Here is a 57671-nt window from a genome sequence, read left to right as displayed (position 1 = left end):
GAAATAGGTCAAAATAGGTACGCCAACGACGAACAACACAATGCCCCAAACCAACATAAAAATGCCTAAATTCCCACTTTGGAGAAGGCTGTTGAGGTTATAATCGAAGAAAAAGTCGTAGTCGAGCGGCCAAATATTTTTGAAATCGAAATAAGGCTTATTGAGGCTTACCAAGATTTCGGGCAGAAGAAAAGCAACGGCCGTTTGAAAAAACACTACCGAGGCCGTCCGCACTTGCTGGTAGCGGTTGTGGCGGTATTTGATGGCCATTCTTACCCCCATCACCAATACACAAACCGTGTAAATAAACCCATACAAAAACCACCGACTCGCCTCTGCACCATTAAGCGCTCGACTGATGGGGTCAACGAGCATTGTCCAGTTGGCTAAGTATTGCGGATAGTAATACAGCGTAATGTAAAAAAGAATGAGAAATGCCCCGATACCTTTGGCTATCCACCCACGGTTGGTTGAAGCATCTTGAAAAATACCGTTGTTTTTATTGCCTGCCAATTGGATAAGTGCGGGAAGAATAAACAAGAGAGCCCCAACGATAACCAGCCCAAAGGTGAGTCCAAACCACAACCAAGGTTGTTGTTTGAGCGGGCCTGAGGCGGCGGCTTTGGTGAGCGCGAAGCTGTACTCATCGTAGATGACTTTGTCCCATTGTTGGGCAGTGCGGTATTCGTTGTTAAGGTTGTTGAGGACGGTATCAAAGGCACACGTAAACTCCCAACCCGATTGGAAGGTTTTTTGAACCAAAGGCTGCAACCGTACGCCCAGTGTAGCTTGGTGTTCGGGTTTGAGGTGGGAAGAAATCAGGGTAGGAGTGAGGGTAAATTCATTGAGGGTAAGGGTGGATAGCCACAACCCAAAACCTGCTAAAAGTAGATACAAACCCAGCCGAGATAGAAGTGCCATTTTCTTCAAGTATTTATGGCGAAGATACGGGAAAACCTTCACCTTCCCGAAAGTTGTCACAAACCTTCCCGAAAGTTTCAGAACTTTCGGGAAGGTGGAAAAACAAAAAGCGCGAGACAGGTTGCCTCGCGCTTTAGCGTATAGTACAAAGTGATGTTTACAAAATTGCTTCCGCCAACACCAATACTTTATTGTTTAATACTTCTACCACACCACCATCTACGGTAAAGGTTTCTTTGCCGTTACCTTCAATGATGATACTGCCTTTTCCAAGTGTACTTACAAGGGCGGCGTGGTTGTTCAAAATTTGAAACTGACCTTCCGTACCAGGAAATGTTACCGCAGTAGCCTCACCTGAAAAGACTTTTTTGTCGGGAGTAATGATTTCTAATGTCATAGTGTATCAATTTGAAAATTTGAAAATTTGAAAATTAAAATTTCTAATCTCAAATTTTCAAATCAACTCATTTTCAAATTATTTGCCAGCCGCTTCTTTCAACAAACGCTCACCTTTTTCGATAGCATCTTCGATGGTACCAACCAAGTTGAAGGCCGACTCAGGAAGGTGATCGTAAGCTCCGTCGATGATTTGGTTAAAGCCTTTGATGGTATCGTTGATATCAACCAATACACCTTTCAAACCTGTAAACTGCTCAGCTACGAAGAACGGTTGCGACAAGAAACGTTGTACACGACGAGCGCGGTTTACTGTTTGCTTATCTTCTTCCGATAATTCTTCCATACCCAAGATAGCGATGATGTCTTGCAATTCTTTGTAACGTTGCAAGATTTGTTTTACGCGCTGTGCACAGTTGTAGTGTGCATCACCAAGGGTTTCGGCCGAAAGAATACGGCTTGTAGAATCTAGTGGATCTACCGCAGGATAGATACCCAACTCAGCAATTTTACGGCTCAATACCGTTGTTGCATCCAAGTGGGCAAATGTTGTTGCTGGAGCAGGGTCAGTCAAGTCATCGGCAGGTACGTAAACGGCCTGTACTGATGTAATTGAACCACGTTTTGTTGACGTGATACGCTCTTGCATGGCACCCATTTCCGTAGCAAGTGTAGGTTGGTAACCTACCGCTGATGGCATACGTCCCAAAAGGGCTGATACCTCAGAACCTGCTTGTGTAAAGCGGAAGATGTTATCAATAAAGAAAAGAATATCGCGACCTTGGCCTGTACCATCTCCGTCACGGAAGTACTCAGCGATTGTCAAACCTGACAATGCCACACGAGCACGCGCTCCTGGAGGTTCGTTCATCTGACCAAACACGAACGTAGCTTGTGAATCTTTGAGTACGTCATAATCAACTTTGCTCAAGTCCCAGCCACCTTCTTCCATGCTGTGTTTGAAGCCTTCTCCGTATTTCATGATACCAGCTTCAATCATTTCACGCATAAGGTCGTTTCCTTCACGTGTACGCTCACCCACTCCTGCAAATACCGACAAACCTGCGTATGCCTTTGCAATGTTGTTGATAAGCTCTTGAATCAATACGGTTTTACCTACACCCGCACCACCAAAGAGACCGATTTTACCCCCTTTTACGTAAGGAGCCAACAAGTCGATTACTTTGATACCTGTATAAAGTACTTCGGTAGCAGTTGCCAAATCCTCAAACTTAGGAGCAGCGCGGTGAATCGAAAGTCCGTTTGACTTATCAACAGGCTTTAGTCCGTCGATAGGATCACCTACTACGTTAAATAGACGGCCTTTGATATCGTCGCCGATGGGCATCAAGATGGGGCCACCCATGTTTGTTACTTCCATTCCACGTTGGATACCTTCTGTACTATCCATCGCGATGGTGCGCACGCGGTCTTCGCCAAGGTGCTGCTGACATTCCAAAACTACCGTTTGTCCGTTGGGCTTGGTTACTGCCAAAGCGTCAAGGATAGCTGGTAAGCGATTGCCTTCCCCTTCAAAACTCACGTCCACAACGGGGCCAATCACCTGCGTTACTTTGCCTATGCTTGTTGTGTTTGCCATTATTTGTTAAATAAGCGTTATCAGTTATCTGTTGTCCGTTAATGTTATCGTTACCCGCTAATTTTGAAGGAATTCCACTCAACGGATACGCGGATAACTATTAACTCATCCTTTCAGGCCGCAAAATTAGGCGTTTGTTTTCTGAAACCCAAAATCAGTTATCTCTATTTTGGATATTTTTTATAGAAATGACCTATTTTATCGAAAAATGTTGTGCGAAAACGAGTTTGACCCGCAAATAGAAGCATTCCAAATCCAAATCATAACAAACAAATTAAAGAGGGTGACTGTTGATTTAGCAGTATTTTGTTAGTAACCTTGTAAAAGTTACCACTCCTACTGCTTGAAACTCTATTTGCAACTATCGGCGAGCCTTCTGCTCTTAGCAACCTTGCTTCCGTTTGTCCGAAGCGATTATTGGACTTTTCGGGTGGCCGAATTCCCACGTTTACAGAAATTTTTCCTTGGGCTCGTGGTGCTTGGGTGGTATGCCGCTGTTATGTCGGTGGCGTCGTGGTTGGATTGGAGCGTGGTGCTGCTGCTGGTAGCAATGCTTGCGTATTTGGCTTGGCAAGTGTATCCGTTTACTCCTTTTGCCCCAAAACAACTCATCAAAACGCGTATCATTAATGCAGACCGAACGCTGAGTTTGATGATGTGGAATGTGTATCAGTACAATCACAATGCAGCGCGTTTTCTTCGGCTTGTCCAAAAGGTAGATTCTGACGTTATTTTATTGGCGGAGACAGACTTGTGGTGGCAAGAAAATGTGCGCTCGTTGGAAGAAAAATACCCGCATCTAGTGCATGTTCCGTTGGAAAATACCTACGGAATGCTTCTCTATTCCAAACTACCGCTGCTAGAGGCAAAGGTGCATTATTTGGTTGAAGAAGGTATTCCTTCGATTCATGCCAAAATACAACTTCGTTCGACGGAAGAAGTGCAATTGTTTTGTATTCATCCGACCCCGCCCGTTCCGCAAGAAAATCCCCGCTCGACGGAACGAGACAAGGAGTTGTTGCTCATTGCCGAACTTGCGAAAACGAGTACAAAGCCTGTGGTTGTTTGTGGAGATTTGAACGACGTAGCGTGGAGTTATACCACTGATTTGTTTCAGAAAATGAGCGGCTTACTCGACCCGCGCCGTGGCAGAGGTTTCTTCAATACCTTTCATGCCAAAATTCCCTTTTTGCGTTTTCCGCTCGACCATGTTTTTTGTTCTACCGATTTTACGCTCATCAAAGTAGCCCGTCTTCAAAACAGTGGTTCAGATCATTTTCCGATATATATAAAATTACAGTATGAACCTAAGGCTGTTTTGGTACACGACGAGCCGCAGCCGACAGCGGAAGAAGAGCAAATAGCCCAAGAAAAGATAGAGAAAGAAACGCGGGATGAAGGCCCCGCGACTGAATAGGTCGTCACCTTCGTAATATGATTCGGAAGGTAGTGCCTTTGCCTACTTCGGACGATTTGACGAATAGTTTCCCGCCGTGGTATTCCTCCACAATCCGTTTGGCCAGCGTCAGACCTAGCCCCCAGCCTCGTTTTTTGGTACTTACACCAGGTTTAAAAACTTTTTGCCAACTGCCGCGCGGAATCCCTTTTCCCGTATCACTGATGTCGATAGCTACTTCTTGCTTGTTGAGGGCAAACATTCGGACGTTAAGCTCGCCTGCGCCCGTCATGGCATCGACGGCATTTTTACAAATATTTTCGACCACCCATTCAAAAAGGTTGCGGTTGAGGTACATCGAGCGTTCAGTGTCTAACTCGTTGATAAACTGTAGTTTGACTTTTGTGGAAATACGCCGCTTGAGATAGTCTAAGAATGGGCCAAGGACTTCTACCATCTTTTCGTACTTCATGGTAGGTGCCGAACCGATGCTGGAAAAACGCGCCGTAATCATTTCGAGTCGGTTGATGTCTTTCTCAATTTCGCGGGTGTATTCTTCGGGGTAGCGGTCGGGGTCGGTTCGGAAAAATGACACCCAACCCATCAGCGACGCAATGGGAGTGCCTAGCTGGTGAGCAGTTTCCTTAGCGAGCCCTACCCATACGCGGTTTTGTTCGGCAGCCCTTGATGAACTGAAAATAAGGTACGCCAAAAATGCCAATACGAGCAGGCTTAGAAGCTGGGCGTAGGGGTAGTAGCGCATTTGTACCAACAGGGGAGAGTCGCTGTAATAAATGTATTGTTTTGTCCCCATGACGTCAACCACAATAGGAGGGTTTTCCTCTTTCATTTCTTCAAAAGCTTCCTTCAAAAGCCTGGTGTGCTCGGCTTCCGAAACGTTGCTAGGAATGTCGAGATTGATGTCACCTTGGGGTTGCAGGTCTTCACTGACCAATACCGTAGGGATTCGGCTTTGTTTGATATTTTCCCTGACGATTTCGAAAAGTTTGGTGTAATCTTCGGTTAAGTCAGGGTGATTAGCTTGGTACTCAATGAGTTGGGCAAAGATGGCGAGCTGTCGGTGTTCGCGGGTATCGAGGTTGTCAACGATGTTGTAGGTATAAAAAATCGAAGCGATGCCGATAAGCGCCAAGTTGACACCAATAAATAATTGGTACACGTTTTTTTGGCTGTAAATGTCTATCGTTGGAAATTTCATGGGGGATACCGAAATTTTTTTTGTAAAATAAGTACAACAGAAGCATCTAATTGCTTTTGTAAGTCGTATGTAATATTGAACGAAAAATCAAAAAGTAAACATATACCTTGTGAATTGGGCTGTCAAAGGAAAAAGTTTTTGATGACTATCCAAAATATGACAAAAATCAGTTTCACAACCCGTATAAAGTCATCTTTTGAATTTTAAAAATGGTTCTAATTGCGGTGTAACTTCTTTTAGTAGTTTATACTCATTCTAAATTATTTTTTACTCGGATTTTAATTCTTCAAAACGCGTTGTTTGAGGTAACTTTGTGAACTTTTTTCTGGCAAGTGACATGGAATATTTACAGTTTAGAAGCGTTGGCATTTCGTATAAAACAGCCCCACTAGAGATTCGTGAGCAAATTGCATTAAATGAAGATGAAGCCAAAGGCTTGATGCTCAAAGTGCAAGAGTTCTTCGGTGGGACAGATATTTTGGTGGTTTCGACTTGTAACCGTACTGAAATCTATTACAATGCGGCGGCCAACTGTAACGTTGATATTGCCAAATTACTGCTTATTCAAAAAGGGCTGACCAATACCGAAGCCTATCTTCCTTATTTCATAGACTATACCGAGCAAAACCAAGCCGCTCGTCACTTGTTTGAAGTAGCCACGGGGCTGCACTCGCAAGTAGTAGGCGATATGCAAATTCCGAACCAAGTAAAACACGCCTATCAGTGGTCGGTTGACTTGGGCATGGCGGGGCCGTTTTTACACCGTTTGCTTCACACTATTTTCTTTGCCAACAAGCGCGTTGCTCAAGAAACTTCTTTCCGCGATGGTGCCGCTTCAACTTCGTACGTGGCAGTAGAGCTAATCGAACACGCAACAGCGTTGAAAGCAAATCCGTCGATTTTGGTGTTGGGCGTTGGGGAAATTGGAACGGACGTTTGTCGCAATTTGAAAGAAAAAGAATACACAAATATCACCGTAGTTAACCGTACTCGGGCTAAAGCGGAGCAGCTGGCCAATGAGCTGGGTTTTGGCGTGGCTGATTTTGAGAATGTGGAAGAGGAAATCCTCAAAGCAGACGTGGTGATTTCGTCGATTTTGCGCGATGAGCCTTTTATCAATAAAGCCCTCTTACAAAAGAAATCACTTCACTCGTTCAAATACGTGGTTGATTTGTCGGTGCCTCGGAGTGTAGCTGCTGATGCAGAGCAAGTACCTGGGGTAATTGTGTATAACATCGATAACATCCAAGCCAAAGCCAACGAAGCGCTTGACCGTCGTTTGGCGTCGGTACCGCACGTGCAAACAATCATCGAACAAGCCCTCGACGAGTTTAGCGATTGGTCGAAAGAAATGGTAGTATCGCCAACGATTCAAAAGCTAAAAAATGCCCTTGAGCAGATTCGTCAAGAGGAAATGGCGCGCTTTATGAAAAACTTGAGCGAGGAAGAAGCCACAAAAATTGACAAGATTACGTCGAGCATGATGCAGAAAATCATCAAGCTGCCTGTACTTCAACTAAAAGCTGCCTGCAAACGTGGCGAAGCAGAAACGTTGATTGACGTGTTAAACGACTTATTCAACCTTGAGCAACAACCAGAACGGCGTTAGTCTTTCTTGGATTTACTGTTTTAGGTTTCTTTTACTTGTTTGCTTTTTATTCGGGTTGTGAGCAACCCTCAGCACGTGTGAGCAACCCTCGGCACGGCGCGAGTAGCTCTCAACACTGCTTTTTTGCCTTTTGCTTATTTGCTTTTTATTCGGGTTGTGAGCAACCCTCAGCACGTGTGAGCAACCCTCGGCACGGCGCGAGCAGCTCTCAGCACTGCTTTTTTGCCTTTTGCTTATTTGCTTTTTATTCGGGTTGTGAGCAACCCTTAGCACTGCCTTTACTTCACTTTTCCGTATTTTTTCAAAATTTCTAGTGTTTTAGAAACGGGCAATCGCTCAATCGTATGTCCTTGGTGGCCTTTGGTCGTTTGAGCCATGAACAACGAATTGATGATGGCTTCTTCGGTGGCTTCCATCGCGGCTAGAAACAACGGTGAGGTGTCGTCGTTGCGCAGGAGAGGGTACGTTTCGAGCGGAGAGCTAGATTCGTGCGGAATTCGATACGCTGTCGAAAAAGCAATGACGTAGTCGCCACTGCCGTTGGCCATAATTCCCCCCGTTTTTCCTAATCCTAACAAGGCGCGTTTTGCCAAGCGTTTGAGATTGCGAGCGTCCAAGGGAGCATCGGTAGCTACTACAATCATGCAAGAACCATCACCCGATTTGTCGAGGGTTTCTTTGAAGGAATACTTGCCTAACTCCACGCCAACGGGTGCGCCTGCCACTTCCAACACCCCGCCAAAATTGGTTTGTACCAAAACCCCCACCGTATAGCCTCCCAGTTTTTGGGGAAGCTTGCGCGATGACGTCCCAATTCCCCCTTTCCAGCCAAAACATACCGTACCCGTTCCTGCTCCCACGCAGCCTTCTTCTTGGTTGGTGGTAGTGGCGCGTTGGATAGCTTGAAGGACATCGGAGGTTTTGACGTGGCGACCTCGTATGTCATTTAAGTAACTATCATTGGTCTCACCGACGACAGGGTTGACCGAGCGGACATTTTCGTTTCCTTTTTGTTGCAACGTCCAATCCACCAAGGCAGCACTGCCAGCAGGGACGCTCAACGTATTGGTCAGTACGATTGGTGTTTCGAGGTTGCCCAACTCAGTGACTTGGCTGTAGCCCGCTAATTTGCCAAAACCATTTCCCAACTCAATGGCAGCGGGTACTTTTTGCTGAAAAAGATTGCCGTCGTGCGGTAAAATAGCCGTAACTCCCGTTCGGATGCTATCGCCAATGGCCAGCGTTGTATGTCCCACTTTTACGCCATTTACGTCGGTAATGGCATTTAATTTGCCCGTAGGAAGCACTCCGATACGAACTCCCAGGTCGCGCGCACGTTGGGCAGCGAGTGGAAAAGGCAGTGAAAAAATGACAATAATTAGCAGTAGGTAGAGGCGGTGCATGATTTTTTTGAAGTATTTAAAGAACAAAAGGGCCTGATTTCGTAACAAAGAAGTAATTAAATAAATAAGTAGAATAAATTGGCGAGTGAAAACAAGGTTCTTGAAAATATGCAATTAAACGTTGGTATGATTTAAGTTTTTCTTGGATAAGTATAGAAATAAAACAATTATTTGAAGAGACGTAAAATCATTGGTGTAATTTTGCGTTTAATTCAATCAGATGAGATTTTGAAGCTACCATGAGATATTCCATTCATTTCTTTTTCCTGTTATTTATTCATTTTCAGACAATCGTATGCGCCCAAGACAATCGCTCTAATTTCCACATTGAGCTGCCTAATGAGCCAAACTGGAACGTGGTGCATGAAGGAAGTCGTATTGAGTTTCGTCTAAAAGCCCTAGGGGGGAAGTCGGATTCGCTGATTTACTTCACGGTAAAACAGGGTTTGTTGGACGATATGAAGTTTGATTCGACGGGCTACTTTGAGTGGGTGCCTTCGTATGATTTGGCCGATAGAACCGATACTCAAAGGTCGATTCAGTTGATTGTAGAGGCAAAGAATGGCCATAATGAAACGGCGACTCGCTCGTTTGATTTGCGAGTCATTCACGTCAATCGACCGCCACAAATAGATATTTTGAAGCCGTTTTACGTCCAAAACCGCACGCAGAATATTTACCAAATTGATGCCAATGCGTTGAAGGATGAAGACAACGACCCGCTCGCGATTATTCCCGTCACAGAAACCCTGCCCGAAGGTGCCAAGCTGTCGGCAGCGGGCGAATTGACGTGGCATCCTTCGATGACTCAATTCAACAGTTTGAAAAATAAGCCCATCTACATTGACTTTTACGTAGAAGATCAACCAAGTAAAGCGCGAGCCAAGGGACGCCTTAAATTAGAGGCCACTCAAATGGACTTGCCGCCCGATATTATCCAAATTCCGAAGGGAGATGCCTTTAAGGCAAAGGAAAATACGACGATTAATTTGAAGTTCTTTTTGTCAGATCCTAACGGTGACGATGATATTGAAGCCTTTGATTTTGTGACCGATAACCCCGACGTGCCTTCCAAAGCGTTGGTAAAAAATACCAATAACCAATACGAATTCATTTGGACGCCTACTTATGATTTTGTTAAAGATCCACATGATTCATTGACTTTTTTTATCAACTTTTTTGTGTTGGATAAAGAGCAAAATCGAAAAGAACAGAAGATTCGGTTTACGATTATGAATGCGGTCAACGAAATTGAGCGAGACCGTCAGTTATATACCTTGTACCGAAACTCCTTGGTGGAAGCGTGGAACTTGGTAACGCAGCTTTCTGAAAAAGAGCAAGAACTCAAAAGAGCGTACTTAAAAGCCAAAAAAGGAAAGAAAAACCGTTCGATGGTCAATGCGTCGTTGGGGGCTACTACAGGTTTGTCGCCTGCATTGATAAAGACGGCTCAGACCAAGACGATTGTGACTGCGATTGGGGGAACAACCATTGCTACGATTGGGGCACTGGAAGCGGCGGAGGTAATTGGAAAACCACTGCGCGATTTGCTCGACCGTTATAATTATGTATTGGAAAAGAAAATTGAGATTCAGAACAAGGGTGATGTTTTTGCGCGGGAGTTTGCGCTAAAGGCAGCCCGTCGTCAAAACGATTATGCCAAAAAACGCGACGAATTTAGGGTAGCTTTGGCCATTAAAGGCTTGGTAACGCTGGATTTGGATGCGGGTTGGGAGAATAAAAAGGAAGCGACTGACAAGGCAATTGGAAATACCTTTAAGGATTTTACGCCGCTGGAAGTAGGAAACCGTTACCGTCCACAGTAAGATTTTGCTATCATTTTTATTAAGACGTTCCAAGGTTGAGTCAACAAACTTGGAACGTCTTTTTGTTTTACTACTTACTTGGTCACTTTCATTTTACCTTGCATCAAGGTATGGTGTCCTGGAAAAGTACAAAGGAAAGTGTAATCGCCAGGTTCAGAAGGAGCGACAAAATAAATGGTTTCGCTGGTCTCTGGTTGGAGAATGTTGGTGTGAAACAATACATTCGCTGATTTAGGAACGTACTGCATGTCAGAGCCTTTGAGTCCGAGCTTAATCGCCGCTTCGCCCGTTGGGTTGGCCGTACCAGGTTTTACAAGGACGCAGTTGTGAAGCATGTCGTCGTTGTTGTTGAAAACCCACTTGATTTTGCTTCCTGCTTTCACCTGAACATCCGTAATATCGAACTTCAACCCAGGTTTTGTCCCTAAAATAATCACTTGGTCGGGGCCATTGCTCCAATTCGCAGGCTGCTCAATCACCCGTTTGGGGCTATTGCTGGCCTTGGCAGGGGTAGTCGTAGTGGCCGCAGGCATGGTATGACCCGCGTGGGCGTTGGCATCGGCCATTTGGGCGGGCGCAACCACGTTCCATTGCGACGTTGGGATTTTTTCGCCGTCAGGAATTTCGTTTAAGGTATAGTAGCCTACATTGTGCAAAAGTGCTAAACCTGCCGCTGAACGAATACCTTCTGCTTTGATTTCGTGGATGTAACCGAGTTTTAGGCTATCCAACACAATCCGCGCTTTGAGGCCGTTGTCCGCAACTTGAATGTGCTTAATCACGCGCTCAGAAGCACGAATGATGGGGCTCCCGTAGGTACGATGGTATTTATAAGTAAACGTATTGAACTGATACGAAGCCGCATCTTGGGCCGTTTTTTTGTCAACGGGCAACGTAAATTCTACTTCAAAACCATCGGGAGTGGCTTTTACGGTTTTCATTTCAAACGGCGTTTTACCCGTCCAAACCAAGCGTTGAATCCCAAAATTGTCTTTTCCTGTCGCTGACCAGCCACGGCTCGTTTGTCCGACAAACATAGAGCCATCAAGCCCCCAAACCATTCTCAAAATTCCCGACTGAAATCCTTCGCGGAACGGGAAACAGATTCCTTGCCAGCGTCCTTTTACTTTTTCGAGCATGACACGCATGATTTTGCTGTGCCCTTGGTCGCCGACAAACAATTGTCCTTCAAAAGGCCCAAAGGCTCCTTTGGTCATGTCTTCGCGAATATCGGAGGTAGAAATACCCATCAATGTGTGCGGAAACCATACAGCGGGAGCTTTCAAGCCTGGAACGCGTTTGGCTACTTCGTAAAGCGGTTCGCCCGTATCAGGAATGTCTTCTGTTTTGAGCTTAACGGGAGATTCGGGCTCTTGGCTCCAGCGCAAACCTGCAGGGTTTCCCGCAAAATCACCCGATTCGAGGTGGGTCATACGCCCCGAACCTACCCAGTCACCTTGGTTTTCGGTATAAAACATGTCGCCATTTTGTAGGGCAACGTAGCCCGCTGGTGAACGAAGTCCTGTGGCGATGGGCGTCATGTTTGCTTTATCGTCGAACTTCAACAACCAGCCGCGCCATTTGGCTAAACTCGCACCACGGCCAATCCAGTCGAGGTTGAGCGTGACGAGCAAATCACCGTTGGGCGCTTGAACAGGCCCGTACGAATATTCGTGATAATTTCCCGACAGTGGCCATTTGTAAAACGATTCGTAAATGTCAGCAACACCATCGTTATCTGAATCAACAAGGTGCGTGATTTCGCCGCGTTGTGATAACAAAAATGAACCATCGGGCCGGTACAACAAACCAAGTGGCTCGTGGAGGCCGTGGGCAAAACGCTTGTAAGAAGGTTGACCTGAGCCTTTAAGGTAGGGATTGGTAATCATCCACACTTCACCACGGCGCGTAGAAGCCGCAAGGCGCCCGTCGGGTAAGACGGCCAATCCACCCACTTCCAATTGGACTGTTTCGGGGATAGGCAGGGTAACAATGCGGTAATAGTCTTCTTCGGTCATGGGGCGGTTTTGGGCCTGCCCTGCGAGTACCGACGTCAACAAAACAATGAGAGAATAAGCAATTCCTTTTTTCATGAACAACTATCTTAATTTTTCAATACAAAGGTCTAAAAAGTCCGTCTTTACCCAAAATAAAAGCGGAGTACTTCGAGTACTCCGCTTTATTTTTCCTACAAAGAGGAAATATTACATAGAGGTAAGCACGTTGTTCATGTTGCGAACAGCATCTGCTGATTTTGCAAAGGCAGCTTTTTCTGATTCGCTCAAACGAAGGCTGATGATTTTTTCCCAACCACCTGCACCGATTACCACTGGCACACCCATGCAGATGTCTTTTTGGCCATACTCGCCATTGAGATAAACTGAGCAAGGGAAAATACGCTTTTGGTCACGTACGATGCTTTCTACCAACGTTGCTACTGCCGCACCTGGCGCATACCAAGCCGAAGTACCAATCAGTTTTGTCAACGTAGCACCACCTACCATGGTGTCAGCTGCTACTTGTTGCAATTTCTCTTCTGACAAGAAACGGCTCACTGGGATACCGTTGTACGTCGCCAAACGAGTCAAAGGAATCATGGTTGTATCACCGTGACCACCGATTACCATACCGTGGAGGTCGTTAGGTGAAACATTCATTGCCATCGACAAGTACGTCTTGAAACGTGCGCTGTCCAAGATACCACCCATCCCGATGATACGCTTCTTAGGCAAGCCCAACTCTTTGAACGCCAAGTACGTCATGGTGTCCATTGGGTTAGAAACGATGATGATGATGGCTTTAGGAGAGTATTTCAAAATGTTTTCAGCTACGCCTTTTACGATACCAGCGTTGATACCGATAAGTTCTTCGCGCGTCATACCTGGCTTGCGAGGAATCCCTGAAGTAATCACAACTACGTCCGAACCTTTTGTTTTTTCATAGTCACCTGTCGAACCGGTAATTTTTGTATCAAACCCGTTCAAGGTAGCTGTTTGAAACATATCAAGGGCTTTACCTTCCGACAAGCCTTCTTTGATGTCGAGCAATACTACTTCTTGGGCCAATTGGCGGCGGGCGATGTTGTCAGCACAAGTTGCACCTACTGCACCTGCACCTACTACGGTAATTTTCATTAGGAATATGAATTTTTGGTGAATTAACAGTTTTCTAAAAAACGCCGTAAAGATAGGGCGAAAAGCATTTGAAGCTACTCTTAAAGGTATTTTTAATGCTAAAAATAGATAGTTTGATGCCGTTTATCCGATTTTCACAAGGAGACTGTTCTTGGAAATTGCTGCTCATCCCAAAATGATTGTGAACCGTATAATCACTACCTTACCTTTGTATTACTGTTTTCAGCCATGAAATGTTAATTTTAACCAATTGATTATTACTACAACCTTTACTAATATGACACTTAAACGAAACGGGGCGGTCATTAAAACCGTCCGTGAAATTACGATAGGAGCTGCTTTGTCGGTGGCTTTATTGAATGGGGGAATGATGCTGCAAAGCTGTGGTGGTTCGTCGGACAATGACCGTGAACAAACCGAAGCACCTTACAAAGGCCGCCCCGTCAAAACGTACATTACCGAAATGAAACCGGGTGAATTTAAAATCACGGATGAAGTGGAGGTGAAAAATGCGTCGGAAGCAGGGGCAATTGTGCGCTATTTCGACGGCCGCCGCGATACGCTGAGTGTGGCAGAAGCGCAAAGGCTGGTGAAAACTGACTCCACAACGCGGGATTATTACAACAACCCGAATCATTATCATAGCCATTACCACCACCGTAGCTCGTTGTCGAACGCACTACTTTGGGGTGGAATGGGGTATATGTTGGGGCGCAATAACTCATCTCAATTTTACAACGAACAACGTGAACGCCAGTACAGCTCGGGGGCGTACGCCAACTCGTCGGTGTATGCGCGCTCATCGGGTATTCACGACAACTACCACAGTCATCGCAAAAGCGTTGCGTCTCGGCCAAGCAGTAGCCGTAGCGGATTTTTCAGCCGTGCAGGGCGCAGTTTTGGCGGATAATTTTTATTGATAACAACCATGATACGAACACATTATTTGAATAATAGCCCCGAAACTCAACTCCGTAACGTAGGTTGGGATTGGATGCTTGGGGCCGATACGCTGCCTTACCTGACCAATGAGGCGGTAGCCATCAAATCGTACGAGGCTGAGGCATATTACAACGCCGCCAACGAACTCTACGAAATTTATGCCGAAGCAGCGCAGCACGCCATCGACCGTCAGCTTTGGAAAGAAATGGGGATTCCCGAAAATTTGATTGAACTGGTCAAACTGACGTGGGAGGACGAGCGTCATTGGCACATTTATGGCCGTTTTGACTTGGCGGGAGGGGTAGGGCGCGAGCCTATCAAACTCATTGAGTTTAACGCCGATACCGCTACTTGTATTCCCGAAACGGCCGTAGTGCAGTGGGCGCACCTCAAAGCCAACCAAATGGACGAAAGCAAGCAGTTTAACAACGTTTATGAGGCATTGAAGACGCAGTTTTCGGAGCTTCGTCAGCGCAATCGCCACTTAAACCCGACCTTGTTGTTTTCGACCATGCGCGACGCTCCCGAAGACGATACCAACGTGGCCGTATTGGGTGAAGCCGCGCGGGAGGCGGGCTTTGACGTGGAGTTTAGCTACATCGACGAGATTGAGTTTTCGCCTACGGATGGGATTTTTAAACAGAATCCTCAAAATGGGCAATTTGAATCCTTCGATTTTTGGTTCAAACTCGTGCCGTGGGAGTACATTGGTTACGAAGAACCTGAGTTGGCAGATTTGCTGACAAGCATCGTCAAAAATGGGAAAGCGGTCATTATCAATCCCGCCTATACCTTGCTTTTTCAGTCGAAATACATTTTAAAGTTACTCTGGGATTTGTACCCCAATCACCCGCTGTTGCTGCCGACTTCATTGCAGCCTTTTACGGACAAAACCAGCGTGGAAAAGGTACTTTTTGGACGAGAAGGGGCCAATGTTCGAATCATTGAAAGCAACGGAGCCGTTGTTTCGTCGGCAGAAGGCGAGTACGGAGATTATGAAAAAGTCTATCAAGAGTACGTCGAATTTTCGCGCGATTCGCTCGGGAAACGCTACCAAGCGGGCGTTTTTTGGGCGGGAGAAGGTTGTGGTTTGGGCTACCGTCGCGGCGGCAAAATCATCGACAACACCGCCCAGTTTGTGGGACATGTGGTGGAGTAGGGGGAACAGCGTGCGTCTGGATGTGAGCATCCAGACACGCGCTGCTTCTACGCTGACTCAAAGGTGAATTTGTACTGTAATGATAAAAACTGTTCAAATTTGAAATTCTTCAATGAACTTGGAGAATAAACCTGCCAGCCACTTTTTGGGTTTATAATTTCTTGTACGCTAAACTTGATAGGAGTTGTAACCAACAAGCTGTTTACTCGATTAACCTCTCTGAATTTTTCAATTGCTTCTAGCTCGATTCTCTTAAAAAGGGACTCAATGTCTTCTTTAGAGAAAGTTATTTTGAATGGGAAGACCAAGATTGGATTCTCTTTGTTTAACTTCTCTTTTAATGTTACATAGAGAAAATAGTCAGCTTCAAATTCGTAAGACTTACTTTTGTGTTCATTAACAGTTATCTCGTCTAATTCTTTATACCTCACACCCAGCTCTCTAAATACTTCCATTAGATGTGTGTCATATCCGACCTTAGAAACATCCATAGGGCTAACAGAAAAAGCAGTTCTGAAGATGATGTTGGTGGGGGTAAATAGTTCTTTCTGTTGGATAATTATGTCGGTGGTTTCCATAAGATATTAAGTGTTGAGCAAATCAAGGACATCCGATGGCGTGAGTGTCCCATTTGTAAAAATAGGTTTTATCGGGCGTATCACGTCTGGATGTGAGCATCCAGACGCACCTATACGCTCAAAAACTCCAAAGCCCTGCGTTCGGCCCACGAAAACTCGTCGTTGGGTACCATAAAACCAACGTGGCCGCCTTCAGTGGGGGTTTCTACAAAAATATGGGAGCTTTTCTCCGCTAATGCCTTGGGCGCACAGTCGGCGTTGAGAATGGGGTCGTTTTGGGCGTTACAAATGAGAACTGGAATGCTGACGTTTTCAATGAAATTGGCGGCGGAAGCTTGTTCATAAAAATCGTCGGCATCGCGGTAGCCGTTGACGGGGGCGGAGAAAAAATCGTCAAAATCCTTCCATATTTTTACCTCTTTGAGCTTGGCTAGGTCAATTCGATTGGGATACAGTCGGTCTTTTTCGGTTATTTTTTTGAGCAGTTTACTTTTAAACCGTTCGCGGTAGAGTCGGTTTTGGGGAAGATCCAACAACTGAGCGCTTGTTTTTAAGTTGGTGGGTGCCGAAAAAGCCGCTACTCCCCGCACCACATCGGGTAATTCTTTGCCATTGATTCCCACGTACTTGAGCGAGATATTTCCGCCCATGCTGTACCCTACTAGCGATACCTGTTCGTATTTTTTGGTGCGAAGGGCGTGGGAAATTACTTCTGAAATATCCCCCGTTTCGCCGTGGTTGTAGAGACGAAACGCGCGGTTCATCTCGCCGCTGCACGAGCGACAATTCCACGCCAAGACATCCCAACCGTGTTGGGCAAAGAGCTTCGCCGTTCCTTTCACATAATGCCGATGTGAGTCGCCTTCTAACCCGTGGGTAAGTACCACCAATTTTTTGCTGCCCGTATCGAGCCAATCGACATCCACAAAGTCCCCGTCGGAAAGCGTCAGCCGTTCGCGCTCATAATCAACCCCTTTTATTTTGCGGAATACACTCGGAATCACGGTTTGTAGGTGCCCGTTGAACAAAAAACGCGGAGGGCCTGGGTAGCTAGAACGATGAATGACGGGCATACGGACGAAGTTTTTTGCAAAATTGGGGCTATTTTGGTGAAAAATGCACACCCGTTGGATTAAAAAATGAGCTTCATCTACAGAAACTTATCCTCAACGTGATGGTGTTATGAATTTGGGAATTGGGCTATTGAGCAATGATTTATTTTGCACATTTCTAATAAAGGTACGCCTTAGGTTTCTCAATGGGTTCATTTTCAAAAAAATATAAAAACAAAGAGGGCTTAAAAGTTAATAGTCAATCGACTCGGTAGGTTGTTAGGCTTAAAGATTCCCTTTATTTTTGCGTATAGTTGTCGCAACAACTATGCCCCTCACTCACATTCATCTATGCTTTTATGATTCGTTCAGTTGCAGACCGTATTTATTTAGACAACGCCGCTACGACGCCCATCGACGCGGAAGTAATCGAAGTGATGCTCCCTTGGATAACGGAGCAATACGGAAACCCGTCGTCGATTCATGGACACGGGCGTGTCGTAAAATCGGCGATTGAACAAGCACGCAAAACCGTAGCAGGACTGCTCAATACGTCGCCTTCCCAAATTTTCTTTACCTCGGGAGGCACCGAAGCCGACAACACCGCCATCCTTTGCAGCGTGGAAGCGTACAACCTTACCCACGCCATTACCTCGCCGCTGGAGCACCACGCCGTTTTACATACATTGGAGTATTTGGCCAAAACAGGAAAAATCAAACTGAGCATGGTCAACATCGACGAAAAAGGCCACGTGGACATCAACCACTTGGAAGAATTGTTGAAGACCAACCCACGCTCGTTGGTGTCGTTGATGCACGGTAATAATGAAATTGGCAACTTATTGGATTTGAATGTGGTAGGGGAGTTGTGTGAGCAATACAATGCCATTTTTCACAGCGATACAGTACAAACGATGGGGCACTTGCGCCATGATTTGAAGAGTTTGAAAACCAATTTTTTGGTCGGCGCAGCGCATAAATTCAATGGTCCTAAAGGCGTTGGATTCTTGTACGTCAACGATGTGCGTATTCATCCGTACATTCACGGAGGTGCGCAAGAACGGAATATGCGCGGGGGAACTGAAAATGTGTATGGCATTGTAGGATTAGCCAAAGCATTAGAAATCGCCTACCGCGACATGGACAGCCACCGCGCCCATCTGGAAAACCTCAAAAAAAGAATGATTGCGGGCTTCCGCGAAAAAATAGAAGACGTTCGTTTCAACGGCGACTCAGCCAACCTTGAGCGGAGTAATTACACGGTTTTGAACGTGAGTTTACCCCCGTCGGACGTCAATGATATGTTGTTGTTCAACTTGGACATTGCCAAGATTTCGGCGTCGGGCGGAAGTGCCTGTTCGAGCGGCTCGGAAGTAGGTTCGCACGTATTGTCGGCGTTGGGCGTAGCTCCTGAGCGCGGCAATGTTCGTTTTTCATTTGGTAAATACAATACCGAAGCCGAAATCGACTACGCCGTAGCAACCGTAGCGGATATGTATAAAACGGTAGGTGTGTAAGCGCAAGTACTTACCAAGCAATAGAAACCCCTTCGGTGAGGGGGTGCGCCATGCAGGTTAGCACTTGTCCATTGGCAACCTCCTCATCGGTCAATACTTCGTTGTATTCCATTTCTACTTCTCCTGAGGTGCACAGGGCAATGCACGCCCCGCACCGTCCTGCGCGGCAGGTGTAAGGCAAAGGCCAACCCGCCACCAATCCCGCATCCAGGAGCGTCTGATTTTTACGAACCGAAATCGTTTGTTGCGTTCCTTGGAAGCTCGCCAAAATCGTTTGGGCAGGATACTGCTTGGGCGTTGGCGGTTTGGACTCAATCACAAAATGCTCCCGTTGGAGTTGGTCTTTGTGAAAACCCATCGTCAACAAACTTATTTCCACCATCAACATATAATGGAACGGCCCACAGGCGTAAAAATGGGCGTCAGAAAAAGGAGCGCCTTGAAGGGTTTGCTGAATAATTTCTTCCAATAAAGTGCCATTGAGGCGAGCCCAACGCAGATTTTTGGCATTTCCCCACAGAAAAATAACCTTCAATTGCTCAGAATGAGCGGCTTGAAGCGCGGTAAGTTGGGCGTAAAAAATGGTGGATTCTACCGACTTATTGCTGTAAATCAGGGTAATCTTCGTAGAAGGATGTTTGGCCAAAAGTTCTTTGGTTAACGCCAAAAGTGGGGTAATGCCACTTCCTGCGGCCAACAAAAAAACGTGCTTCGGTGGATGAGCAGAAAGCACAAACCGACCCGCAGGAGGCAGACACTCCCAAACGTCGCCAATGCGGCTATAATCGAGCAATGGGCGGGAAATCAGGCCATTGGCAACGCGTTTAATCGTAACCGAAGGAAGACTATCGACCGACGGAGAAGACGACAGCGAAAACGACCGACGAACTTCGTGTCCGCTTTCTTGGAACAAAAACGTCAAAAATTGCCCCGCTTGGTACTCCAGCGGTTGTCCATCGACGGATGCTAACACAAAGGTTTTGCTGTCCTCGGTTTCTTCGATGATGTCTTGAATGGCTAATCGTTGCGTAATGGGCGTCATAAGGGTATAAAAAAGGCGAGGTGGTTGACCTCGCCTGCAACTATTTAAGTATTATTTTACTTCTTTGTCGGGCATCAGCTCGGCGAGTTTTTTGGTGAGGGCTTCACCACGTAAGTTCTTGCCGACGATTTTGCCGTTAGGGTCTAACAAAAAGCTGGCAGGAATCGAATTGATACCGTACTGAACAGCTACTTCGTTTTGCCAGTATTTCAAATCCGAAACGTGTGTCCAGGTAAGTTCGTCTTTTTCGATGGCTTTGAGCCATGGTTCTTTTTTCTGGTCAAGCGATACGCCCAAAACCGTAAATCCTTTGTCTTTGTAAGCATTGAATGCCTTTACCACATTCGGGTTTTCTTGGCGACAAGGGCCGCACCATGAGGCCCAAAAATCGACCAATACGTACTTTCCACGAAGCGACGACAACGAGACAGGTTTTTCGTTTACATCGTTTTGGGTGAACTCCATGGCCAATTGTCCAACCGCAGTTTTTGCGTTAACGTCAATTTTTTTCTTCAAATCTTTGGCAAAGTTCGACGTGAGCGCGTCGCCTTTTAAATAACCATACATGCTCGACAACTCGCTGTCTTCGCCGTAGAAGAAACGGCTACGCACCAACCACGCACTTACCAACGACTCAGGGTTGGTTTGGATAAATTCTTTGGCTTTTGTCGTAATCTGCTCGTCGATTTTGTCAACTTGCTCGTTGAACTCTTTGTAAGGCTGTTTCTTTTGGTACGCATCCATCAGCGCGGCCATGACAGGACGGCGTTGGTTATTGAGCGAAGCAATGGAAGAAGTATAACGCGACAAGTCATCGTTGATACGGGTTCCTACTACGCTTGAATTTTCAAGTTCTTCGAGGCTACCCGCAAACGTAAGTGTGGCGTTTTTCTCCACAAAAAACGAAGTCTGCGTTTTGCCCACGCGAAGGTAAGCCGTGGTAAGGTCTTCGATTTGCCCTTTGAAGTTAAATTCACCATTCGCCGACTTGAGCGAATCAATGGTTTTTCCGTAACGGAGATAAATAGTTTGGTCTTTTAGTCCTTTGATGGCGCCTGTCACCGAAAAAGGTGCGGGGTCGGCTACGGCCAAGAAAGGAAGCAATGCGAGGCAAGACAATAAAAGCTTTTTCATCGCGAAATGGTTTTGAGTTTCAGTGAAATGTAAATGTTTCGGCAAGATAAGGCGTATTCAGTAGAGTGCCAAATTGGGTAGGGCTATAAAACTAAAAAAGCGGAGAGTGTTCTCCGCTTTTTGTTACTATTTTACCCAATCCAAGCCTCAACCTCTTCTTTTTTCGGCATGGGAGCGTCGATTTTTAGTTTTTTGCGCAAACCGCCCAAATCGTTGAACACTTTGTTGGGGTTGGCCGCTTTGAGGGCGTCGATGGTCAAGAAACCCATTTTTTGGAGGGCAGGCACCCAAATTGCGGGTACACCTTGCGCTACGTAATCGGCTTCGGTGGCCATTTCTACCTTCTTCTCTGGGCGCATTTGTGGGAAGAACAATACCTCCTGAATGCTGGTTTGGTCGGTCATCATCATCGTCAGACGGTCGATACCGATACCAATTCCCGAAGTAGTAGGCATTCCGTATTCGAGCGAACGGATGAAGTCTTCGTCCATCGCCATCGCTTCTTCGTCGCCGCGTTCGGCAAGGCGAAGTTGTTCCTCAAAACGCTCCCGTTGGTCGATAGGATCGTTTAGCTCTGAGTACGCATTGGCAACCTCTTTTCCATTGATAAACAACTCGAAACGCTCCACCAAACCAGGTTTGCTACGGTGCTTTTTGGTCAATGGCGACATCTCAACGGGATAGTCGATGATAAACGTCGGCTGGATTAAGTTGTCTTCTACCTTCGCGCCGAAAATCTCGTCGATGAGTTTGGCCACGCCCATGGTCGCGTCGGTTTCGATGCCCCACTCCTTGCACTGAGCGATGAGTTCGGCTTCGGTTTTGCCTTCTACGTTTACTCCCGTGTATTTTTCAATCGCTTCAAAAATGCTCAATCGCGTGTAAGGCCCTGCAAACTCGATTTCGTTGCCCCACGATTGGATTTTGGTTGTACCGTTTACCGCGATGGCTACTTTCTCAAGGATTTCTTCCGTGATGCCCATCATCCAATGATAGTCTTTGTAAGCCACGTAAAACTCCAACGACGTAAACTCTGGGTTGTGAGTACGGTCCATTCCTTCGTTGCGGAACATTTTTCCGAACTCGTACACCCCATCAAAACCACCCACAATCAGACGCTTGAGGTAAAGTTCGTTGGCAATACGCATGTACAACGGCATGTCGAGCGTGTTGTGGTGCGTCTTAAACGGACGGGCTGTAGCTCCCCCGTGGATAGGCTGGAGAATGGGCGTTTCGACTTCCAACCAACCTCTGTCGTCAAAAATCCGACGCATGGTGCTGATGATGCGGGCACGTTTGATAAAAATATCTTTGACGTGAGGATTCACAATCAAGTCCACGTACCGCTGACGGAAACGTTGCTCGGGATCCGAAAATGCGTCATACACTTTGCCATCTACTTCTTTCACCACAGGAAGTGGGCGAAGCGATTTATTCAAAATTTTAAACTCCTCAACGTGAATTGAGATTTCACCCGTTTGAGTTGTAAAAACATACCCTTTGACCCCGATGATGTCGCCGATGTCGAGCAATTTTTTGAAAACTGTATTATAGAGTGTTTTGTCTTCGCCAGGGCAAAGGTCGTCGCGGCGGAAATAGAGCTGAACGCGTCCCGTGCTGTCTTGTAATTCAACAAACGACGCGCTTCCCATGATACGGAAGCCCATCAAACGGCCTGCAATGGAGATACTCTTATAATTGAGCTTATCGTTTTCGTAGTTTTTATGAATATCGGCTGCCGTAGCGTTTACCTCAAATAATTCGGCAGGATAGGGGTCAATCCCCATTTTCATCAAATCTTCGCGCTTTTGGCGGCGGAGGAGTTCTTGTTCGCTCAACATTTACTTGGTTGTTTTAAGCCCCTTACCCCTCGCTGAGGGAATGTACAGATACGGGACTATTCGTTGTTTTTTTTAATATTGCTGCAAAATTAGATAAAAGCCTCCAAAACCCACTCACTCAATGAAAATCTGCTTAATAGAAAAATAGCTATGTTTTCTATGTGCTTATTCTCAAATTTTCTATGTGTTTTGGAATGTATGCCTCTCAAACTCACATCCGATAAAGATAATCTTAGTTTTGCAACGGCGTTAGAAGTGGAGTTGGGAATAAAAGTAGAAGTACTTCTTACTCAGATGATATAGCCTCCAATACCCGTCTCTCAAGCACGACTTCTTCTAAATGAGCTAGAAAAAGGGGCGTTGCTTGAGCACACCATTCTTGAAAATGGTCTTGGGCTGGTACGTGATTGGGAAGGTAATCAAGGAGCAGCGACAGGTCAAATTCTTCGGCGGCAATCCCTGCACCCGCCCGCTGCGCATCGAGGGCGTTGCAGGCTTGTTCGTAGTGAGCAGGAACCATCAAAGCAGGCTTTCCAAGGTACATCGCTTCGCAAACCGACTCAAACCCTGCCGTTGTCACCAGTGCTGTACAACGTGCCATCATCTCTAAAAACTTAGCTCCATCCACTTTATGAAAAGTCAGTGTTTCGTCAAAACGGTGGTCGGGTTGGTCCCAAAAACAGTGTAAATTCACTTCAGGATGCTGTAAGTGCCACTCAATCACGGTTTTACTCATGGCGGCGTAGGTGACATAGACCAGAAAAAAGGGTTCTTGGGTAGGCGTCAGCGCTTTGACCGCCCCACGAAGAAGGGGTGGGACGGTCACGATGCGGTGGTGGGTAGGAATAGCAGTGGGATAAAACGAAAGAGCCAGCAGTTTTTGAGCCCGTACTGCCGTAAGGCGCGTATTGATTTTTAACAACCAATGGTCTAAACTGCGTTGGGCAGGAAATATAAAATCGTTGCGTAAGAACAAATAATGGTGCCCAACGGCGACAATCGGAACCGCAGGCCGATACGTCAGCGCGTATAAACCACCAAGCACATCGTAAAAATTGACAATAACGTCAGGTTGGTAATGCTGGACGTGGGCATGAATGGCTTGGAGGCTTTTGACGTAGAGAGGAATCCGAAAAAGATGATGCGTAATCGTTTTGGAAAAACTAATTCCCCGTTTTCCCATTATCAAATGTGGACTGTAAAACGAGTGAATGTCAGCGGGAAACGAATCGTAAAAGAAAGAAGGCAGTTGCCGCCCTTTTCCGATTCCGACCAGCCCAGCTACTACTTCGTGGTCGTTGGCGCGCAATAACTGAGCCAACGAAATGGCTTGGGTCAAGTGACCTCGACCTTCGCCTTGGATAATAAACAGAAACTTACTCACGATGCCGCCCGCTCTTTTACCCCAAAAAACTCGGATACCGTTGGTTCGTCTGTTTTGCCCATTTGGGCTTCGTTGTAATAGACGAGGGTCCAGTTGCCATCGTGGTCTTCGACCAAAGCCGTGAGCGATTCTACCCAGTCGCCTGAGTTCATGTAAAGTATGCCGTCAATGTCGCGCATGGCGGGTTGGTGAATGTGCCCGCAGATGATTCCGTCGCAGTTACGAGAGCGGGCTAGTTCGGTTAGTTTTTCTTCAAAATCAGAGACGTAATTGACGGCCGCCTTGACTTTTTGCTTGATTAATTGCGAAAGTGAATAATACGGCAGTCCGCACCAGTCGCGGTAGTGATTGTATAACTTGTTAATCCATAGTAAGAAGGTGTAGCCCGCGTCGCCCAAATACGCCAACCACTTCATGTGCGTTGTAATGCTGTCGAAGACATCGCCGTGGGTAACGTAAAACCGTTTTTGTCCCGATTTCAAGATGTAGTCTTTGCGAATTTGAAACTGTTTCCCGAGACGTAAGGGCATGATTTGGTCTAAAAAATCATCGTGATTTCCACGAATATAAATGACCTTGGTGTGGTAGTCATCCATCATTTTTAGCACTGTTTTGAAAAAAGCCGTGTGCCGACGCTTCCACGTACCGTATTTTTTTAGCTGCCATCCGTCGATGATGTCACCGTTCAGGATAAGCCGTTTGCATTTGTATTGCTTCAAAAAATGCGTGACTTCTTTGGCCTTGGAGCCGCTAGTTCCGAGGTGAACATCCGAAATCACAATGGTACGATAGTGCGTCTTTTGCTTCATGTTCGCAAATTGCACTTCATCTGTTACTTTATTATTGCTTGATTTTTAAGGTTTTAAAAAGTTTTTGCAGGCTTTCCTAACAAATGGGTAATGTAAAAAAATAATACCTCAGACTTTGATATATCAATTTCTGAGGTATATTTGTGCCATGAACAATTCACAACTCTATAAAGGAAGCCTTTCGCTGATTATTTTGAAATTATTAGAAGAAAATAAGCGGATGTATGGCTACGAAATGACGCAAAAAGTAAAAGAGCAAACGGGCGGAGAACTGGTGATAAACGAAGGGGCGCTGTACCCCGCGTTGCACAAGTTAGAGGCTGATGGGTTGCTGACGGTGGCGGTAGAACAAGTGGGCAACCGCCCGCGCAAGTACTATTCGTTGACAGAAAAAGGCGAAGCCGAAACCATTAATCGTTTGGAGGAACTCACCGAGTTTGTCAAACACATGCAGTTATTGCTTAATCCTAAACTATCGCTTGGATGATGAATTCTCAACTTACAAAAGAACAAATCGATTTATTGTATAAGTATGTAGCCGACCGTGATGTCGAGTATTTTGATGTACAGGTAGAACTGGTGGACCATTTAGCTTCCAAAATAGAGGAAGAACTCGATCAACACCCAGAGAAATCGGTGGAAGAAGTAATGAAGCAAACCCTGAAAATGTTTAAAAAACGAGACCTTAAACAGGTTGTCAAGGAGAAAGAAAAACAAGTAGGACGCCTGTATCGTCGTTATTGGATGGAGGGTTTCAAAGACTTTTTTATTGGGTCAAAAATTTTCTTTACAATAGTTTTGATGGGGGTTTTGTATATTTTTTTAAGAAAAGCACCTATTGAACTGGTAAAGATTGTAAACGAGAACATCTTATGGCCGTGTATTTCCTTAGGTATTGTGTACAGTATATTTATCTTTTTTCGTAATGTAATGATGCCCCAAAAACTATCACTGACAAGTTATAGAGGTGTAGGGACTGGGCTTGTAGTTATTAACTTTTATTCTGCTGCCAAGCTGGTGCTGAAATTCACAATGTTGGGAGAATCAACGTATCCTTTGGCGGCTACTTTGTTAATTTCTGCTCTTTTCCTGCTAGGAACTACTGAAATTCAAGCATACGAAAAACTCCGTGCCTACAGTCGCCAACTTTACCCTGAGGTGTTCAAATCAGTTCCCAAATTTGTATGATGACTGAACTCCCTCCCACCCAAATCGACGCCCTTTATGCGTTTGTTTCAAAGAAAGGGGTTAAACCGCTTGATGTTCAAATCGAGTTGGTGGATCATTTGGCTACCGACATAGAAGCTCGAATGGAAGCAGATAACTCCGTAACGTTTGAGGACGCCTTAGAAAAAAGTTCTTCTAAGTTTGGGCGTTGGGGATTTGATGCTATTCTACAAAAAGCAGAACAAAATGTGCGTAAACGGCAATCTCGACTAATGTGGGGTGCTTTTTTGAGTTTTTTTCGCTGGCCAAGGGTTGCCTTTACAGCTACGTTTGCTGTATTATTTTGGTATTTGTTAGCGAATGGCTTAGACCCCAAAATTGTTCGTAAAACTATATTGGCAATTTGGATAGTTTTTGGCTTGGGGTACGGCTTTTTTGCGGTTTGGCGTCATTCAAAAATGAACAAAGAAGTTGTGCTGGCTAAGCCCCCTGTATGGCTTGGGCTATGTGGGCAACTCCCCAACTTTCTCAATATGCTACTGGGAGAGTTTTGGCAAAACAGCTATTCGACCGAAGCCTACGCGATCTGGGCGACTTTCTTTGTCGTACTCATTACAACGTTTACGTGGGCTTCGATTGAGATCTACGAACACCTCATTGCCGAAAGCAAACGCCTCTACCCTCAAGCTTTCGCTTAAAAATAGATTCGTAATTGCTGTGTTGACGGTTGTAAGCAACCGTCATGCAGGTTTTTTGTACATCCCGAGGTTATACCTGTCTTTTCTTCATACATCCCGAGGTTTTGAGAAACCTCGCGTGGCAGATTTGAGAATCTGCCACCACAGTTGAGAATCTGTCGCCACAGTTGAGAATCTGCTACCACAGTCCTCACCACGCATTCTTTCAATCCCGTTTTACGAAATGCCCCATTGCCGTTTATAAATTCCCTCGGCCGTTAGTCCGATAATCGGTGATTTTTTGGTATTATTGAGATAGTATTGTAATATCATTTTAATATCAAAAACGATGAAAGAAAAAGAACTTACCTCTGCCTCTGGCTACGCATTTATTGGTGTGGGATTTGCCCTGTGGATTTTGGGTGGAATGATGGCAAGTGCCCAAACGGGCCTATTAGCAGGACTGCTGTTTTTTCTAGGAAGCATTATGTTTGTGGGTTTAACAGTCATCAACCCCAATGAAGCGGCCGTCTCCACTTTCTTTGGAGAGTATGTTGGAACCATGAAACAAAACGGATTGCGTTGGGTAAACCCCTTGTACCGCCGTCGGAAAATAAGTTTGCGGGCGCGTAACCTCAACGGTCAAAAACTGAAAGTCAATGACAAAATGGGCAATCCGATTGAAATTGCAGCGGTTGTCGTGTGGAATGTAGAAGATACGGCACAGGCAGTATTTGAAGTCGATGATTACCAGAAGTTTGTCGAGATTCAGTCGGAAGCGGCGGTGCGGAAATTGGCAGGTATGTATTCCTACGATAACATCGAAGACGAGGAAGCTGATATTACCTTGCGCGACGGTTCGGGCAAAATCAACGACATGCTTGAGCATGAATTGAACGAACGCTTGGTGCGGGCGGGTGTAAAAGTCATCGAGGCGCGTATCAGTCACTTGGCCTATTCTCCCGAAATTGCGGGGGCGATGCTCCAGCGTCAGCAGGCGTCGGCTGTGGTGGCTGCCCGCAAACAAATTGTGGACGGTGCCGTGGGAATGGTCGAAATGGCTTTGGCCAAACTCTCTGAGAAAGAGATTGTTCACCTAGACGAAGAGCGTAAAGCGGCCATGGTGAGTAACTTGTTGGTTGTGCTTTGCGGCGAAAAATCGGTGAGCCCCGTGGTTAATGCGGGAACGTTGTACAATTAAGCCCTAGGTCAGACGATAGTCAGACCGATACGTTGTATAATTCAGACGATAGTCAGACCGATAGGTTATACAATGAAGCTTTTGTAGAATTTGTGGCACCTAGGTCAGACGATAGTCAGGCCGATTGGTCTTACGGAATGTTTAGATAGTTGTCTGAACATTCCTTTTTTGCGTTATTTACCATTATTTTTTTATTCAATGGCAACCGAAAAAAAGGCGTTTGTACTCAGAATCAGTCCCGAAATGCTCAAAGAGCTGGAACAATGGGCTCAGGAAGAGTTCAGAAGTACCAACGGCCAAATCGAATACGTGCTAAGTGATGCGCTCAAGAAAAGGCGTAAATCTTTAAGGCAGACTCCTAATAGAAACCAAGAAGCTGAAAACTGATTTTTGGTTTACGCCTTATACAGTTAGATAACTTTTTAGGTGTGTCAATTTCCTTTTTGCTAAATTGTACTCAAAAAACATATTAGCAAGATGAAATGGACACACCTATGTTTTGCATTTTTCTCTTTACCTTATCGTGAGGGAATAGCGCAAATGAGTACGGGCTCTATCAAAGAGGGGGTGATGGAGGTCGGAGTATGGCAATTCAATAATTTTGCAGGTATTCAAGGCGGGTACTTAAATCCCGCTTCTTTGAGCGATTCAAGAATCGGTTGGCAGGTTCAGTTTGGGTCTTTATATACCCAAGGTGGCATAACAAATGTCGATAATCCAAATAGCCATGTGCTTTTTTCTGGAACCTCATTAAAGCTCAACAAACATCTATGGTCACCAACTTATACGGATGTTCGCGGTCCTGGTTTTATGCTTCAACTTCCTAACAGGCATGCTTTTTCTATTTCTACCCGCTATCGTGCTGCAAGTTATCAAACAAAAATCCTCTTCGGGAACAGTACTACAAATGTGAATAGGGGTTGGACAACGGAAGCATTTAATGAAATAGGGTTATCATACGCATTGCCGATATGGGTACATAAAAAACACCATTTTAAAGCTGGCGTCACCTACAAATTTATTGGCGGTGTTTACTATGAAGATTTAGTTTCTCAGGGAGTATTAGGAGCATCTCGTTTTGAAGGAACTCTTTTAAATACTTCAACAAAGTTTAACAAGCCTTTTGAATGGAATCATCTTTTTCCTTCTAAAAATAACGGCGGTGCTTTTGATGTAGGTATCATCTATGATTTTGTGCCTGATTTTGAACAATATCTGCATCCAATGGATGGAAAGACACGAATTGATGTTACGAAAAATAAGTATCTGGTACGGATTGGTCTATCTATGTTAGACTATGGAAGTTTTGCCTATAAAGGAGTAGAACGCAGAGAGGGCGTATTTGTTAATCAAAGTGTCCCTGCGGCTTTTGGTAAAACCAACCTGCCCAACGACTTGAGATTCTTATTGACTGAACACAGTCCACAATCACAACCCGATATTACTCGTAGTTTAGCAACTATATTTGTGATAAATGCAGATGTTAGACTTGGAAAGAAAGGATGGTATGTTAATACCCTAATCAATAGCGCAAAGTGGAATAACAAAGGGTTCTATTCACCAAAACCTTATACCCCATTCTCGGTAGCAGCTCTAACCCCCCGTTTTGAAAAACGTGGAGCAGAATTCTCTATGCCATTGAGTTATTGGCGACAAACCAAACAATGGGCAGTAGGGATGCAAGTAAAATTTGGAGGTTTATTTTTTGGGACAGAAAGTCTTAATTCACTTTTTGGTGGTAGTAAAAGCCCAGCACCTACAGTCTATGCTGGATTTTCTATCCAAGGATGGGCGAGAGCTATTAAAGGTTCGGATAGAGCTGGTATTTTTGATGAAAATGATGCTTACGCTAATGCACTTGGTTCACAGAATTTGATAAAAAATGGAATTTAGTGTAGCCGACTTCAGAGCGTTGGGCGTGGTAGCCTTGACCCAATTGCACCAAATACAACAGAAGAAAATAAGAAAAAAAATCGACGTGTTGAATTTGTCGTGTTATGAAGGTGGGCTAATTGCGTAATTTTGCCCCATGCACTTATACCTTCACATTCCTTTTTGCAAACAAGCCTGCCATTATTGCGATTTTCATTTCAGTACCCAACTGAAGTCAAAAGCGGAGATGGTGGCGGCTATTTGTCAAGAAATAGCGTTACAACAAGACTATTTACCAACGCGAACGCTCGAAACCATCTACTTTGGGGGAGGAACGCCTTCTATCTTGACCCAAAATGAATTGGAACAAATCATCGAAACCATTCACCGTTTTTTTAAAGTAGAACCAGGGGCTGAAATTACCCTTGAAGCCAATCCCGACGATTTAACCTCTGAAAAACTGCGTGCGTTGAAACCGTTTGTGAACCGTTTAAGCATTGGTTTACAGTCATTTTATGAACCTTATCTGCGTTTTATGAATCGGGCGCACAACGCGCAAGAGTCGGAGCAATGTGTGCAACTGGCCCAAGACCACGGATTTGATAACCTGACGATTGACCTGATTTATGGCATGAGCCAAGCACATTTGGGGATGGTTCCAACGATCAGTGATGAGCAACTCTGGCAGCAAGACCTCGACAAAGCAATGGCGCTCGGAACGCCGCATATTTCGGCCTACAACCTGACGATTGAGCCCCAAACGGCGTTGGGAAATTGGCTCAAAAAAGGAAAAATAAAACCCGTTGACGAGGAGCTGTCAGCGCGGCATTTTGAGCAAATGGTACGCTCGTTGACGCAGGCTGGGTACGAGCAATACGAAATTTCCAACTTTGCTAAAAATGGCCAATATGCCCGTCACAACAGCAGCTACTGGAAGCGGCGGCCTTACTTGGGCGTTGGGCCAAGCGCGCATTCATTCAATGGCATTTCTCGCCAATACAACGTGTCTAATAATGCCCTGTATCTTCGTGGTATTCAGGGAAAAAAGCCTGTATTTGAATTAGAAGAATTGTCAGTTTTTGATCAAGTAAATGACTATATTTTGACGAGCCTGAGAACGATTTGGGGCTGTGATTTAGCGGTGATTCGGGACATAGCCAACATTGATTTGCTGGAAGAACAAAAAGCGTACGTAGAAAAATTTCTTGAAAAAAATTGGGTAGAAGTACGAAACAATGTGCTGTATCTCACAGAGAAAGGGAAATTATTTGCCGACCGAATTTCCTCAGATTTATTTTTAGTTTGAACAATTGGATTCCTTTTTCGATTTTTGTTACATTTAGTCAGTCACACTATTTTGATAACCCTTTTCTAGTCTTCTATGGCTGTTAACCGAATTCGTCCCAATACCCCTGCATCTGCACCCTTGCCCAAAACAAAAAGCTGGAAGTCTATTCTAACGCGTTTTGTGCTAAAGAGCATACTGTATTTTCTGGTGGGGTCGGTGATTTGGGTGACAGTGCTCAAGTTTGTACCCGTTTGGTTTACGCCATTCATGCTGGTACGAAAAGTGGAAGCCATTGCGGATGGTCGCAGTAGTAAAATTTATTCGGATTGGACTTCCATTGATGACATGTCGAAAGAAGCGCCTTTGTCGGTAGTAGCTTCCGAAGACCAGCTTTTTCCCGAACATTGGGGCTTTGATTTCAAAGCCATGGGCAACGCATTTCAATACAATTTGAAGGGAAAAAAAATCAGAGGAGCAAGCACCATTTCGCAACAAGTAGCCAAAAATGTCTTCTTATGGCAAGGCCGCAGTTACGTTCGAAAAGCCTTAGAAGTATATTTTACACTTTTAATTGAGGTAATCTGGGGAAAAGAACGTATCTTAGAGGTATATCTTAACGTAGCTGAGACAGGCAATATGACTTTTGGGTATGAAGCCGCCGCTCAACGCTTTTTCCAAAAATCGTCGGCAAACCTAACTCGTATAGAAGCAGCGCGCATTGCAGCCGTATTGCCAAGTCCTTTACGTTTTTCCATTAAAAACCCGTCGAGTTATACGCTGAGACGTACACAGCAAATAGCTCGCCAAATGCGAATGTTGGGCCGAGATTATACCGCAAAACTGTAAGAATATGCTTATATTATAAGGTAAAAGTGCTCGAAAGTGGCTCATTATGTGTGTGTTAGCTTGTTTTTGTATCGGTAGAAAAGTATATTCTACTAGATATATCAACTTTTGGCATAATTATTGCCTATAAAATTATACTGTACCAATTACCCTACGTAAATTTAATTAATTGATTTTCACAGAGTTATCCTCTTGTGGGTGACAAAACTGTAACATCATTTTAACGAGTATTAACGATGTAGTAGGGGCATGATTCGAAATGTTTTACGCATTATTGGGTGTGCGGTGTTTTGGGCCGCGTGGCTGCTTCATTTTGAAGCACGCGCTCAGGCTGTACCCTGCGGAACTCCCCACGAAAATGCGGCAGAGATTCAAAGCCGAGAAAATCGAGTCATTCAGCTGAAACAAAAGTTTGCCGAACAATATGCGACGGCGGCCATTCAAACAGTTCAGTATATCCCAATTAAAGCGCATGTACTAAGAAGAACAGATGGCACAGGCGGACTCAGCATCGCAGATCTTAACATCGCACTTGCTCAAGTCAATTCATACTACATCAACGTAGGCAGTGGGCTTCAGTTTTACTTCTGTGGTTCTCCCAATTACATCAACAACACTACCCTCTACGATTACGATAACACCGAAGAGTCTGTCCTCTGCAATGCCAACGATGTGACGAATGCTCTAAACGTTTATTTCCCCAATACCATACAGTTTGGCAGTTTGGCAGTATCAGGATATGCGTACTTCCCGAGTACGTTGGCAAGCACCAATCGACTTTTTGTCCAAGCCAGTAATGCCACCGATTTGCGAACGTTTACGCACGAGTTAGGCCATTATTTTAATTTGTTACACACGTTCCAAGGAAGCACAGACCCCAATTTAGCCAACCGTGAATTGGTTCAGGGAGGCAACTGCGCAACAAAAGGAGATTTGGTTTGTGATACCCCTGCCGATCCTTACGGACGAGATTCGGTGAGCTTGCTCGGCTGTAGTTACACAGGAACGGCACGAGATCCCCAAAATCAGTTGTACAATCCCTCGCTTTCCAACATCATGTCGTACTATCCAATTGCGTGCGGAAATACTTTTACGGCAGGGCAAATGAACCGAATCAGCGGAGGGGTTTTGTTACGAACTGACGGCGCAAACCAGTATTCGCTCACTTGCGGCTCGACCGTCACGGGAGCTAACGTACCAAGCAACTTGGCAGGAACACTGGGGCCATCGGGGGTAACGCTGACCTTTACCGATAATTCATCCAATGAGTCAGGGTTTATTATTGAGCGTTCAACGACCTCTGCCACGGCGGGCTTTGTGCCTATTGGTGGCATAGCCCCCAACGTTACGACCTACCTAGACCAAACAACCACCGCGTTTACGACTTATTATTACCGCGTAAAGGCGTCCAACTCTTCGACCGACTATAGTGCTGTGTTTATCATCACTACTGGGCTCAACTATTGTACTCCAACCTACAGTACCTCATGTTCGACGCTCCAGGTATTGATTGATGATTTTATCTTGAAACAGGGGGCCACAACCATCATTAACAACATCAACTCTAATTGTTCGGCAGGTAATTTTGGAGATTATACATCTACGCCTTACAACGTAACCGCAGGTAGCACATACACGTTTACGGCAAGGGCTACTTCAGGTGGGGTTGGTACTTATTTTGACCAACACATTACCATATGGCTTGACTATGACCAAGATGGAGTTTTTGAGGCGTCCGAGAAGGTGTATCAAAGTACGGATATTTCTTCGACAAGGATGAATCCTACGGCGACCAACTCTTTTACCATTCCAGTGACGGCAAGCGGAATGGTACGAATGCGGGTACGGTCAAGTTATAACTCGGGGTCGGGTAGTGCAGTCACCGATCCTTGCATTAACCTAAATTATGGAGAAGCTGAAGATTATAGCTTAATTGTCTCAGGGGCGTCGCCACCTTCTATTACAACGGGTAGCGTCACGCCGAGTACCGTATGTGCTGGTCAAAGCATCAGTGTTAGTTTCACAACGGCCAATTTAACCTCTACTTCGTACGTCGTTCAGTTGTCGGATGCGGCTGGAAATAATTTTGTTGATATTCCAACAACGGGAACAAGTAGTCCATTGACCGCGACCATTCCTGCTGGAACGTTAAGTGGAACAGGCTACAGAGTTCGCGTCAATTCTGTTTCGCCGAGCGTAACGGGTTCAAACAGCGCAACTTTTACCATCAATAGCATTCCAAGCGCCCCCGCCGCAACTACACCGATTAATTATTGCCAAAACCAAACGGCGGTAGCGCTGACGGCCACGGGAAGTAATTTGTTGTGGTACACCGCAGCGACGGGCGGGCCAGGCAACGCGACAGCCCCGATTCCTTCTACCACGACAGTTGGTACTACCAGTCATTGGGTGTCTCAAACGGTAAGTGGCTGCCAAAGTAGTCGCACAAAAATTGACGTCATTGTCACGGCCACGCCAAGCGCTCCTGCCGCGACAACGACGATTAATTATTGTCAAAACCAAACGGCGGTAGCACTGACGGCCACGGGCAGTAATTTATTGTGGTACACCGCCGCGACGGGTGGGTCAGGAAATTCAACTGCGCCAACCCCATCAACGACGTCAGCCGGTACCACTAGTTATTGGGTATCTCAAACGGTAAGTAGTTGCGAAAGTAGTCGTACAAAAATTGATGTTATTGTCACGGCTACGCCAAGTGCTCCTGCCGCGACAACGACGATTAATTATTGCCAAAATCAAACGGCGGTAGCGCTGACGGCCACGGGCAATAATTTGCTGTGGTACACCGCCGCGACGGGCGGGCCAGGAAATTCAACTGCGCCAACCCCATCAACGACGACAGCGGGCACCACCAGTTATTGGGTGTCTCAAACGGTAAGTAGCTGCGAAAGTAGTCGTACAAAAATTGACGTTATTGTCACGGCCACGCCAAGCGCTCCTGCCGCGACGACGACGATTAACTATTGCCAAAATCAAACGGCGGTAGCGCTGACGGCCACGGGTAGTAATTTGCTGTGGTACACCGCCGCGACGGGTGGGTCAGGCAATTCGACTGCGCCAACCCCATCAACGACGACAGTGGGCACCACCAGTTATTGGGTATCTCAAACGGTAAGTAGCTGCGAAAGTAATCGCACAAAAATTGACGTTATTGTGAGTTCTACTCCACCCCCGCCTTCGGTAACAACTCCTGTGAATTATTGTCAAAACCAAACGGCGGTAGCGCTGACGGCCACGGGCAGTAATTTGCTGTGGTACACCGCAGCGACGGGCGGAACAGGCAACGCCACAGCCCCGACGCCTTCAACGACGACCGCAGGCGGAACCAGTTATTGGGTATCTCAGACATTAGGCAGTTGTGGTAGTAGTACCCGAGCAAAAATTGATGTGAATGTTACGGCTACACCAAGCGCTCCCACCGCGACGACACTGATTAACTATTGCCAAAATCAAACGGCGGTAGCATTGACAGCCACGGGCAGTAATTTGCTGTGGTACACCGCAGCGACGGGCGGAACAGGCAACGCTACGGCACCGACGCCTTCAACGACAACCGCAGGCATAACCAGTTATTGGGTATCTCAAACGGTAAGTGGTTGCGAAAGTGGCCGTACTAAAATTGATGGGAATGTGACGGCTACGCCTGCTGCTCCTACAGCTACGTCGCCAATTAACTATACGCAAGGACAAACAGCAAGCCCATTAACCGCTACGGGTACGTCTTTAAAATGGTACACCGTCCCAACGGGAGGAACATCCAATACGACAGCCCCCACACCATCGACGGCAACAGTGGGAGCAACCAACTATTACGTATCCCAAACGGTAAATACGTGTGAAAGCCCACGAGCAACCATCGTTGTTAACGTTATTTCTACGTCAACCTCTGTGGCGTGCCCAACCATAAAAATATACATGGAAGGCGTTTGGGGAAGTACCGAAATGTCAACGACGCTCAACCAACAAGGACTATTGCCTGGCCAAACACCCGTAAGCCCCTTTGGCGTAGCAACTCCTGCTGGTCAGCCTTATAAAACAGCCCCTTGGAATTATTTGGGCACCGAGACGGTAAGTTCGTACGACAGCGATGTGGTAGATTGGGTGCTGATTTCACTACGAACGGATGTAACCAATGCCTCCTCGATGGTCTATCGCACTGCGGGTTTACTCCGTAAAAATGGTAATGTGACCTTGGTAGCGGCTTGTCCTACTTTGTCCACGTCGCAGTCTTATTATGTACTGGTAGAACACCGAACACACGTTGGGGCGGCGTCTCATACACCTGTAGCCATTGCAAGCAATAAAATTACGTACGATTTTACTCAGCAACAGTCCTATATTCCTTCCAATGCACCTGCGTCGGGGCAGATGCAGGTTGGAGCTATTCACTGCTTGTTTGCGGGAGATTCAAACAAATCCTCTTTTTCTGAAATCAATGCCAATGACTCAAGTACGTGGCGCTTGGACAACGGGAAATTTGCACGCTATTTACTGACTGATTATAATTTAGATGGAGAAGTAAATGCCAATGACGACATTCTTTGGCGGAAAAACAACGGAAAATTTTCAGGCGTAAGTTTCTAAACCGGCATATTAATTGCGCAATATAAGTGGCAGGCTGTTAAGGGCTTTAACAAAAATCGAACCAATTATTCGGAAAATATGAAAAAGTTTAATCTTCTATCTTTTTTAGTTGTCGGGGCGCTATTGATGAGTGCAACTTTTGCCAAGGCCCAAGGACGTTATGAAGTGAGGCTTGTTCCAGGGAGTTATAACTGCGCCAAAGATTCGGTGACGATGTGCGTAGAAATCCGTTCTACTTCTGCCGACAGTGCCTTTGTGATGGGAAATGCCAATATTTTGTTGACGTATCCCACAAACCAGTTGAGTAACCCCGTTTACAGAAGTCGGGGAGTATTTAGTGGAGGAACCTATTCGTTGCTTGGAATGACCCGGACGCCAGGAGATCCCACCAGTGCATTAAGTATTAACATCGTAAATAACGGGGTGAATGGAGAAGGAACAACGGTGGATACCAATTGGAAAACGGTGGCGTGTTTGGCATTTAGTACCGCAGGAAATACCAGCAAATGTTATAGTATTTCGGTGAGTTCAAGCAATCCGTCAACGGTCGTGACAATGGCATATCCTGATCCTGCTGATCCACAAAACAATATGTCGTTGACAAGACAAGTGTCGCAAGGAGCGTTGACGCCTATCACTAACCAATGCCCAGCTACGCCTACTGTGTTGTTGTCGGGAGGAGGAACAATTCCAGCGGGAGGAAGCTCTACTTTGACTGTTGCATCTCAAAATAGCGTATTACCAGCGACGGTAGCGTTAAACGGTGGAATTTCAGTAACACTGACACAACAAGAGCCTAGCAAGACCGTAACAGTCACTCCAACCAATACAACGACTTACACGGTACAAAGTGTTACAGGTAGTTGTGGGGCTGGTACAGGGCAAGGCACAGCGACTGTCACGATTCAAAGTACTGGCACCGACTGCTCAAATGTTAAGTGTGTACCCATAACTTTCCGAATTATTAACTAGGGAAGTTTTTAAAAATCTCTAATAGATAGGTGGCTGCTTTAATAGGCAGCCATTTTTCGTTTTCTACCTGTGCCTCCATCTCGCGAAGTTGCTGGAGAACTTTGGGGTGCTGATAAAACTGCTCTTCTAAGGCATAGCGAATGAGGCTGTGCATCCATTCAAGGCTTTGCTGCTGACGATTTCGGTGGAAAAAACCGTTTTGTTGTACCTGCTGCGTAAATTCCTTAATCATCGTCCAAATAGCATCCAAGCCCCTATTTTCGAGGGCTGAACAGGTTTTTACCTGTGGATACCATCCATTTTCGGTGGGGGGAAACAAGTGAAGTGCATTTTGGTATTCAACTACTGCTCTTTGGGTAGCAGGCTGATTGGTGCCGTCGGCTTTGGTGATGACAACGGCATCGGCCATTTCCATAATTCCTTTTTTGATGCCTTGAAGTTCATCACCTGCGCCCGCCAGCATCAACAAGAGGAAAAAATCAACCATGCCTTTGACCAAAGTTTCCGATTGGCCCACGCCCACGGTTTCGATAAAAATTACTTCAAAGCCAGCAGCTTCGCACAAGAGCATCGTTTCGCGGGTTTTGTTGGCAACTCCCCCCAGCGAACCACTTGAAGGAGAAGGGCGAATGTAGGCCAAAGGGTCGTGGGAAAGCTCCTCCATGCGGGTTTTATCGCCCATGATACTTCCCTTGGAGCGTTGGCTGGTGGGGTCAATGGCCAAAACCGCTAGTCGTTTGCCAAGACCCGTTATTTTTTTTCCAAAAGCTTCAATAAACGTGCTTTTTCCAACACCTGGCACCCCCGTAATCCCAATGCGAACAGAACGCCCAGTATGCGGTAAAATGAGCTCTAAAACTTGCTGCGCTAGTTCTTTGTCGGAAGGAAGCTGACTTTCGATGAGGGTAATGGCACGACTTAAAACCATTCGGTTGCCCGAAAGAACGCCTTCAACATAAGCCTGAACTGAAAGACGATGTCGCAAGGGAGTGACTTTTAGTTAGTGATGAGAACCTAAAAAAGCCTCTGCCCAAAGGATATCTTCGGGCGTTGTGATTTTAATATTTTCGTAGGCACCGTCGATGAGGGTCACTTCACGGCCCGCAAAGTTGAGCACGCTGGCACAGTCGGTAAAGAAAGGCTGCTCGGGAGCGTCAAATGCTGGTCGCATCCAGTCGAGTCGGAAAGTTTGGGGCGTTTGAACGAGCTGGTAAGAAGCGCGCTCGGCTGATTGGTTGCTGCCGTCTTCGGCCACAAATCGGAGAGAATCTTTGAGCGGAACGCTCGTTACGGCAGCGCCTTTTTCGGCGGCAACCTCAAATCCTTTGGCAATGATTTCGGGGGTAACAAACGGACGAACTCCGTCATGAACAGCGACGAGTCCTTCTTTTGTGCTGATGCGTTGAAGTCCGTTTTTGACCGATTGGAAACGGGTACCACCGCCAGTAACGGTGACAATCGGAGGGTAAAATTCGTGCTTGTCGCAGAGGGCGTACCAAGCTTGCATTTCGCTGGCTGGGAGAACCAGAATGAGCTGCAAAGAGAAATCATACGAAAGAAATTTCTCAATGGTGTGCATTAAAATGGGTTTTCCGCCAATTTCAATAAATTGCTTTGGCATCTTTTTCCCCATGCGTGTTCCGCTTCCCCCAGCGACGATAATGGCAAATTTTGTCATTTGCTTAGATGATCAGCATGGCGTCACCGTAGCTGAAAAATTTGTATTTTTCTTTGATAGCGACATCGTAAGCTTCCATGATTAGCTCATGCCCACCAAATGCACAAGTCATCATCAATAGAATTGACTCAGGCAAGTGGAAGTTGGTCAATAGCGCGTTTGAAATCTTGAAATCGTATGGAGGGAAAATAAATTTATCCGTCCATCCCACAAATGGCTTAACGCGATTGTTGGCTGATACCGAAGATTCAAGGGCCTTGAGAGAAGTGGTTCCAATGGCACACACTTTCTTTTTGTTGTCCAATGCGTTGTTGATAATCGCTGTACTAGGCTCAGAAATGGCATAATTTTCTGAGTCGGTTTTGTGCTTTGTCAAATCTTCTACATCCACTTGGCGGAAAGTACCCACGCCCACGTGCAAGGTGATAGGAGCGAAATTAATCCCCTTGATTTCCATGCGGCGCTGAATCACCTTTGTAAAGTGCATTCCAGCGGTAGGGGCAGCTACGGCACCTACGTGTTGGGCAAAGATGGTTTGATAACGCTCACGGTCGGCATCTTCTACCTTGCGCTTGATGTCGCGCGGCAGGGGAGTTTCGCCTAGTTCGTCGATGGCGCGCATGAGCTCGTCGTGGTTGCCATCATACAAGAAACGAATTGTACGGCCGCGCGAAGTAGTGTTGTCAATGACTTCTGCTACCAAATCGCTATCGCCAAAATACAATTTGTTCCCTACCCGAATTTTACGTGCGGGATCCACCAATACGTCCCAAAGGCGCATTTCGCGGTTAAGCTCACGCAACAGAAATACCTCGATTTTAGCACCTGTTTTTTCCTTTTGTCCGTACAAACGAGCAGGGAAAACTTTGGTATCGTTGACAACCATCACGTCGCCTTCGCTGAAGTAATCTATAATTTCGGAAAATTTTTTATGTTCAATTTTCTTAGTTTGACGATTTACCACCATTAAGCGGGAGTCGCCACGATCGGCTGGATAGAGCGCAACAAGGCTCTGAGGAAGGTCAAACTTGAACTCGGACAGTTTCATATATCTTTCTTATCTAAAAGACACCTCAAAAAATTAAGACCGCAAAAGTACTAATAAATAAGCGATTTTCAGTTACTTTGGTGCTTTTTTTTAGATACACCCCTTCCTCAGAGGTTTTCTGAATTGACTGGGCGCTTTAAGGAACGAGTGTCAAAGGAAAAGTAACGTTGGCGTCGTCGCTACCAGGAGTAACAGTACCATTTTTGACGGGTTGACCATTGACTGGCGGTTGGTGGCGAAGCTGTACTTTGATCGTACCTGTGCTGGCTGTTCCTGTGACCAATGTCCCTGCCAATCCAATGGGTAGGCTGCGGCTGTCTTTATCAGTAGCGGTATAAGTAAATAAGCTAGACGCACTAGGGGTTACTACGACTAAGTGCTCATCTGCTTCTTCCAAAATCTCGCTATTAATGCTTTCTGCTGGAGATACACTTTCATTTAAAAATTCTACCTCAAGTTTGTAAGTGCGGCTTGGGCGTAAAGAAATAGCGCTGATGGTAGGGGCAGCACCACCGTCGCCGTCCAAATCTTTCCACTCAAAAGTTTGAGTTGTGGTCGTTCCATTTTCGGTAAATTTCAACCGTACGGTGGTAATTAACTCGTTTTCGTCCTCGGGAGCGGGCTCTTCTTTTTTGCAACTTCCAAGGGTTACAACTAAACCTAACAAAATGATGAGTCGGGTGTGAAAAAGTGACATAGTTTGATGGATATGTTGAATGAAAAATTATAAGACGGGGAATGGGTCAAAAAAACGTTCGTTGGCTTCCATTTTCTTGATTTCTGCTTCGGTACAAAGGCAGGCAATGAGTTCTTGCTCAATGGCTTTGGGGTTTAAATCTTGCCCAATAATCACAAGTTCGTTTTGACGGTCGCCAAAACGCTTATCCCATTTACTTTCGATGAGCTTTTGATTTGAAACGTAAGCCGAATACCGAATTCGCTGGTTAAAAGGCATGCTGCACCACCAAACTCCCGCGCTTTCGGCGCGGAGGGAGCCGCCTGCTTGGCTCCAGTTGATGGCTTCGTCGGGGCGAGAAGCTAACCAAAAAAGTCCTTTGCTGCGGATAATACCTGCGTGCCAATCGTTGGAAAGGTAGTTCCAAAAGCGCTCAGGATGGAAAGGACGCTTGTCTCGAAATACAAACGAACTGATGCCGTACTCTTCGGTTTCGGGGGTGTGGCCTTTGCCCGAGGCAGTGTTTTGTAATTCTTGAATCCAGCCTGCTGATTGCTCGGCTTTGCCATAGTCAAAGAGGCCCGTATTGAGAATCGTGGAAGGAGGCACTTTGCCAAAAGTCGTTGGAATGATTTTCGCAACAGGGTTCAAGGACTTGATGATAGCGGTCAACTCTTGCAGTTGTAGTTTACTAATCAAATCCGTTTTGTTCAATAAAATGATGTCGGCAAACTCAATTTGGTCGGTCAACAAGTTGACAATCGTCCGATAATCTTGTGGGTCTTCACTGAGTTTGCGTGTTTGAAGGGTGTCCACCGAACCAAAATCTTTGGAAAAATTGAAGGCATCCACCACCGTGACCATGCTGTCGATTTGTGCCCATTTAGACAAATCAATGCCGTTTTCTTCGTCCACAAACGTGAAAGTTTGCGCCACGGGAACAGGCTCAGAAATGCCTGTACTTTCAATGAGTAGGTAGTCAAAACGGTTTTCTTGGGCCAGTCGCTCTACTTCTACCATTAAATCTTCCCTGAGCGTGCAACAAATACAGCCATTCGACATCTCAACGAGTTTTTCTTCGGTGCGCGAAAGGGTATTTTCTCGCGCTACCAGCTGTGCGTCAATGTTGACCTCACTCATGTCGTTCACAATGACTGCGACTTTAAGTCCTTCTTTGTTGTGAAGTACGTGGTTGAGCAGGGTGGTTTTTCCTGCCCCCAAAAAACCTGACAACACGGTCACGGGCAATTTTTTCTGTATCATTAAAGCGAGTTTTTGCAATAGTGTTGCAAATGTAGTCAAACTTTTATTTGCATCAATGTTGCAATTAACTTTTAGGCAGAATTTTTTGTGGAGGACTTAAAACGTATAGCGAAGTTTCAGGGAGACATTGCGGCCTTGTTCGGTTGCAAAGTAACGAAACCGATTGAGGTAATCGCGGTACGAAGTATTAAGGACGTTTTGAACTGCAAAAGTCCAATGTAATTGCGATAATTCCTTGAGCGACAGCATCCCACCAATGTTTATATTCCACAAATGGTAAGCCGAGGGCGGTTCCATAAAATCACTGTTAGGCGGTACGCGGCGCTGTTTGTCCACCCAAAGGTGACTGAGCATCAGATAGGTATCTTTGGAAGAAAACACTTTCCCAACGCTCCAACGCAGTTCGTTTTCGATGCGATTGGCTGGGATAAACACCAAATAACCCTGCTCGCGGCGGTCGTAAGCGCGCAAATAAGAGAGTTTTAAGTTATGGGAAAAACGTTTTGGGATGACATCCCACTGAGTATCAAGGTCAAAACCCGTAAACGTAGCGTCGGTTTGGGTGTATTTGAAATAGGGGAACGCGCCACGGATGGTCAAAATGGGTTCGGCTTGGGGTTTTAGGTAAATAAAATCGGAAATTTGGTTGTGATACATTCCCAATTCTCCCTTAAAACGTTGGCTAGTGTATTCCACACTTCCGATGAGGTTGTAAGCTACTTCGGGTCGAAGGGTTTCGTCGCCTTCTTCGTACGAAGCTGCTCCGTGATGAACGCCTTTGCTGTACAATTCATTGGGCGTAGGGGGGCGCCAAGCTGTTCCAAAATTGGCTCGAAACGACAACTTTTCGTCGGGTGTATAAACTACGCCAACGGTACCCGAGCCATTAGTAAATGAGTGATGTCGCGGGTCAGGCGTGGTGCCAACGAAGCGAAAAACATCCAATTGACGCCAATCAAAACGAGCGCCAGCCTCCAATTCCCAGTGTTGAAATACCCAACGTTCTAGCCCAAAAATGCCGATATTGGTTTGCTCAAAATCAGGAATCAGTGGCCGCCCGTCCGTAAAATTGTACTGATACAGTCCACTTAGCCCCAATTGTCCACTCATTTTACCGTTGCCAAGTGGCTTGTGGTCAAGCACAAGGTCGCTGGTAAGGGTAGTGATGCGGAATAGGAGGGCGGGGTTAGTGGACGCTTGCGGGCCGTGCAAGTCATACTCGGCTCGACGGTTAAATTGTCGCCCGACGGTCCAGCTAAGTCGGTTGCCGTTAAAATTATAGAATGCTTTTCCTTTAAGAAGGTTATGGAGAATGAGCTGGTTGGGGCGTTCGATGTTGCGGGTGAAGCCCGTTTTGATAAATGGTTCGCCGTTTTTGATGACGTTCAATAAATCGGACGTACTCCCAATGTGTGAACCCGAAAAAATGCCAATGTTATTAACAAATTGGCTAAAAAATGCTTCAACGCCAAAGCGGCTGCTTCGGTAGCCTGTTGTGGCCGAAAAATTGTTTTCTCGCACGCCCGTATTGGCCATAAAATAGTCGGGAGTGCGGATGTTGCCACCGTTTTTGAGGGTGCCTTGAATACGCCATGTCCAGCCTTTCCACTGAGGTAATCCTCCTTGCAATGTACCTGACACAACCCCAATGCGGCCGTTGGAAAATGCCGCAGCATTCACTTCGCCACTCAGCCGTGGGCTTTTTGGAAGTTCGTCGGGCTCAACTAAAATAACGCCCGCAATGGCGTCAGAGCCGTAGCGAACGCCTGCTGCGCCTTTGACGACGGTTAGGCGTTTGGCAATAAACGGGTCGATTTCGGGCGCGTGTTCTGAGCCCCATTGTTGGCCTTCTTGGCGAATGCCGTTGTTCATAATGACGACCCGATTGCTGTGCAGACCGTGAATGACGGGTTTGCTAATCGATGCCCCAGTTTGGAGGGTTGTGACGCCCGATATTTTTTTGAGTGCATCGCCCAACGTTTCACCACGGGTAAGGTCGAGGGCTTGCCCTTCTAAAAGGCTACTTTTCTGGGAAAGAGGCGTTTGGATGCGTCGAGCAACAATCTCGACGTCCTGAAGGTGAACTTCGTCTTCGCTCAGGTTCAGGTCTTCTTCGGCGCTGTGCTCAAGGACAATAGACGTTTTAATGACTTTGTACCCAACGATGCGGCATTCGAGGGTGTATTTCCCTTGGCAAATTTGGTCGATTTTATAGCGACCCGAAGTGTCCGTTGTGGCAAAAAAGGAAGTTCCTTCGATGCGTAAAATAGCCCCAACGATGGGTTGACGGGTTTCACGGTCTTTGACGACTCCCTTGATGAGGCAGTGGCAATCTTTCGGAGTTTGCGCGTAAGCGGAGTGAAACAACAAAAAAAGAACCCATCCAGCGAAGAATTGAGGCTGCCAACGGCGTTTTGAGCGCGTCGGGTGCAGTGGGAATAGTGGGAAAGGAGGAAGTTCTTTTTTATTCATTTTGGACAAAAGTACTTCATCTGCAACGAAGTTGCAACTGTAAAAAGTTCACTAAAAAACCTGTTGGCGAAATTCTTTCTAAAAAGAAGTTCCAACAGGTTTTAGCTTATTTTTCAGACTCTTCGGTGGTGTCGGCGTCTTTGGGGCGTTCGTAAATGAGTTTGCCCTTATCGTCCCATTCATTCAGTACGACTGCTTCGCCGTCTTCGTACCAGTAGCGAGGGTAGCGGGTTACTTTTTTGCGTTGACGACGGTATTGGTAGTATTCATTCCAAGTTCCGACGGGGAAGTCGTTGTCGTATTGGCCTTTGACCATGAGCTGACCACCGTCATAAAACATCAGGTAATCACCTTTTCGTTTACCAAACTGTACTGGAATTACTTCCCGCACCTTGGTGTGGGCCGAATCATAATAGGTCACTCTGGACTCGGCAGGAAACCCGTGTTTCCATTTGCTTTTGTCTAATAATTTATAATCGCCGTCGTAGCTTTCCCAGCGCCCATCTTTGGTGCCGATGTAATAATTGCCTTCTTCGACCAAATTCCCCGATACGTAGCGTTTGTATGGGCCGTGCAAAATCAGCGCCGCTTCTTTGTCTTTCATCACCGATTTAGTAATGATACGGTTGCGGGTATCGTACCAATACACATCCAGCCCATCGTAAGTACGGGGTTGGCGGTATTCTTTTAAAACGTGAAATTCGATTTGGGTAATACGGTCGCCACTCCCTGTGCTAGAAGTCATTCGGTTGATGGCAAGCCCTTCGTAATCGGTATGGTATTTTTTCTTTTTCTGCCTGCGTGCCTTTTCTTTTTTCTTAATGTCCTTGATTTTGAGGCCAAGGTCGGGCAGCGTTTCACTGAAAAACTCTTTAGCATCGGATGGTTTGACGGATTTTCCTCCGACAGTGGCGCCAACCCCAAGGCTAGGCGTGGCGATGCCTGCTTTTTGGAGCATGCTATCGGCCTGCGCTTTTCGTTCTTTAAGTTGTTGCGATTTGGTTTTACTCGACGAAGGGTTTTGCTCTTGTGCAGCAGCCGTAAATGCCAAACAAAGTGTAACAAATGCAGGAATAAAGCGGAAAGAGGACATACTCGAATGCAAAAACATGGTAATTCTACGTGTTTGATACGAAACTAACGAATCATTTGCCAAAATTATACCAAATTTTAGAACGTTGCGCCGTTGATTTTGTTGTGTGCCCAATTATTCCTCTTGTTTCTGACGTTATGCTTTTAAAATGCGAATCACTTTTTGTCCTGCGTCGCATCTCATTGCACACAAATAAGGGCCTGGCATCCAGTAACTTCCTTCAACAATGGCTGAATAAACTCCTGCGGCCATGTTGCCTTCTTTGATGGTGCCTACTTCACGCCCCATCATGTCGTATAGGCTGATTTTGACGTACATGTCTTTTTTGAGTGAGTACAAAAGGGTGGTGTAGGTTGTGAATGGGTTGGCTCCGCTTTGGTCAAACGTAAATTCTTGGTTGGTCGCCACGTATCCACTCGTTGATTGGCGGAAAATAGGAAGCGTTGAAAAAGTCTTTCCTCCCATAATGCCTTGTACTGTGTTTGTTTCGACGCCGAGGTGGTCTTGCAAAATACTGGCGTAAAGTTGCCGAAAATCGTACTCAAACTTGATGTCGCCGTTGCCGTCGAGGTCACCTAATGCGGGGTTTTTACCCAATACCCCCCCGCGAACGCCTGACCCAATTACAAATAGCGGAGCCGCCGAGCCGTGGTCGGTACCCATGGTGCCATTTTGCGACACCCGTCGGCCAAACTCCGAAAACGTCATGACCACTACTTTGTCGGCCAAGCCGCGTTTTTCCAAGTCTTTTTGGAAAGCAGCCACGGCGTCGGCCACGGTTCGGAGCAGGTTGGCGTGTGTACCAGTGTTGGTGGCATTGGCCACTACTTGGTTGGCGTGGGTATCAAATCCCCCAATCGTCGTAAGATAGACAGGAGTTTGAAGCCCACCGCCAATAAGCTCGCCCACAATTTTGAGCTGACTCGCCAAGTTTGTCGTAGGGTAGGTGTAAAGATTTTTGAGGGACTTGTCCCATTTTTGTTTGATAATGCCCGAGTAAGCCACCGATTGCGTAGCTACTTGCCGCATAAAACGGAGCTCGTCGCCCGCAAGTGTCTCAGGAACAGGCTCGTTATCGATGGTGGTTCCTGAGACTAAGTTATAAAAATTGGTCGGGTTGCTAAACACCACACCCGTTGAACCTAAATCTGTTTGAATCAACAACGACTCTACCGAACCAAGCTGAATGGCCATGGGTTCTTCGGGAATTTGCAGGGGAAATCCTGGGTAAAGTTTGGTGAGGTAGCGCCCAATCCAGCCTTCGTCCCAAAACTCAGCCGCATCAGAGCCTGTCAACCAAATATCAGTAGAACGAAAGTGTGAACGGTTGGGGTTGGCATAACCTACATTTTGAACGAGGGTCAGCTTGCCTTTGTCGTATAAGTCTTTGAAAGCCGCCATTGCAGGGTTGAGCCCCATCTGACTTGTGAGGGGCAACACGTCTTCCTTTTTGATGGCAATGTTGGCGCGCTTGTTATAATACAACGGGTTTTCGTAAGGAACGACGGTATTCAAGCCATCGTTTCCACCTGCGAGTTGGACTAAAACCAAGATTTTTCCGTTGGTTGCTTCCATGTCGATGGCAAACGGATTATGGGCAAAAGCTTTGACGGACATTCCGCCCATTCCAAAAGCGACCCCACCCGACAAAAAGCTTAATTGCTGTAAGAATTCTTTCCGATTCATAAGTTGTTTTCAGGATTGAAGGGGTTACGCAAATTGAAATTCTGGCAAGCGCATAATCGCCTTGAGCAACGCTTTGATTTGGTTTTCGGCGCCAGGGGTGCTAGTGGACCAGTTGGCGAGAATCGTACTGCCCAGTAGGGTCGAGAGCAGCGACTGTTTTTTTGCCGCACTTATGGGAAACTGCAAAAAGAGCCCTACTATATCATCCACCAATTTGGTTGCATCTTCCGACGTTTTGAACGTACGGGCGTAGGAAACAGGCGTATTAATTTGTTTAAATTGGGTAGCTTTGGCATTCCCCATGGTGTTGACGATATAATCAGAAAGGCTGCCTCGGGTGACAAAAGTGGTTGAGCTAATCCAGTCGCGCTGTCCCACCCATCCTTGTACATCTGGGGGGTAAAAAAGTTGCTGTTGAAGTGCTTGCGTTTGCGTATAGATGTAAGGCCAATCGTTGGTCGTATTCACTTGCTCACTGGTCAAGTCAAAGGCTTTGAGTGTGCCAATGGTGACTTCCATGGGGTTTTTAATTTTGGCACCTCGGTATTGAGGATTAAAAAACTCGTCGGAAGTGAGCATGAACTTTAATACGGGGCGTATTTCGTAATTGTTTTTACGAAACACTTCCGCCATTTGTTTAACAAAAGCCTCGTTGGGTTTATAAAACACAAATTCTTTGAACAACTTGCGACAAACGAACTCGGCCGCTTCGGGTTTTTCGAGAATCAAGTCCACCACATCGCCGTGTTTGTAGTTGCCCGTTTTTCCAAAAATTGTTTTATTGGTATTGGCAAAACGGTTTTGGGTAAATACGGCATTGAGCCCGTTTACTTGCCAACCCGTAAAAGCAAGCGCAGCTTGTTTGATGTCGTTTTCGGTATAATTCCCAACGCCAAGCGTAAACAGCTCCATGATTTCGCGGGCGTAGTTTTCGTTGGGAGTGCTGCCATTGCTCAAGCGACCATCCAAATAAATCAACATGGCAGGGTCGATGGAAACGTCTTTGGTTAATTGCCTAAAATTGCCCCAAGCCGAACGCCGAAATAAGTTGTTTTGAATGTACAAATGCTGCGGGTAGTTGACTTTGTCTCGCGCCGAAACGAAGTGATTATGCCAGAAAAGTGTCATTTTTTCTCGCATATTTGTGCCTTCAGATAGCATGAGGTCGTACCACCAGTACGTCATGGCGCGGTAGCGGTCGCCTTCGAGCGAGTTATTGACAGGCGTTTCCGTTACCCAGTCTCCTGGAGATGAAGGAAGCGGTCGGTCGGCCAATAATTCCTTCTCAACAAAGTCGTTGAGCGTTGTATATGATAACGCTTTGTCGAGGTCTTTGCGAGAATAACCAAACAGGCAGCGAGACAGCAGGTGTTTGGCGTTAGAAACATCCCACACTGGCATAGTAGATAGTGATTAGAGGGTACTTTGCTGGTAGCATTTTAAGTTAGACAAAGGTATATAAAAAAGGTTTAATCAAGGAGGTAAGCCTTTTTTAGTAGCCCAATGAATTAATAAAAAACAAACCAAAAATAAGTAAGAATGCAGGTAGAAGTTTGTGCGTTTTCGATTGAGTCGTGTTTGAATGCCCAGCAGGCGGGAGCTACGCGCATAGAGTTATGTGGCGGGTTGTACGAAGGAGGAACGACGCCCAGTTATGGGTTGATAAAAAGAGCCAGAGAAGTAACAACGCTTCAACTATACGTCATGATTCGTCCCAGAGGAGGGGATTTCTGTTACGATGACGAAGAGTTTTTGGTGATGAAACAAGACATCGAATTGGCCAAAGAATTGGGGGCAGATGGTGTCGTATTTGGGTTGCTTTTACCAACGGGCGAAGTGGATGAAGTACGTACGGCCGAATTGGTCGCATTGGCAAAACCTTTACAAGTAACTTTTCACCGTGCTTTTGACGTGGCCCAAGAGCCATTTGAGGCATTAGAGGCGGTTATTCGGACGGGGGCAGTGCGCATTTTGACGTCGGGACAAGAAAATTCGGCTTTGGACGGCGCGGAGTTATTGACCCAATTAGCCAAAAAAGCCGCAGGACGAATAGACTTAATGGCAGGAAGTGGAGTAAATGTTATGAATGCCGTGCGATTGGCGCAAACAGGCGTGCAAGCACTCCACCTAACGGGCAAGGCCGCTCGAAAAGGCCAAATGATTTATCAGAAGGAAGGAGTGAGCATGGCTTCCGTGTTGCCCACCGACGAGTACGAGATTATTTACAGTGATGCCCTCAAAATCAGGTCAGTAGTAGAAGCTGTGAATGATAAAAAAGACAATTATTAAATTTTTTTATTAATTTAAGTCGCTTATTATCTTACAAATAGATACCTTTGTCGCTGTAAACTACTCCTTCTTTTGACAAACATGATTACCGAACCTTTAATGATTCAAGCACAAGCCGCTGACAGCAATTTGTCAAACGGTATGGTAGGTCAGGCTATCACCTACGAAAAAATTCCGACTCAGATTTACGCCGATGCCAAAGATGCTTCGCGCGCCGTGGCGCAAGAAATCGCTGATTTGATTCGGGCCAAGCAGAAGGAAGGCAAAAATTGTGTGTTAGGCTTGGCGACGGGGTCGTCACCTAAAACGGTGTATGCCGAACTCATCAAAATGCACCGTGAAGAAGGATTGAGTTTCAAAAACGTAGTGTCGTTCAATTTGGATGAGTACTACCCCATGCAGCCCGATTCGATTCATAGCTACGTGCGTTTTATGCGCGAGCAATTGTTTGACCACGTGGACATTCCAAAGGAAAATTATTTTATTCCCGACGGAACGGTACCTTCGGCGCTTATCGCTGATTTTGCCCAGCGTTATGACAACAAAATGAACGCAATGGGGGGGATCGACTTCCAACTTCTTGGAATTGGAGGAAACGGCCACATTGGTTTTAACGAACCAGGGTCGTTGATTAACTCACGTACTCGTTTGATGACGCTCGACCACTCTACCCGCGCTGCTGCGGCCATGGAGTTTGGAGGGCTGCACCACGTACCGAAAAAAGCGATTACGATGGGGGTTTCGTCCATCATGAATGCCAAACGGGTAGTGTTGTTGGCGTGGGGTGAGCGCAAAGCACCCATGATTAAGTCGTCGGTAGAAGGCCCCGTGAGCGAACTTGTGCCTGCGTCGTACTTGCAAGCACACCCTAACGTGGCGTTTTTTGTAGATACGCGGGCGGCTTCAGAATTGACCCGAGTGAAATCACCGTGGTTGGTAGATACTGTTGAATGGGACAACTCAATGATTAAGAAAGCGGTAACGCATCTTTCGTTGACTCTTCAAAAACCAATTTTGAAACTCACTACTAAAGATTACAATGACAATGGTATGAGTGATATGTTGGCTGCCCACGGTTCGGCATACGATATTAATATCAACGTTTTCAATCAGTTACAACATACCATCACAGGATGGCCTGGAGGTAAACCAAACGCCGATGATACGCACCGTCCTGAGCGCGCGCATCCTGCCAAAAAACGTGTGATTCTTTTCAGCCCGCACCCCGACGATGACATCATCTCGATGGGAGGGACGTTCCAGCGCTTGGTGGATCAAGGACACGAAGTGCACGTTGCGTACCAAACGTCAGGGAACATTGCCGTGGCCGACGACGAGGCGTTCCGCTTTATCGACTTTGTGGTGGATTACAACCAGAAATTCGGTATCGAAAGCCCCGCAGCGATGAAGATTTTTGATGACGCAAAAGCGTTTTTGAAAACGAAAAAAGACAGCGAAATAGATACGCCAGAAGTACGTTACGTGAAAGGCATCATTCGTCGCGGAGAAGCAAAAGCAACGTGCCGTTTTGTCGGAACGGAGCATTTTCATTTCCTCGACATGCCGTTCTACGAAACAGGTACGGTACAGAAAAAGCCAATTGGCCCAGAGGATGTTAAAATCATTGCCGATTTGATTGAGGAAATCAAACCACACCAAATCTACGCAGCGGGCGACTTTGCCGACCCTCACGGAACCCACAAAGTGTGCTGGGATGCCATTGAAGCGGCGTTGGGACAATTGAAACACAAAAACTTCATGAAAGATTGCTGGGTGTGGTTGTACCGTGGCGCTTGGGCGGAGTGGGATATTCACGAAATCGAAATGGCGGTGCCAATGAGCCCCGACCAAGTGGTGAAAAAGCGGATGGGTATCTTTAAACACCAATCACAAAAAGACGGGGTGGTGTTTCAAGGAGAAGATTCGCGCGAGTTTTGGCAACGTGCCGAAGAACGCAACAGCGGAACCGCCAAACTCTACGACCAACTTGGCTTGGCCGAATATGAGGCGATGGAAGCCTTTGTTCGTTGGCATTTCTAAACTAGCATATAGGTTTCCAAATCAATAATTTTTAAGCATCGGTCGGTGAATAACTGGCCGATGCTTTTTTGTGTAAAATTCTATCTTTGTGTTTTTAAACATCACGTATATGCGCACTGTTATTTTGCTACTTCTTTCCAATGTTTTTATGACAACGGCTTGGTATTGGCACCTCAAATACAAAGATACCGACTTGTGGAAGGTGATCGTTATTAGCTGGTTAATTGCATTTTTTGAGTATTGTATCGCCGTTCCCGCCAACCGAATAGGCTCGTACGAATTCAATGCCTTTGAGCTCAAAACCATCCAAGAAGTTGTCAGTTTGGCAGTCTTTGTTGGATTCGCCGTTTTTTACCTCAAAGAAGAACTGCGCTGGAATTATCTTGTGGGTTTTGCCTTGATTATACTTGCGGTATTCTTTATCTTTAAGAAGTGGTAATGCCTTCACGTGCAACAGTCGTTTTGGGATGTGCGTATAGGTGATTAAGGCACTCAAAAAACGACGGCAATGAGGAAAATTCTATGGATATTAGGGTTTTGGTGGGGGAGTTGGTTGTGGAGTTACGCTCAGGTAGATTGTGGAAACATCGGTTTTGAAACAGGAACAACCCAAGGCTGGACGTTGACCAACGGAAGCATTGGCCTTGCGGGAGTTCAGCTTATTTATCTAAATGAAGTCGCGGGTACGTACGACAATGGCCACCTGATTACCAAACGAAGCGATGGCAATGACCCCAACGTCACACGTGAAGCGTTGCCGATGGTGGCGCCAGGAAGCCAGTATTCGATTCGTATTGGTAACGGAACCGCTAACCGTGGGTCGAAATTTGACCGAATTAAAACCACGTTCATTGTTTCGCCCGATAACACCCTCTTCCAGTACAAATTTGCCGTTGTACTCAACAAAGACCAAAATGATACCCATCAGTCCCACCAAAAACCTGGCTTTAGTTTACTGATTTATGATGAAAATAAAACGCCGATTGGGTGTAGTTATTACGATGTGCAGCTAACTAGAGCAGGGGTAGTTGCGGGATTTAAAGCGCAGAGCACCACGGTAGAATACCGACCTTGGACAACGGGCGCGATTGACCTTCGTAACTACATAGGGCGGCAACTGACGGTTGAGGTAACAGCCCACGGGTGTACACAACGAGGGCACTACGGCTATGCGTATTTTGATGCGCAGTGTTTGAAGGCCGAAATTAAGTCTAGTTCAATTTGCCCAGATGCTAGTGGTTATTTGACTTTGGTCGCTCCCGATGGTTTTGCTTCCTACAAATGGAATACGGGAGAAACGACCACAAGCATTAGAATAAAACCCAAAATAGGGGATAAGTATTTTGTAAAAGTAGTAGCGCCGTCGAGCTTGGATGAGTCTTGTGAGTTGCAGTTGGATTATACCGTCAAATACCAAAAAGCGGATACAACCATTACCAAAACCATTTGTGAAGGAGAAAGCTTCACCGTAGGAACCACGGCTTACCGAACATCAGGAAAGTACGTTACAAAAATCGACCGTGGGGAAAGTTGCGATAGCACAGTCACGCTCAATCTTACGGTCAAACCCTTGGCCCGCCATTCTCAAAAAGTAACGATTTGTGAAGGCCAAACGCTGACCGTTGGTACAGTTGCATACACAACGGCAGGAACATATACCACCACCATCTCGCGCCCTTCGCTTTGCGACAGCATTGTTACGACGACGTTGGTGGTGGACAAAATAGAACTTTCGGTACAACCCACCGAAGTAGCAGTTGCGGAAGGAGATAGCGCACAGCTACGCGCGACGCTGGTTTCGACCTTTGCCAATGCCAATTACACGTACCGCTGGGAACCCGAACGAGGGCTGTCGTGTGCCACTTGTGCCGTAACGTGGGCTTATCCAGAAATGACCACAAAATACAAATTGACGGTCACGAATGCGGATAAAACTTGCCAGAAGGTAGCCGAGGCACGCGTCAAAATTATTCAGTGTGGGGTTTATACGCCAGATGTTTTTTCACCCAACGATGACCAACAAAACGACGTGTTTTTTTTGCAAGCGGGCGATTGCGTCAAACAAATCAAAGAAATGACGATTTATAGTCGTTGGGGGGAAGTTATATTTCATCAAGCCAATGTTCCCATTTCTCAGCCTGCGTATGGGTGGGATGGGAAGTACTTGGGGCAGTTGCTAGGCGTAGGTACGTTTCCTTACCGAATCACGATTGAGTTTACCGACCCCGAACTGAATCCCTACACTTTTACGGGTGTTGTGATGTTGATGAAGTAAGAAACGCTACTACTTGAATCGACCCACGTGTCTTGGAAACAATCGGGTCAGCTTGTACTTCGGCGTCGATTGAACCTTCGCACGTATTGATGGCCTTAGGGATGACCGAAACCGAGGCGTTTTCGTGTATTCGATTTAGTTTGGGGCGGTTTAATCAGGCTAGTTTTAATTTTAAATGAGCTCCAAGTCCCTCATGTATGATACGAAAAAGCGTAGAAAGGCGAATATCAGAAGCATCATTCTCAATACGTGAAATGTAAGATTTGTTAGTCCCTATCTTAGCGACCAACTCAGCTTGGGTCATATTTTTGCTTTTACGGGCTTCTTCTATTAATACCCCAATCTTGAAAGCTTCATAGCGTTGTTCCCAGTTTTCTCGTGCCTCAGTACCAAAAGGGCCGTATTTGAGGTCTAAAATATCTTCTAAAGAGGTAATGTTAGGATTGTTTGTCATCGAAATAGGCTTTTTATCTTTTGTCACGTTTCAAGGTCTGAAATCGTTTTTGGGAAAGTGCCAGACGTTAAAAACGCATCTTCCAGAGGTTAGAGATAAAGTCTTTTAGCCAAACACAAACCAGCGTGGGCAGCCCCAGCGGGGCGTAATCTTGCGAGGCCGCCCGTGCGGTAGAAAAAAGGTAATTTCCCTACCCATGAAGCCCCGTAGGGGTGGGTATAACGGACGTTAATTTGTCACGCTGTAAGCGTCTAAATCATTGCGAGAAAGGAGTCATGCGTTAAAAACGCATCTTTCAGAGGTTCGCGTTTTAAAAGCAAACCAGCTTTGTGAATTTAGTAGGTAGTGTATATTAAATTCATCTTTCGTTATCCCTGATAAAAATCACTGAATTGAGCAAGCGACATGAGAGCTATTTGTGGAAAACTTATGTCTGGTAAAACGTTAAAATGACCATCGTTAGTCACTAAAAGTGCACCAGCGGCAAAAGCACAATCGCAATACTTGTTATCATCAGGGTCATTAGCAATGAGTTTCAAATCATAGTAGATTTCGTATTTTTCAACGAATGGATGAACCATCAAAAAATTGAGCACGTTTTCAGCAACAAAAACGCTTGCTTTTTGCTCTAAAATTTCACGGTACTCCAACAAAATATCATTTGAAACACAGAGTATTAAATCGCCTGCAATAATGGCATCAAAAATCCAACGAAACTGGGATTTCTTGCCGATGATAGCAATGAAGATATTGGTATCAATGACTACCTTTAAGGCGGTTGTGCTCATTTGTCCAGTCAGTCATGTCTTGTTCGGTCAAACCTTGTGCTTCCCATACTTCATCCATGGCCTCGGTAGCTTTTTGGGCAAAGTAGTTGCTAAGCATCCCTTTTATTTCCAACAATTGCTCATCGCTTAGGTTATTGGCGTATAGTTTGAGCAACTCCGCTTGTAAGTTGCTCATGGGTTTTGTTTGATTAGCCGCCATAAGAATTAGTGATTTATTTTAGACGAAAATACAGCGTAACCTCAAATTATCCTAATTATCCCCCTTTTGTCACGCTACAAGCGTCTGAATTCATTGCGTGAAAGGAGTCATGCGTTACAGACACACTTTTTGGAGGTTTGTTTCGGATGCGTTCGGGCTCAAGCAAGCCAATCATCCAACAGCCCCAGCGGGGCGTAATCTTGCGGGGCCGCCCGTGCGGTAGAAAAAAGGTAATTTTCCCACCCATGAAGCCCTGTAGTGGTGGGTATAACGGACGTTAATTTGTCACGCTGTAAGCGTCTAAATCATTGCGAGAAAGGAGTCATGCGTTAAAACGCATCTTTCAGAGGTTGGAGACAGAGGTTTTAGCTAAACACAAACCAGCGGGGCGAAATCTTGCGGGGCCGCCCGTGCGGTAGAAAAAAGGTAATTCTCCCCACCCATGAAACCCCGTAGGGGTGGTATAAGGCGCATTAGTTTGTCACGCTGGAAGCGTCTGGAATCGTTGAGAGAAAGCGCTAGGCGTTACAAACGCAAAGTTCATAAATATCAAAACTCCACTTTTAATTTTAAATGAGCTCCAAGTCCCTCATGTATGATACGAAAAAGCGTAGAAAGGCGAATATCAGAAGCATCATTCTCAATACGTGAAATGTAAGATTTGTTAGACCCTATTTTAGCGGCCAACTCAGCTTGGGTCATATTTTTGCTTTTACGGGCTTCTTCTATTAATACCCCAATCTTGAAAGCTTCATAGCGTTGTTCCCAGTTTTCTCGTGCCTCAGTACCACGAGGGCCGTATTTGAGGTCTAAAATGTCTTCTAAAGAGGTGATGTTAGAGTTGTTTGTCATCGAAATAGGCTTTTTATCTTTTGTCACGCTTCAAGGTCTGAAATCGTTTTTGGGAAAGTGCCAGACGTTAAAAACGCATCTTCCAGAGGTTAGAGATAAAGGCTTTTAGCCAAACACAAACCAGCGTGGGCAGCCCCAGCGGGGCAAAATCTTGCGGGGCCGCCCGTGCGGTAGAAAAAAGGTAATTTCCCCACCCATGGAGCCCCGTAGGGGTGGGTATAAGGGACGTTAATTTGTCACGCTGTAAGCGTCTGACTTCTTCTGAATTAGAAATTAGATGAGTCATTTAAGTTCCTGTACTATTCGGATTAGTTCTTTCAATTCTTTATCATTGAGGCTTGAACGTTCTGATTTATCATAAATAGAAAGTAAATAAAGTTCATTATCATTAACATACACGCAAGTGATAACCCTTGCCCCACCTGATTTTCCTTTGTTTTTGCTGCCTATTGAGAGTCGTATTTTATAGCAACCATCACCCAGTGAGGTTCCCTGAAAGGGCTGGTCTTTAAGACTTTCAATGAGGCTCAAAAGCTCGCCTTTCAGTGAAGGGAATTTTTTAATGAGCCTTTTAGCTTGCCTTTGAAAAGGGGAAATAGGTATTATATCAAAGCTCATTTAAAAAATCGGTTAGACTTGGCTTGGGTAGTTTTCCCTCACGTATTAGTTTGACCTCTTCAAATGCTTCAAGCAGTTCTTCGCGGTGTAGTTGCTTTGATGTATCGGGCAAATCCAACTTTTTGCGGATGCTTTCCCACTCTTCAATCGGAATAAATACCCCTGTAATATGCCCCGTGTGGTCTGATAGGTACTGTAAGTTCATGGCTCAGACGTTATAAGAATAATTAGTTTATATGACGAAGATACAAAAAGCCGATTCTTTCACCAAACCTACCCTTTTGTCACGATGTAAGCGTCTGAAATTTTGTGGGAAAGAAGCCACGCGTTAAAAACGCATCTTTCAGAGGTTTGAGACTCAGTGCAAGCCAATCATCCAACAGCCCCAGCGGGGCGTAATCTTAGTAGCAAAAGAGCGATTATCCACACCTCATTTCTTAAACACATTTTTTCGATGCCATTCAAAATTAGCCAACGACGGCCAAAAATCCTTGTCATTGGGCAGTACGATTGTCTTACCCTCCATTTTTGAAAAACTGTACTCGCTCTGAGTGTTTTCCTTAAAGGATGGGGAAAGTATCACTTCATAGCTATCATTGATTGAAATCAAGCCTCGGTCAAAAGCGCGGTGAAGGTTGGGGGAAAGCGCA

At 45.8% G+C, this 57671-nt stretch carries 50 protein-coding genes and 2 pseudogenes (2 of these 52 only partly in view); 22 read left to right on the top strand and 30 right to left on the bottom strand.

Features of this window, described 5'->3' with window-relative positions; all coding sequences use genetic code 11:
- From FHS57_RS13890 to atpD, 3 genes are all read right to left on the bottom strand, one after another.
- Window positions 1–921 carry the 5' portion of a 4Fe-4S binding protein gene (locus tag FHS57_RS13890; protein ID WP_183974557.1) on the bottom strand. Its footprint begins 609 nt before the window's first position, so the window shows 921 of its 1530 coding nt (coding positions 1–921); the start codon lies at window positions 919–921; its stop codon lies off the left edge, out of view.
- 157 nt (window positions 922–1078) lie between these two features.
- Window positions 1079–1318, bottom strand: a complete 240-nt coding sequence (gene atpC, locus FHS57_RS13885; protein WP_028525889.1) for an ATP synthase F1 subunit epsilon — start codon at window positions 1316–1318, stop codon at window positions 1079–1081.
- A gap of 78 nt (window positions 1319–1396) precedes the next feature.
- Window positions 1397–2917, bottom strand: a complete 1521-nt coding sequence (gene atpD, locus FHS57_RS13880; RefSeq protein ID WP_122933353.1) for a F0F1 ATP synthase subunit beta — start codon at window positions 2915–2917, stop codon at window positions 1397–1399.
- Window positions 2918–3260: 343 nt separating this feature from the next.
- Here atpD and FHS57_RS13875 point away from each other — a divergent pair, with 343 nt between their 5' ends.
- On the top strand, window positions 3261–4334 hold the full coding sequence (locus FHS57_RS13875) for an endonuclease/exonuclease/phosphatase family protein (RefSeq protein WP_183974556.1): 1074 nt from the start codon (window positions 3261–3263) through the stop codon (window positions 4332–4334).
- Between the two features lie 4 nt (window positions 4335–4338).
- On the opposite strand, the gene FHS57_RS13870 is transcribed toward FHS57_RS13875, so the two are convergent.
- Window positions 4339–5532, bottom strand: coding sequence for an ATP-binding protein (locus FHS57_RS13870; RefSeq protein ID WP_183974555.1), 1194 nt, complete (start codon window positions 5530–5532; stop codon window positions 4339–4341).
- 337 nt (window positions 5533–5869) lie between these two features.
- Between FHS57_RS13870 and hemA the strand changes: the two genes are divergently transcribed.
- Entirely contained in the window at window positions 5870–7141 is a 1272-nt protein-coding gene (hemA, locus tag FHS57_RS13865) for a glutamyl-tRNA reductase (protein ID WP_183974554.1), read from the top strand.
- Window positions 7142–7419: 278 nt separating this feature from the next.
- On the opposite strand, the gene FHS57_RS13860 is transcribed toward hemA, so the two are convergent.
- Complete coding sequence (locus FHS57_RS13860) at window positions 7420–8544, bottom strand: DmpA family aminopeptidase (RefSeq protein WP_183974552.1); 1125 nt, start codon at window positions 8542–8544, stop codon at window positions 7420–7422.
- 239 nt (window positions 8545–8783) lie between these two features.
- Between FHS57_RS13860 and FHS57_RS13855 the strand changes: the two genes are divergently transcribed.
- Window positions 8784–10370, top strand: a complete 1587-nt coding sequence (locus FHS57_RS13855; protein WP_183974550.1) for a hypothetical protein — start codon at window positions 8784–8786, stop codon at window positions 10368–10370.
- A gap of 74 nt (window positions 10371–10444) precedes the next feature.
- On the opposite strand, the gene FHS57_RS13850 is transcribed toward FHS57_RS13855, so the two are convergent.
- Both FHS57_RS13850 and mdh read right to left on the bottom strand, forming a co-directional pair.
- Window positions 10445–12463 carry a plastocyanin/azurin family copper-binding protein gene (locus FHS57_RS13850; protein ID WP_183974548.1) on the bottom strand — a complete coding sequence of 673 codons (2019 nt, stop codon included), beginning with the start codon at window positions 12461–12463 and terminating at the stop codon, window positions 10445–10447.
- 111 nt (window positions 12464–12574) lie between these two features.
- Window positions 12575–13504 carry a malate dehydrogenase gene (gene mdh, locus FHS57_RS13845; protein ID WP_183974546.1) on the bottom strand — a complete coding sequence of 310 codons (930 nt, stop codon included), beginning with the start codon at window positions 13502–13504 and terminating at the stop codon, window positions 12575–12577.
- 277 nt (window positions 13505–13781) lie between these two features.
- Here mdh and FHS57_RS13840 point away from each other — a divergent pair, with 277 nt between their 5' ends.
- Together FHS57_RS13840 and FHS57_RS13835 are read left to right on the top strand one after the other, a co-directional pair.
- Complete coding sequence (locus tag FHS57_RS13840; protein WP_183974544.1) at window positions 13782–14414, top strand: Cj0371 family chemotaxis-regulating polar lipoprotein; 633 nt, start codon at window positions 13782–13784, stop codon at window positions 14412–14414.
- Between the two features lie 18 nt (window positions 14415–14432).
- Window positions 14433–15605, top strand: a complete 1173-nt coding sequence (locus FHS57_RS13835; protein ID WP_183974542.1) for a glutathionylspermidine synthase family protein — start codon at window positions 14433–14435, stop codon at window positions 15603–15605.
- Window positions 15606–15652: 47 nt separating this feature from the next.
- On the opposite strand, the gene FHS57_RS13830 is transcribed toward FHS57_RS13835, so the two are convergent.
- Together FHS57_RS13830 and FHS57_RS13825 are read right to left on the bottom strand one after the other, a co-directional pair.
- Window positions 15653–16183: a hypothetical protein gene (locus FHS57_RS13830; RefSeq protein WP_183974540.1), complete on the bottom strand. Its 531-nt coding sequence runs from the start codon at window positions 16181–16183 to the stop codon at window positions 15653–15655.
- 110 nt (window positions 16184–16293) lie between these two features.
- Window positions 16294–17256: a YheT family hydrolase gene (locus FHS57_RS13825; RefSeq protein ID WP_183974538.1), complete on the bottom strand. Its 963-nt coding sequence runs from the start codon at window positions 17254–17256 to the stop codon at window positions 16294–16296.
- Window positions 17257–17594: 338 nt separating this feature from the next.
- Here FHS57_RS13825 and FHS57_RS13820 point away from each other — a divergent pair, with 338 nt between their 5' ends.
- Window positions 17595–18752: a cysteine desulfurase family protein gene (locus tag FHS57_RS13820; RefSeq protein WP_183974536.1), complete on the top strand. Its 1158-nt coding sequence runs from the start codon at window positions 17595–17597 to the stop codon at window positions 18750–18752.
- A gap of 10 nt (window positions 18753–18762) precedes the next feature.
- Here the strand turns inward: FHS57_RS13820 and FHS57_RS13815 are convergent, their stop codons facing one another.
- The 5 genes from FHS57_RS13815 to FHS57_RS13795 form a co-directional block, all read right to left on the bottom strand.
- Window positions 18763–19794 (bottom strand): flavin reductase family protein, encoded by a 1032-nt coding sequence (locus FHS57_RS13815; RefSeq protein WP_183974534.1) that lies wholly within the window; start codon window positions 19792–19794, stop codon window positions 18763–18765.
- Window positions 19795–19845: 51 nt separating this feature from the next.
- Window positions 19846–20928 (bottom strand): TlpA disulfide reductase family protein, encoded by a 1083-nt coding sequence (locus tag FHS57_RS13810; protein ID WP_183974532.1) that lies wholly within the window; start codon window positions 20926–20928, stop codon window positions 19846–19848.
- Window positions 20929–21059: 131 nt separating this feature from the next.
- Window positions 21060–22769, bottom strand: coding sequence for a lysine--tRNA ligase (lysS, locus tag FHS57_RS13805; RefSeq protein ID WP_183974530.1), 1710 nt, complete (start codon window positions 22767–22769; stop codon window positions 21060–21062).
- A gap of 286 nt (window positions 22770–23055) precedes the next feature.
- Entirely contained in the window at window positions 23056–24153 is a 1098-nt protein-coding gene (locus FHS57_RS13800) for a glycosyltransferase family protein (RefSeq protein ID WP_310586993.1), read from the bottom strand.
- A complete protein-coding gene (locus FHS57_RS13795; protein WP_183974528.1) occupies window positions 24150–24962 on the bottom strand; it encodes a UDP-2,3-diacylglucosamine diphosphatase in 813 nt (270 codons plus the stop codon). The genes FHS57_RS13800 and FHS57_RS13795 overlap by 4 nt, the downstream gene beginning before the upstream one ends.
- A 148-nt stretch (window positions 24963–25110) precedes the next feature.
- Here FHS57_RS13795 and FHS57_RS13790 point away from each other — a divergent pair, with 148 nt between their 5' ends.
- The 11 genes and pseudogenes from FHS57_RS13790 (at window position 25111) to FHS57_RS13740 (ending at window position 37590) form a co-directional block, all read left to right on the top strand.
- A complete protein-coding gene (locus tag FHS57_RS13790; RefSeq protein ID WP_183974526.1) occupies window positions 25111–25449 on the top strand; it encodes a PadR family transcriptional regulator in 339 nt (112 codons plus the stop codon).
- Entirely contained in the window at window positions 25446–26150 is a 705-nt protein-coding gene (locus FHS57_RS13785) for a hypothetical protein (protein ID WP_183974524.1), read from the top strand. Before FHS57_RS13790 ends, FHS57_RS13785 begins: the two co-directional genes overlap by 4 nt.
- The gene (locus FHS57_RS13780) at window positions 26147–26827 is read left to right on the top strand and encodes a hypothetical protein (protein ID WP_183974522.1); all 681 of its coding nucleotides are present in this window, start codon (window positions 26147–26149) and stop codon (window positions 26825–26827) included. Before FHS57_RS13785 ends, FHS57_RS13780 begins: the two co-directional genes overlap by 4 nt.
- A 328-nt stretch (window positions 26828–27155) precedes the next feature.
- Window positions 27156–27758: pseudogene (locus FHS57_RS13775) on the top strand (SPFH domain-containing protein); the annotation flags it as partial.
- Window positions 27759–28205: 447 nt separating this feature from the next.
- The gene (locus FHS57_RS13770; protein ID WP_183974518.1) at window positions 28206–28394 is read left to right on the top strand and encodes a type II toxin-antitoxin system antitoxin; all 189 of its coding nucleotides are present in this window, start codon (window positions 28206–28208) and stop codon (window positions 28392–28394) included.
- Window positions 28395–28484: 90 nt separating this feature from the next.
- Entirely contained in the window at window positions 28485–29900 is a 1416-nt protein-coding gene (locus tag FHS57_RS13765; RefSeq protein ID WP_183974514.1) for a DUF5723 family protein, read from the top strand.
- Window positions 29890–30027, top strand: a complete 138-nt coding sequence (locus tag FHS57_RS13760) for a hypothetical protein (RefSeq protein WP_183974512.1) — start codon at window positions 29890–29892, stop codon at window positions 30025–30027. The genes FHS57_RS13765 and FHS57_RS13760 overlap by 11 nt, the downstream gene beginning before the upstream one ends.
- Window positions 30028–30036: 9 nt before the next feature.
- Window positions 30037–31185: a radical SAM family heme chaperone HemW gene (hemW, locus tag FHS57_RS13755; protein ID WP_183974510.1), complete on the top strand. Its 1149-nt coding sequence runs from the start codon at window positions 30037–30039 to the stop codon at window positions 31183–31185.
- Window positions 31186–31260: 75 nt separating this feature from the next.
- Window positions 31261–32013: a monofunctional biosynthetic peptidoglycan transglycosylase gene (mtgA, locus tag FHS57_RS13750; protein WP_183974509.1), complete on the top strand. Its 753-nt coding sequence runs from the start codon at window positions 31261–31263 to the stop codon at window positions 32011–32013.
- A 249-nt stretch (window positions 32014–32262) separates the two neighbouring features.
- Window positions 32263–36618 carry an Ig-like domain-containing protein gene (locus FHS57_RS13745; protein ID WP_183974508.1) on the top strand — a complete coding sequence of 1452 codons (4356 nt, stop codon included), beginning with the start codon at window positions 32263–32265 and terminating at the stop codon, window positions 36616–36618.
- 78 nt (window positions 36619–36696) lie between these two features.
- On the top strand, window positions 36697–37590 hold the full coding sequence (locus FHS57_RS13740) for a hypothetical protein (protein ID WP_183974507.1): 894 nt from the start codon (window positions 36697–36699) through the stop codon (window positions 37588–37590).
- Here the strand turns inward: FHS57_RS13740 and meaB are convergent.
- The 9 genes from meaB to FHS57_RS13695 form a co-directional block, all read right to left on the bottom strand.
- Window positions 37583–38575, bottom strand: coding sequence for a methylmalonyl Co-A mutase-associated GTPase MeaB (gene meaB / locus FHS57_RS13735; RefSeq protein ID WP_183974506.1), 993 nt, complete (start codon window positions 38573–38575; stop codon window positions 37583–37585). The genes FHS57_RS13740 and meaB overlap by 8 nt on opposite strands.
- Before the next feature lie 15 nt (window positions 38576–38590).
- Window positions 38591–39268, bottom strand: coding sequence for a 2-C-methyl-D-erythritol 4-phosphate cytidylyltransferase (locus FHS57_RS13730; protein ID WP_183974505.1), 678 nt, complete (start codon window positions 39266–39268; stop codon window positions 38591–38593).
- Window positions 39269–39272: 4 nt separating this feature from the next.
- A complete protein-coding gene (gene queA / locus FHS57_RS13725; protein ID WP_183974504.1) occupies window positions 39273–40316 on the bottom strand; it encodes a tRNA preQ1(34) S-adenosylmethionine ribosyltransferase-isomerase QueA in 1044 nt (347 codons plus the stop codon).
- 136 nt (window positions 40317–40452) lie between these two features.
- A complete protein-coding gene (locus FHS57_RS13720; protein WP_183974502.1) occupies window positions 40453–41013 on the bottom strand; it encodes a hypothetical protein in 561 nt (186 codons plus the stop codon).
- Window positions 41014–41040: 27 nt separating this feature from the next.
- On the bottom strand, window positions 41041–42255 hold the full coding sequence (locus FHS57_RS13715) for a GTP-binding protein (RefSeq protein WP_183974500.1): 1215 nt from the start codon (window positions 42253–42255) through the stop codon (window positions 41041–41043).
- A gap of 96 nt (window positions 42256–42351) precedes the next feature.
- Complete coding sequence (locus FHS57_RS13710; protein WP_183974498.1) at window positions 42352–44727, bottom strand: TonB-dependent receptor; 2376 nt, start codon at window positions 44725–44727, stop codon at window positions 42352–42354.
- Window positions 44728–44833: 106 nt separating this feature from the next.
- Window positions 44834–45838, bottom strand: coding sequence for a toxin-antitoxin system YwqK family antitoxin (locus FHS57_RS13705; RefSeq protein WP_229601344.1), 1005 nt, complete (start codon window positions 45836–45838; stop codon window positions 44834–44836).
- Between the two features lie 117 nt (window positions 45839–45955).
- The gene (locus FHS57_RS13700; protein WP_183974496.1) at window positions 45956–47506 is read right to left on the bottom strand and encodes a DUF1501 domain-containing protein; all 1551 of its coding nucleotides are present in this window, start codon (window positions 47504–47506) and stop codon (window positions 45956–45958) included.
- Window positions 47507–47530: 24 nt separating this feature from the next.
- A complete protein-coding gene (locus FHS57_RS13695) occupies window positions 47531–48907 on the bottom strand; it encodes a DUF1800 domain-containing protein (protein WP_183974494.1) in 1377 nt (458 codons plus the stop codon).
- Between the two features lie 138 nt (window positions 48908–49045).
- On the opposite strand from FHS57_RS13695, the gene FHS57_RS13690 reads away from it, so the two are divergent.
- From FHS57_RS13690 to FHS57_RS32175, 5 genes and pseudogenes are all read left to right on the top strand, one after another.
- On the top strand, window positions 49046–49795 hold the full coding sequence (locus FHS57_RS13690; RefSeq protein ID WP_183974492.1) for a copper homeostasis protein CutC: 750 nt from the start codon (window positions 49046–49048) through the stop codon (window positions 49793–49795).
- A gap of 99 nt (window positions 49796–49894) precedes the next feature.
- The gene (nagB, locus tag FHS57_RS13685; protein WP_374758000.1) at window positions 49895–51835 is read left to right on the top strand and encodes a glucosamine-6-phosphate deaminase; all 1941 of its coding nucleotides are present in this window, start codon (window positions 49895–49897) and stop codon (window positions 51833–51835) included.
- A 109-nt stretch (window positions 51836–51944) separates the two neighbouring features.
- Window positions 51945–52274, top strand: a complete 330-nt coding sequence (locus tag FHS57_RS13680) for a DMT family protein (RefSeq protein ID WP_028525931.1) — start codon at window positions 51945–51947, stop codon at window positions 52272–52274.
- 69 nt (window positions 52275–52343) lie between these two features.
- On the top strand, window positions 52344–54110 hold the full coding sequence (locus FHS57_RS13675; protein ID WP_183974490.1) for a T9SS type B sorting domain-containing protein: 1767 nt from the start codon (window positions 52344–52346) through the stop codon (window positions 54108–54110).
- A gap of 44 nt (window positions 54111–54154) precedes the next feature.
- A pseudogene (locus FHS57_RS32175) lies at window positions 54155–54289 on the top strand (IscS subfamily cysteine desulfurase); the annotation flags it as partial.
- Here the strand turns inward: FHS57_RS32175 and FHS57_RS13665 are convergent.
- The 7 genes from FHS57_RS13665 to FHS57_RS13630 all read right to left on the bottom strand — a co-directional run.
- Window positions 54265–54591: a helix-turn-helix domain-containing protein gene (locus tag FHS57_RS13665; protein WP_310586992.1), complete on the bottom strand. Its 327-nt coding sequence runs from the start codon at window positions 54589–54591 to the stop codon at window positions 54265–54267. The pseudogene FHS57_RS32175 and the gene FHS57_RS13665 overlap by 25 nt on opposite strands.
- Window positions 54592–54932: 341 nt before the next feature.
- A complete protein-coding gene (locus FHS57_RS13660; protein WP_183974488.1) occupies window positions 54933–55352 on the bottom strand; it encodes a putative toxin-antitoxin system toxin component, PIN family in 420 nt (139 codons plus the stop codon).
- Complete coding sequence (locus tag FHS57_RS13655) at window positions 55321–55527, bottom strand: DUF8507 family protein (protein ID WP_229601343.1); 207 nt, start codon at window positions 55525–55527, stop codon at window positions 55321–55323. Before FHS57_RS13655 ends, FHS57_RS13660 begins: the two co-directional genes overlap by 32 nt.
- A gap of 573 nt (window positions 55528–56100) precedes the next feature.
- Window positions 56101–56403 (bottom strand): helix-turn-helix domain-containing protein, encoded by a 303-nt coding sequence (locus FHS57_RS13650; RefSeq protein ID WP_183974484.1) that lies wholly within the window; start codon window positions 56401–56403, stop codon window positions 56101–56103.
- Window positions 56404–56685: 282 nt separating this feature from the next.
- A complete protein-coding gene (locus FHS57_RS13640) occupies window positions 56686–57021 on the bottom strand; it encodes a type II toxin-antitoxin system RelE/ParE family toxin (protein ID WP_122933483.1) in 336 nt (111 codons plus the stop codon).
- Window positions 57011–57226 (bottom strand): hypothetical protein, encoded by a 216-nt coding sequence (locus FHS57_RS13635; protein WP_122933484.1) that lies wholly within the window; start codon window positions 57224–57226, stop codon window positions 57011–57013. The genes FHS57_RS13640 and FHS57_RS13635 overlap by 11 nt, the downstream gene beginning before the upstream one ends.
- Window positions 57227–57451: 225 nt before the next feature.
- Window positions 57452–57671, bottom strand: the final stretch of a protein-coding gene (locus FHS57_RS13630; RefSeq protein ID WP_183974480.1) for an HNH endonuclease. The gene runs 761 nt beyond the window's last position; 220 of the gene's 981 nt are visible here — the last part of the coding sequence; its start codon lies off the right edge, out of view; the stop codon is at window positions 57452–57454.

The organism is Runella defluvii (genome assembly GCF_014195535.1).
GTDB classification, from domain to species: domain Bacteria; phylum Bacteroidota; class Bacteroidia; order Cytophagales; family Spirosomataceae; genus Runella; species Runella defluvii.
This window is presented reverse-complemented; position numbering and strand designations above follow the sequence as displayed.

Coding starts and splice junctions, on each gene's coding strand:
- hemA (WP_183974554.1), top strand. CDS start 5,870: ATGGAATATTTACAGTTTAGAAGCGTTGGCATTTCGTATAAAACAGCC.
- FHS57_RS13650 (WP_183974484.1), bottom strand. CDS start 56,403: ATGACAAACAACTCTAACATCACCTCTTTAGAAGACATTTTAGACCTC.
- FHS57_RS13740 (WP_183974507.1), top strand. CDS start 36,697: ATGAAAAAGTTTAATCTTCTATCTTTTTTAGTTGTCGGGGCGCTATTG.
- FHS57_RS13730 (WP_183974505.1), bottom strand. CDS start 39,268: ATGACAAAATTTGCCATTATCGTCGCTGGGGGAAGCGGAACACGCATG.
- FHS57_RS13700 (WP_183974496.1), bottom strand. CDS start 47,506: ATGAATCGGAAAGAATTCTTACAGCAATTAAGCTTTTTGTCGGGTGGG.
- FHS57_RS13660 (WP_183974488.1), bottom strand. CDS start 55,352: ATGAGCACAACCGCCTTAAAGGTAGTCATTGATACCAATATCTTCATT.
- queA (WP_183974504.1), bottom strand. CDS start 40,316: ATGAAACTGTCCGAGTTCAAGTTTGACCTTCCTCAGAGCCTTGTTGCG.
- FHS57_RS13690 (WP_183974492.1), top strand. CDS start 49,046: ATGCAGGTAGAAGTTTGTGCGTTTTCGATTGAGTCGTGTTTGAATGCC.
- FHS57_RS13655 (WP_229601343.1), bottom strand. CDS start 55,527: ATGAGCAACTTACAAGCGGAGTTGCTCAAACTATACGCCAATAACCTA.
- FHS57_RS13705 (WP_229601344.1), bottom strand. CDS start 45,838: ATGTTTTTGCATTCGAGTATGTCCTCTTTCCGCTTTATTCCTGCATTT.
- FHS57_RS13870 (WP_183974555.1), bottom strand. CDS start 5,532: ATGAAATTTCCAACGATAGACATTTACAGCCAAAAAAACGTGTACCAA.
- FHS57_RS13770 (WP_183974518.1), top strand. CDS start 28,206: ATGGCAACCGAAAAAAAGGCGTTTGTACTCAGAATCAGTCCCGAAATG.
- hemW (WP_183974510.1), top strand. CDS start 30,037: ATGCACTTATACCTTCACATTCCTTTTTGCAAACAAGCCTGCCATTAT.
- FHS57_RS13640 (WP_122933483.1), bottom strand. CDS start 57,021: ATGAGCTTTGATATAATACCTATTTCCCCTTTTCAAAGGCAAGCTAAA.
- FHS57_RS13825 (WP_183974538.1), bottom strand. CDS start 17,256: ATGCCCGTCATTCATCGTTCTAGCTACCCAGGCCCTCCGCGTTTTTTG.
- FHS57_RS13695 (WP_183974494.1), bottom strand. CDS start 48,907: ATGCCAGTGTGGGATGTTTCTAACGCCAAACACCTGCTGTCTCGCTGC.
- FHS57_RS13810 (WP_183974532.1), bottom strand. CDS start 20,928: ATGAAAAAGCTTTTATTGTCTTGCCTCGCATTGCTTCCTTTCTTGGCC.
- FHS57_RS13675 (WP_183974490.1), top strand. CDS start 52,344: ATGAGGAAAATTCTATGGATATTAGGGTTTTGGTGGGGGAGTTGGTTG.
- FHS57_RS13795 (WP_183974528.1), bottom strand. CDS start 24,962: ATGAAGCAAAAGACGCACTATCGTACCATTGTGATTTCGGATGTTCAC.
- FHS57_RS13860 (WP_183974552.1), bottom strand. CDS start 8,544: ATGCACCGCCTCTACCTACTGCTAATTATTGTCATTTTTTCACTGCCT.
- FHS57_RS13830 (WP_183974540.1), bottom strand. CDS start 16,183: ATGGAAACCACCGACATAATTATCCAACAGAAAGAACTATTTACCCCC.
- FHS57_RS13760 (WP_183974512.1), top strand. CDS start 29,890: ATGGAATTTAGTGTAGCCGACTTCAGAGCGTTGGGCGTGGTAGCCTTG.
- FHS57_RS13790 (WP_183974526.1), top strand. CDS start 25,111: ATGAACAATTCACAACTCTATAAAGGAAGCCTTTCGCTGATTATTTTG.
- FHS57_RS13815 (WP_183974534.1), bottom strand. CDS start 19,794: ATGACGCCCATTACGCAACGATTAGCCATTCAAGACATCATCGAAGAA.
- FHS57_RS13635 (WP_122933484.1), bottom strand. CDS start 57,226: ATGAACTTACAGTACCTATCAGACCACACGGGGCATATTACAGGGGTA.
- FHS57_RS13710 (WP_183974498.1), bottom strand. CDS start 44,727: ATGAATAAAAAAGAACTTCCTCCTTTCCCACTATTCCCACTGCACCCG.
- FHS57_RS13745 (WP_183974508.1), top strand. CDS start 32,263: ATGATTCGAAATGTTTTACGCATTATTGGGTGTGCGGTGTTTTGGGCC.
- atpD (WP_122933353.1), bottom strand. CDS start 2,917: ATGGCAAACACAACAAGCATAGGCAAAGTAACGCAGGTGATTGGCCCC.
- FHS57_RS13785 (WP_183974524.1), top strand. CDS start 25,446: ATGATGAATTCTCAACTTACAAAAGAACAAATCGATTTATTGTATAAG.
- FHS57_RS13820 (WP_183974536.1), top strand. CDS start 17,595: ATGATTCGTTCAGTTGCAGACCGTATTTATTTAGACAACGCCGCTACG.
- FHS57_RS13835 (WP_183974542.1), top strand. CDS start 14,433: ATGATACGAACACATTATTTGAATAATAGCCCCGAAACTCAACTCCGT.
- mtgA (WP_183974509.1), top strand. CDS start 31,261: ATGGCTGTTAACCGAATTCGTCCCAATACCCCTGCATCTGCACCCTTG.
- FHS57_RS13855 (WP_183974550.1), top strand. CDS start 8,784: ATGAGATATTCCATTCATTTCTTTTTCCTGTTATTTATTCATTTTCAG.
- FHS57_RS13780 (WP_183974522.1), top strand. CDS start 26,147: ATGATGACTGAACTCCCTCCCACCCAAATCGACGCCCTTTATGCGTTT.
- mdh (WP_183974546.1), bottom strand. CDS start 13,504: ATGAAAATTACCGTAGTAGGTGCAGGTGCAGTAGGTGCAACTTGTGCT.
- FHS57_RS13765 (WP_183974514.1), top strand. CDS start 28,485: ATGAAATGGACACACCTATGTTTTGCATTTTTCTCTTTACCTTATCGT.
- atpC (WP_028525889.1), bottom strand. CDS start 1,318: ATGACATTAGAAATCATTACTCCCGACAAAAAAGTCTTTTCAGGTGAG.
- nagB (WP_374758000.1), top strand. CDS start 49,895: ATGATTCAAGCACAAGCCGCTGACAGCAATTTGTCAAACGGTATGGTA.
- FHS57_RS13840 (WP_183974544.1), top strand. CDS start 13,782: ATGACACTTAAACGAAACGGGGCGGTCATTAAAACCGTCCGTGAAATT.
- FHS57_RS13715 (WP_183974500.1), bottom strand. CDS start 42,255: ATGATACAGAAAAAATTGCCCGTGACCGTGTTGTCAGGTTTTTTGGGG.
- lysS (WP_183974530.1), bottom strand. CDS start 22,769: ATGTTGAGCGAACAAGAACTCCTCCGCCGCCAAAAGCGCGAAGATTTG.
- FHS57_RS13720 (WP_183974502.1), bottom strand. CDS start 41,013: ATGTCACTTTTTCACACCCGACTCATCATTTTGTTAGGTTTAGTTGTA.
- FHS57_RS13680 (WP_028525931.1), top strand. CDS start 51,945: ATGCGCACTGTTATTTTGCTACTTCTTTCCAATGTTTTTATGACAACG.
- FHS57_RS13850 (WP_183974548.1), bottom strand. CDS start 12,463: ATGAAAAAAGGAATTGCTTATTCTCTCATTGTTTTGTTGACGTCGGTA.